Consider the following 57,113-nt stretch of genomic DNA (forward strand, 5'->3'; position numbering starts at 1 on the left):
CCGTGAGGCCGATAGGTTCATCACCCGGCATGGCGCGCTCGATCCCCTGGGAATCGTGCGGATCGATCGCACAGCGATTGAAACTGCCGACCCTGAGATAAAGGTTCGCGTTATCGAGAGGCTTTTGGCCGCGGCCTCGGGAGGCCACTCGTTTTTTCTTTCCCGCATCGAAGCTTTGGCCGGGCGGGTAGCCGCCGGCGAGCATTTCACGGCCACCCTTGCGGGCGCCCGTGTTCTGGCCGATGCAAACACAATCGTGATCCATCGTGAGGCCGGACGGGTGGGGCTGCCGACGGCCAGTCTCTCCCCGGGCGAAACCCTTGTCTGGGACGGCCGTTTCGTCGTCGCAGCGGCAAAGGCCGGAACCATCGGGCCTGCGACGGGTTTGACCCGCAAGGCCTTCAAGGAGCTGACGGGCAAGGCGCTGTCGGGCCCGGTCGCCGGTCTGCGCACGGCGCCGCTTCTTCGCGACCGGCGGGGCGAAATTGCCGCCATCGGCAGCCTTGAGGTCGGCGAGGGGTTTTCAGTGACGCAGATCCCGTTAACCTCATAGGCTGGAAACTGCGGCAATCGGCCACCGGACGGGCCTGTTGCCCTTGTATCGCCCGAATGACAGCCTTACATTCGGCCTCAACAATTATGGCACGTCGTGTGCCGCGCGGCCCCAGAAAAGGGGCGGCTGCAACCTTAAGGGCAAGGCCCGACCAGGACAGGATTGATGAACGGAAACTTTCGGAACTTGGCCATATGGCTGGTTATCCTTTTCATGCTCTTGGGGCTGTTTCAGGTTTTCCAGTCCTCGACCCGAACCGTCTCGACGGTGGAGCGGACCTATAGCCAGTTCGTAAATGACATCGACAATGGCCGGATCGCCGAAGTCACCATCATCAACGATACGGTTCAGGGCAGAACAAACGAAGGCACACGGTTCGAGGTGACCATCCCCGAAGGTGCCAATATCGTTGAGCGGCTCGAGAACCAGAACGTCCAGATCACGGCGCGCGCGCCTGAAGGTTCGCCCTTCTGGTCGATCCTGCTTTCGAGCTGGCTGCCGTTCATCGTTCTGATCGCCGTGTGGTTCTTCTTTATCCGCCAGATGCAGGGCGGGGGCCGCGGCGGCGCCATGGGCTTTGGCAAATCGCGCGCCAAGATGCTCACCGAATCCTCGGGCAAGGTGACGTTCGAGGACGTGGCCGGTGTCGAGGAAGCCAAGCAGGACCTTGAGGAAATCGTCGAATTCCTGCGCGATCCGGGCAAGTTCCAGCGGCTGGGCGGCCGCATTCCGCGCGGCGTGCTGCTTGTCGGCCCTCCAGGTACCGGTAAGACGCTGCTCGCCCGTTCGGTGGCCGGCGAGGCCAATGTGCCGTTCTTTACGATTTCGGGTTCGGATTTCGTGGAAATGTTCGTCGGTGTCGGCGCGTCCCGCGTGCGCGACATGTTCGAGCAGGCCAAAAAGAACGCGCCGTGCATCATCTTCATCGACGAAATCGACGCTGTCGGCCGCCAGCGTGGCGCCGGGCTCGGTGGCGGCAATGACGAGCGCGAACAGACGCTCAACCAGTTGCTGGTCGAGATGGATGGCTTTGAAGCCAATGAAGGCATCATCCTGATCGCGGCGACCAACCGTCCTGACGTTCTCGATCCCGCGCTGCTGCGTCCGGGCCGTTTCGACCGCCAGGTCGTCGTGCCCAATCCCGACGTGGCCGGGCGCGAACGCATCCTCAAGGTTCACGTGCGCAAGGTGCCGCTGGCTCCCGATGTGGATTTGAAGGTTCTGGCTCGCGGCACTCCCGGCTTTTCGGGCGCGGATCTGATGAACATCGTCAACGAAGCCGCGCTGCTGGCCGCGCGCCGCAACAAGCGGTTCGTGACCCACGCCGAATTCGAGGACGCCAAGGACAAGATCATGATGGGCGCCGAGCGTCGCACCATGGCCATGACCGATGATGAAAAAAAGCTCACCGCCTATCACGAGGCCGGCCACGCGCTGATCAACCTGATGCTGGTGGGCAAGCTTGACCCGATCCACAAGGCCACCATCATCCCGCGCGGTCGTGCGCTGGGCATGGTGATGACCCTGCCCGAAAAGGACAGCTATTCGTTCTCCCGCGAAAAGGCGGTGGCGCGTCTGGCCATGCTGTTCGGCGGCCGCGAGGCCGAGATCTACAAGTTCGGTCCCGAAAAGGTCACCTCCGGCGCCTCGGGCGATATCCAGATGGCGACCAATCTGGCCCGCTCGATGGTCATGGAATGGGGCATGAGCGAGAAGCTCGGCCGGGTGCGCTACAAATCGAACGACCAGGAAGTCTTCCTTGGTCATTCGGTGACCCAGTCCCAGCACATGTCGGATGAAACCGCCAAGCTGATCGATGAGGAAGTGCGCAAGCTCGTCGAAGACGGCGAGTTGGCGGCCCGCACCATGATCCGGGAAAATGTCGACAAGTTCGAAACCGTCGCTCAGGCGCTTCTCGAATACGAGACCCTGACCGGTGACGAATTGCGCGGCCTGATGGAGGGCAAGCAGCCCGTCCGCGACATCGACAACGACAATACGCCCAAATCCACCGGCGTGCCCAAAGCCGGAAAGGCGCACAAGAAGCGTGGTGAGGAAGGCGAACCCGATGCCGGGCTCGAACCCCAGCCGGGTACCTGATCTCCATTCCGACATCCATCAAAAACCAAGGGCTGCCTCCGGGCAGCCCTTTTTGCATCGTGGGCACTTTTAACTTGATTATTTTAGTCATAAATATATTGAGGCGGCACCGATCTTGGAGGACGCATCGATGCTGAAAATCGTTTTAACCAGCCTTGCCGCCGCAGCCCTGCTGGCCGGGCCCGCCGCCGCCCAGACCTTTCCCGTAAGCGTCGATCATTATTACGGCTCCACCACCGTCCCGTCCGAACCCCAGCGTGTCGTTTCGGTGGGCCTGCATGAGCAGGATTTCCTTTACGCGCTCGGTGTCGCGCCGGTCGGCGTCAGGGAATGGTTCGGCGGCAAGCCGTTCGCCACCTGGTCCTGGGCCGACGATGAGCGGGAGGCGCTTGGTGCCGAACCCGAGATCATGGATGGTGACGGCATCAATTACGAATGGGTGCTTGCCCAGAATCCGGACCTCATCATCGCCACCTATTGGTGGTTGGAAGAGGAAGACTACGCACGTCTCTCAGAGATCGCGCCGGTCATCGCCTCGCCTGCCGGTTTCCAAGCCTGGTCTGCACCATGGCAGGAGGAGTTGAAGGTCATCGATCTTGCAACCTCGGGCACGACCGACAAGGCAGACGAAATCATATCCGGTTTCGACGAGCGCTATGCCCGGGTTCGGTCCGAGTATCCCGAGCTCGAGGGCATGACCGGCACCAATATCTATTATGAAGAGCCCAATTTTACCGCCTGGGGGCCGAACGATCTGGCCAGCAAGTTCCTGGTCGATCTGGGGTTGGTGTTTCCGCCCCAACTCGCAGACCTCGCCGAGGCGGACAATCGCATCACCATCAGCCCGGAAAACATGGATCTGCTGGAGATGGACGTTGCCGTCTGGCCGATCGGCGACCCCGCCAATTCCGAACAGGGGATCGTTGAAGCGATGCCGGTCTATCAGAGCCTCGACATCGCCAAGCAGGGCCGCTCGGTGTGGCTCGATGACGGCAATGGCCTGGCTTACGCGGCCATGAGCTGGCAGACGCCGCTGTCGCTGGGCTATCTGCTCGACATTCTACCCGCCCAACTTGCCGCGGCAGCGGATGGAGACCCGGCGACACGGGTCGAGTAAGGGGCTCCCCGTTCTCTTGAAAGGTCGCCTCAGGCGGCCTTTTTTGTTGGACAAAAGCGCCACCGCCATCGTCATCCTCGGGTTCGACCCGGGGGGTATAGATAAGTCCAAACAGAATTCACTCATCGAAGCAGGAATGACGTACGCCCTGCGCGCATGAGTGTCCGACGCACCAGAGAATTGATTTTTCATTTGGCCCACGGCTTCGTTCAGTAGAGCCAGGATCGGCGCCATGCGGGGCAACGGTGCGGTCTAATACCAAGGGCTATCAGGTACTATTGTTCAATAGACCGCCATCCGCTAAGTTAACTGCTTGGATCAACCCTTCTCGAAGGGTTTGGGGCTCGCTTTTCGCGCATTATTTAATGTGGTTGCGGCGATGCGGTCTGCGTTTGGCTTAGATCCGATAGACAGTGATCTCCCGGTGAGAACTAGGGCGGCGCAATATGTGCGCATGTCCACCGACCATCAGGAATATTCAACAGACAATCAAAAGGATGCGATCCGGCAGTTTGCCGATTTGGCAGGCTATGCGATTGTCAAAACCTATGAGGATGCTGGGCGCAGCGGGCTCAATATTGAAGGTAGAAGCGGCCTTCAACAATTGCTGCGGGACGTCGAAAGCGGTGGGGCTGGTTTCGACGTTGTGCTCGTCTACGATGTCTCCCGGTGGGGGCGGTTCCAGAATATCGACGAGAGTGCCTCCTACGAATTTCGATGTCATGTCGCTGGTGTACGCGTCGAGTATTGCGCAGAGCAATTCGTCAATGACGGCAGCATCGGATCAGACGTTCTCAAAACACTCAAGCGGTCAATGGCGGCTGAGCATAGCCGCGTTTTGTCGGTAAAGGTTTTTGCAGGCCAAACTCGGCTGATCAGCATGGGCTTCCGGCAAGGCGGCCCCGCAGGCTTTGGTCTACGGCGGTTGCTAGTCGATCGAGAACGTAACCCTAAAACATTGCTCAACCGCAACGATCAAAAAAGCCTTCAGACGGATCGCGTTATTCTGGTGCCGGGGCCGCCCGACGAAATCGAGATCGTTCGGACGATCTATAGGCGCTTCGTCGAGGACGAGCGTAGTGAGGTCGAAATCGCGCTGGACCTCAACAGACAGGGGGTGCTGACTGATCTGGGCCGGGCCTGGACGCGTGGGACCGTTCATCAAGTGCTGATTAATGAGAAATATATCGGGAACAATGTATGGAACCGACGCTCCTGCAAGCTCAAGAAAAAGCACGTAAAGAACGACCCCTCAATCTGGGTACGCGCGGAAGGGGTGTTTGATGCAATAGTCGATCGGGCCACGTTTGAGCGAGCGCAGGCGATCATTCAGGAACGCTCTGCCCGCATCAGCGATGCGCAAATGTTGGCCATCCTTGACAAGCTCTTCAAGCGCCGGGGTTCGCTTTCCGGGCTCATTATTGACGAGGCACCAGGATGCCCATCGAGCAGTGCCTATGCCAGTCGTTTTGGTAGTCTCATCCGCGCCTATTCGCTAGGTCGTGTTGACAAAGTGGATTCCCAAATCAGGTGAAGTCTGATTCAACACTCCTCTTTATGGGGAGCGATGATGGCACGCGGCGATCTGACCGATGAAGAGTGGGCAGTAATCGAAGGGTTCTTGCCCACAGAGCGCGGACGGAAATCCCGCCCTGCTCATGATAATCGGCGTTTTCTCAACGGCATGCTGCATGTGCTGCGGGTTGGCTGCCCCTGGCGCGACATGCATGAGCGCTACGGCAAGTGGAACTCTGTCTATGTCCGGTTCCGGCGCTGGGCCGAACAGGGCGTCTGGGATGCCATCCTTGAAACGCTGGTCCAGATGGGGCTGACCGATGACTGGCAGCATATGATCGACAGCACCACAGTTCGGGGCCATGTATCGGCAGCCGGCGCAAAAGGGGGACTCACAAGGAGGCTTTTGGTCGATCACGCGGCGGCTTTACGTGCAAAATCCACGCCCGCTGTGACAATCAGGGACGCCCTCTTGGCTTTGTCCTGACAGGCGGGCAAGCCTCGGACTATGGCGCGGTCGGCGAACTCATGGCCCTGCCGGTCAACAAGCCAAAGGCACTTCTGGCCGATAAGGGCTACGACGGCGATGCTGTTCGAGAAGCCCTGCTGCTACAGGGCATCTTGCCAGTCATCCCGCCAAAGGCCAATCGCAAGGTTCATATTCCCTGCGACTTCTCCCGTTACAGAGACCGCAACCGCATCGAGCGCATGTTCGGGTATCTCAAGCACATGCGTCGCATCGGCACCCGGTATGAGAAAACGGCTCTGTCATTCGCAAGCTTCCTCAACCTTGCAGCCATCCGCAGGTGGCTAAAAGACTTTGTCAACAGGACCTAGTTGGATATACCCCCGATCGAGACTATCGGTATATTGAAACCAATAGACGCCTGCGGGCGATGCACCCTGAAATCGTCAAGCAAACAATTGAACGGATCGCCGCATTGGAGGCGACCACGGTCATCGCCGATCCATTGTCTGGGTTGTTGCGTGTCAACGATGAATTCACGGTGTCGATCGTGATCGTCCGCTGTTCGACGACTCCAGCAGGTTCGCTCCGTTGGAAGATCCGCTTCGATCGAGGACGAGACCCCGACATCACTGTGGCGGTTCGCATGAACCACGACAATCATTCGATCAGGGACTACCTCATCGTCCCTACCGCCGAGATCACAGATGATGTCGTTCGCACCGCTGAGGCGAACGGCATCGCAATAGACGCCTATCTATTTAATACGCTCGATTCACTGTTCAGTTTGGCGGAGCGGGCGAAGCTAAGCGAGGCCATGTCATGGACGTGACGCCAAACGTAGTAACCATCCTGCCCATTGCAAACATCCGCGTGATTAATCCGCGCACGCGAAACAAGAAGTCATTCCGCGAGCTGGTCGAAAGCATCGAAAAAATCGGGCTCAAGCGGCCAATCACGGTGGCGATCAACCACCATGCTGGCGATGAGCCGGCCTTTAACCTCGTCTGCGGACAGGGGCGTGTCGAAGCCTACAAAACCCTCGGACAGTCGGAGATCCCGGCCATCATAATTGAGGCAAGTGAGGAAGAAGTGTTGATCAAGAGCCTCGTCGAGAACTGCGCGCGCCGACAGCACAACGCCTTGGATCTTTTGCGTGATATCGGGGGTATGAAAGAACGCCACTATACCGATGCGGAGATCGCCAAAAAGACCAATTTGTCGGTCGAGTATGTACGCGGAATTGCTCGGCTCCTGGCCCAGAATGAGCAGCGGCTACTGAGAGCCGTCGAGGCCGAGCAGTTGCCGCTCTCGGTGGCGGTCGACATCGCAACCGTACCCGACGAGGACGTTCAGGATGCGCTCCAGAAAGCCTATGAGAGAAAGGAGCTGCGGGGGCGCAAGCTGCTCATCGCCAAGCGGCTCGTCGAGAACAGACGGCGCCGGGGTAAGGGACTAAGGGTGCATCTTGCCCAAAAGGCCACCTCGGCCGCATCGCTCCTCCGAGCCTATCAGCAGGACACGGATCGCAAGCGCATCCTGATCCGCAAAGCCGAAGCTGCCAAGAACCGACTCCTCTTTGTCACCCACGCCCTGCGGGAGCTCCTCTCGGACGAGCGATTTCACGATATTCTGGAAGCGGAGGGGCTCTCGACCCTGCCTAAGAACCTTTCAAACAGGATTAGGAAAGGGGAGATCGCGTGATGGCAACTGCCTCAGTTGGTTCGGTGATTAGCGCTTTCGAAAACGAGATAAGATCGATCCGTTTGAGCGACCTCATTCCGCTCCATGTTGTGCCTGATGTGAGAAAGAAGAGCCAGAAATACCTTAAGATCCTATCCTCGGTTCGAGAAATTGGCCTTGTCGAATTCCCCGTCGTGTCAATCGATAAGGAGACGCCGAACAAGTATCTACTGCTCGACGGGCATGTGCGGGTAGAAGTCTTGAAAGAGCTTGGGGTGAATAGCCCCGAGTTTCGTGGACACCCTCGGGTTAGTTTTCCTGCTGTCGTTCGAACTCGACGGGTGACAGCATCCCGTTCCGGACGTGCTTTCGTTTTGGGTTGTAGAACATTTCGATGTAGTCGAACACGTCCTGCCTTGCCTCTTGGCGTGTTCGATAGGTTCTGCGCCGTATCCGCTCACGCTTGAGCAGATTGAAGAAGCTTTCTGCCACAGCGTTGTCGTGGCAATTCCCCCGTCGGCTCATTGAATGCTCAAGATTGTGATGCTTGAGAAATGCTGCCCAGTCCATGCTGGTGAACTGGGAACCCTGGTCGGAATGAATCAGGACCTTGTTCTTGGGCTTTCGACGCCACACTGCCATGAGCAAAGCCTGCAACACGACGTCGGTTGTCTGGCGGCTGTGCATTGACCAGCCGATGACACGACGTGAGAACAGGTCGATGACAACGGCCAGATAGGCAAAGCCTTCCTGGGTTCTGATGTAGGTGATGTCGGTCACCCACGCCCTGTCTGGAGCCTCCACATCGAACTGGCGGGCCAAGGTATTGTCGACCACGATCGAGGGCCTGCCGCCATAGGAGCCGGGCCGTCGCTTGTAGCCGATCTGCGCCTTGATCCCGGCAAGCCTCGCAAGACGAGCAATGCGGTTGGCACAACTGGTCTCTCCCTGATCGAGAAGGTCGTCATGGAGCTTGCGGTAGCCATAGACCCTGCCGCTTTCCTTCCAGGCATTGCTGATGAGCTCCGTCTGACGTGCATCTTCCAACGCCCGCTTGCTCAGCGGATTCTTCAGCCACGCGTAGAAACCGCTGGGTCGGATGCGCAGGCAACGGCACATTGCCCGAACCGTGAACTGCTGGCGATGCTCGGCAATGAACGCGTATCTCACTTTGCATCCTTGGCGAAATACGCGGTGGCTTTTTTTAAGATGTCGCGCTCCTCGGTGACGCGCGCCAGTTCCTTCTTCAGTCGCCGGATCTCTGCTGTTTGATCCACATCGTCCGATCCCGAGGGCTTAGAGAACTTCTTTTTCCAAGCATAGAGCGAATGCGGGCTCACGCCGAGACGCTTCGAAACCTCCGCAACGGGGTATCCCCGCTCGGTAATCTGCGCGACCGCATCACGCTTGAACTCATCACTGAAATTGCCAGACCGCATCATGGCCTCCTTGCCTCAAATTTAGGGAAGAAGGCGTCCAGAAATCTAGGGGCTATTCATTTCACCGGACAGTACGAAGCGCTGCGGCAGGCCTACAACAAGACGCTCGAGCAATTGGTCGATATCGTCTCCCGCCTCAAATCGACCTCGGGCGCGGTCAAGACCGCAACCAGTGAACTGCTCACCGGCGCCAACGATCTGGCCGACCGCACCACCAAGCAGGCCGCGACCATCGAGGAGACCTCCGCCGCCATGGAGCAGCTTTCCGGAGCGGTTGTCGCCAGCGCGAGACAGGCGCGAACAGCAGCCGACAAGGCGCGCTCACTTTCGGCCAGCGCCAGCGAAGGCGGCACGGTCATGGGTGAGGCCAACAAGGCCATGGAGCGCATTTCCGCCTCCTCGGCCAAGATCTCCAACATCATCGGCATGATCGATGATATCGCGTTCCAGACCAACCTTCTGGCGCTTAACGCATCGGTGGAAGCGGCACGGGCCGGTGAAGCGGGCAAGGGCTTTGCGGTTGTCGCGATCGAGGTGCGCCGGCTCGCCCAGTCGGCAGCCGATGCATCGGCAGAGGTCAAGGCGCTGATTGAAACCAGCGCCGCCGAAGTGGCCGTGGGCTCCCGGCTCGTCGAACAGGCCGCGGCCCGGCTGCTCGATATTTTGCAGGGGGCAGAAGACAGCTCGGCTGTCATCGAAGAGATCGCCAAGGCGGCATCCGAGCAATCCTCGGCTATCGAGGAGGTGAACGGCGCGGTTCGGCAGATGGACGAAATGACCCAGCACAATGCCGCTCTGGTCGAACAGACCAACGCGGCGGTTGAGCAGACCGAAGGCCAGGCTGTCGAACTCGACCGTATCGCTGCGGTGTTCACCGTGACCGACAACGAACCAGCGCCCGTGGCCCGCCCGACGGTTGCGGCATCGCGGCGCGCTTATCAGGTGGATGGCAATGCGGCGATCAGCTCCGAATGGGAGGATTTCTAGAACGCGGCAAGCCGCCTGTGGCCGGCGCCTCTTGTCACGAAGCGCGCTCTTGGGTACCGAGAAGCATCTTTGATGGAGAAGCAGCGCGTGGCCAAGATCGATACCAAGACCGAAGGACTGGACCTCTATGTCTATGTCGCCAAGACCTTTGCCGACAGTCCTTGGCTCCACTACGGTCTTTGGGAACCTGGCGAGCGCCCCAACATCCCCCAGCTGCGTATGGCGCAGGAGCGCTATGTCGATAAGCTTCTCGCCCTGATCCCACCGGCCCCCGCCCGCCTTCTCGACATAGGCGGCGGCACCGGCGAGATGGCCAAGCTGCTGCTCGACAAGGGCTACACCGTCGAAATGATCACGCCGAGCCATTTGCAGGCCGAAGTGGCGGCAGAAAAGCTCGGTCCCAATGCGCGTGTTCATGAGACGAAGTTCGAGGACTTTTCCGGCGAAGGTCCATTCGATGTCTGCATGTTTTCCGAGAGCTTCCAGTATGTCGATCTCGAAACCAGCCTCGCCAAGCTCAAACATATCCTCGCGCCCAACGGTCGGGTGATAATCGCGGACTGTTTCCGATCCGATGCCTATCAGGGGGACAGGCAGCCCGGCGGCGGGCATCGCTATTCGGAGTTTGTCGATGCTATCGAACGGGCCGGTTTTGTCATCGCTGAAAACGAGGACGTAACCCTGGCCGCCGCGCAAACCATGGCCATAGACCAGAATGTCTATCGCGGGTTCGTTGCCCCGACGGTCGATCAGGTGCGTGGGCTGCTCTCGAACAAGCGGCCGATCCTTTATTGGTTCCTCAAAATGGCCTATGGCCTGTTCGTGCCGAAATCGGAGCGCGAAAACATCGTCGCCCGTCTCAAGGCCGATTACCGCTCACCGGAAGCCTTTGCCACGGTCAATACCTACCGCTTCCTCGCCCTCGAAAAGCGGACCTGACTCGGGGCTCTTTTACCGCGTCAGCGTGTTTGCCTTTTTTTTGCACGATGGGCGGTATACTTTGGCCCGCTGTTGAACAATCGGAACATTTCCCATGGCTCGCAAATATTTCGGCACCGACGGCATCCGTGGTCTGGCCAACGGTCCAAAGCTGACCCCGGAACTGGCGCTCAAGGTCGGCATGGCGACCGGGCTTGCGTTCACGCGCGGCGATTATGCCCACAGGGTGGTGATCGGCAAGGACACCCGCCGATCGGGATATATGATCGAGAATGCGCTGACCGCCGGCTTTACCGCCGTAGGCATGGATGTGCTGCTGCTCGGCCCGATGCCGACGCCGGCCGTGGCCATGCTGACCCGCTCGCTCAGGGCAGATGTCGGTGTGATGATTTCGGCATCCCATAACCCGTTCGATGATAACGGGATCAAGCTCTTCAAGCCCGATGGATACAAGCTTTCCGACGGTTTCGAAGCCGAGATCGAAAGCCTTATCGATTCCGACCTCACACCCCGTTTGGCGCGGGGCACGAGAGTGGGCCGAGCCCGCCGTGTCGAAGAAGCCCGCACCCGTTACGTCGAATACGCCAAACGCACACTGCCGCGCGATATGGATTTTACCGGACTGCGGGTTGTTGTCGATTGCGCAAACGGCGCCGCGTACAAGACAGCACCCGAAGTGCTGTGGGAGCTGGGCGCAGAAGTCATCTCCATCGGCATTTCGCCCGACGGCTACAACATCAATGATGGATGCGGTTCCACGGCGCCAGGGGCGCTGATCGAAAAGGTTCGCGAGCTGCGGGCCGATATCGGCATCGCGCTGGACGGCGATGCGGACCGTGTGCTCATCGTCGATGAAAAAGGCAACATGGTCGATGGCGACCAGGTAATGGCCGTTATCGGGACCTCCTGGCATCAGCGCGGCCAGCTCGCGGGCGGCGGGATCGTCGCCACGGTAATGTCCAATCTGGGGCTTCAGCGCTATCTCGAAGCGCAAGGCCTGCTGCTCGAGCGCACCAAGGTCGGGGACCGCTATGTGCTCGAAGCCATGCGCGGCAAGGGCTTCAATGTGGGTGGCGAACAATCGGGCCACATCATTCTCTCCGATTTCACGACGACGGGCGATGGACTGGTCGCCGCGTTGCAGTTGCTCTCGGTGGTCAAGCAGGAGGGCAAGCCGGTATCTGAGGTCTGCCACCGGTTCGATCCCGTTCCGCAATTGCTGCAGAGCGTGCGCTACAAGCAGGGCAAACCCCTCGATGACAAATCGGTCCGGGCCTTGATTGCCGATGCCGAAATCCGGCTCGGCGAGACCGGGCGTCTGATCATCCGCGAGTCGGGCACCGAGCCGGTCATAAGGGTGATGGGCGAGGGCGACGATGCGGCGCTGGTTTCCCAGGTCGTCAGCGAAATCGTGGCAGCCATCGGTAAGGTCGCCTGATTTCGGACATTACGGTTAAGCCATACGGTTAAGCGCGCTTTAAGGAAGTTCCTCTAAATTCCCCGTAATTCTAGGGAATTTGATGCTTGGGGAACTTACGCCTATGAAAAAGCTGGTCGCTTCGGCTGCCCTTGTGGCAGCAGCGCTTGTGTCGACGGCGGCCATGGCTGCCGATCCGGTGTCTTACGACTATCCTGTCTATAAGGACTATGTCCCACCCTACGTCCCGCCGGTCGATGAGGGCCTCAAGGGCTCGTTCTACCTGCGTGGCAGTGTGGGGGGCAACGCCGCATGGGCTCCCGAGGTCAATCACCCAAGCCAGACGCCGTCGCTGTTTTCCATCGACCGGTTCGGTTGGGGATATAGCGCTGGTATCGGTGCCGGCTTCGAGACCGGCGACGGGCTGCGTTTCGATGTGACAGTGGACCATCTGCACAATGACGGAATGTCCACAGTCATCACCGGCGCGGGACCCGTTGCGCTTGGGCGCCACGACCTGCACCTTCGTTCCACCATCGCGCTTGCCAACGTCTATTATGACTTCGGGCTCGGCGACATGGGACTCTCGGCTGCGGGCGGCGCTTTCGGCTATGTTGGCGGTGGCGCCGGCGTTGCGTTCAACCGTATGGGTAATGTCGAGCCGGGCGCGACAACGGCTACCAACTGGGGTGGAAACACCAGTCTGGCCGCGGCCGGCATGGTCGGTGTCGGTTATGATTTCGGCTCGATCGTTGCCGATCTGGGGTATCGCGGCATCTATATGAACCGGTTGGAAAACACCACGGCGCCCAATCCCTATTCTATCGATCACGCCCTCATCCACGAACTGCGGGCAACGGTCCGCTATCGCTTCTAGGCGTTGCGCAAATAACAGTTTGAAGGGCGGCCCCTAGGCCGCCTTTTTTGTTTTGAGGAGCACGTGCAACGCCCCCCCGGCGATCAATCCCCAAAAAGCAGCACCTATGCCAAGCAGGGACAGACCGGAGGCGGCCGTTATGAAGGTCAAAACAGCCGGCAAGCGCAAATCTTCGTCAGCGACGAGACCGACAAGCGCGTTCGCCATGGCGCCGATCAACGCCAGCCCGGCAACGGCCTCGATCAGGATTGGCGGAGCAGCGGAAATGAAAGCCACCGCAATGCCGGCGCCCAGAGCGAACAGAATATAGGCGAGGCCGGCTGCAATGGCTGCGATGTAACGTTTGGTCCTGTCAGGGTGGGCCTCGGGCCCGGCGCACAAGGCGGCGGTGATGGCGGCCAGATTGATGAGTTGCCCGCCCATAAGCGCACCGATGGCGCTGACGACGCCTGTCGAAATGAAGATCGGCTTGACGTCCGGGTGATATCCATTGGTCCGCAAGACGGCCAGTCCGGGGATGTTCTGTGAAGCCATTGTCACGACGAACAGCGGCAAAGCTATGCCGACAATCGCGTCGAAATTGAAGACCGGCAAAACCAGGACAGGCGCCGGCCAGGGGCTAGCGAAAAGATCGGTCGGAAGCTCGGTCGATATGGCAATCATCACCGCGCTTACCGCCACGGCGGCCGGAACGGCCCAGATGCGCGCAAATCGCAAGCATACCGCCCAAACCAGAACAATGGGCAGGGCCAGTGCGGGAAGTTCGGCTACGGCCCTTACGGGAGCAAGGCAGAGGTTGAACAGGATGCCGGCCAGCATGGCGCTGGCGAGAGGCATGGGGATCGCTGCGACGGCCCGTCCGAACGGGCGCCAAAAGCCTGCGACTACGACCAATACCGAGGCGACAATGAATGCGCCCACGGCGGCAGGGAACCCGCCTTGAACGGCGCCGGTTGTGATCAGAAGTGCGGCGCCGGGCGTCGACCAGGCGATCGAGAGCGGCGTCTTGGTAATATAGCTCATGGTGACCCCCACCAGAGCCATGCCCAAAGATAGCGCGAAAAGGCCCGACGCAGCCTGGGCCGCGGTGGCACCCACGGCATCGAAGCCCTGCAAGATGATGGCGAACGAACTTGCAAACCCGACCAATGCCGCAAGCAGGCCCGAAAAGATCGGCTGGAACAGGTTGCCCAGCTGCCTGTTGGCCGGGTCGGAAGAAGCGGCGATCATGATGGGAAAACCCTGAAGAACGGTGGCGGAGTGTGGCGATGGCGTACCAAGTGGCCCGGCCAAACTGCCTTTTCCATGCCACTATTAGTCGAGTCGCGCATGGGTGCACCAAGGGCTTTTCGAAATAATCGATTGAATCGACTGGCGATTCTTGCTGATCACATTTTTGTCATCGTTGGTTTCCACTGTTGAGAGCGTCAAAACGATGCCGCTTTCAGAATGCCCGGCCGATGGCCGTACCCAATGGGAACCATTCCTGCCACCGGCCATTTTGTTTTGAGAATGAAAAGGAGACCAATAAATGCGTAAGTTTCTTACCCTTCTGGTTCTGCCGCTCATGCTGGCCGTTGCCGCGTGTGACATGCCTCCACCCGAGGATGGCGGCGTGCCTGCCGATCCTGCGGTGACGACCGACCCGGCGGCTCCGACCGAGCCAGCGGTCGAGTAACTGCCGATCGACAATTGGGTTGACAAGGGGCGTCCGGAAGGGCGCCCCTTTCTCGTGGAATACGGAAGCCGATGAACGATCAGGGATACCAGCAGCACACAGCGCGCATCGGCGGGATCGATGCGGCGCGGGCCCTCGCCGTTGTGGGCATGCTGATGGTTCATGTGGGCCCGCGTGATCGAACCAGTTTGGCAGAAATCCTCTACAATCTGCCGCATGGCCGAGCGTCGATCCTTTTCGTTTTCATCGCCGGGATCGGTATATCGCTTCTTGCGATGCGCCCGGAACAATTGACTGTTGCCAGACTTCGGCTCGGCTGGGTGGCACTGGTTTTCCTTCCGCTCGGCCTGATGCTGCAGACGCTTGATCACGGGGTCGCGGTGATCTTGCATAACTATGCGATCTTTTACGTGCTGGGGATCGTCGTGATGACACTTCCGTCTCGGGTTTTGGCCCGCCTTGCCGGGATTATGACCATCTGCGGGCCGGCGCTCTATTTTGCCATCCGTGCGCGATGGCCGGACTTGGTTGGCCGCGAAACCGTGATGGTAGGCGATCGCCTGCTTGACGTGATGGGCGGGCTGTTGCTCACCGGGCCATACCCCCTGCTCACATGGTCTCCGGCACTGCTGTGGGGCATGTGGGTCGGTCGGCTGGAATTGCGGTCTGACCGATGTCACTGGCGATTGCTGCTGGCCGGAGGTGCCGCGGCGGTCAGCGCCGCAGCGATCAGTGCGACCGGTCTGCAGTTTTTCGGCGAGCCCGACGGGCTGGCCGACTGGCGCCATCTGCTCTCGGACGCGCCGCACAGCCAGATGCCGCTTTGGGTCATCGGAGCGGTTGGAGCGGCAAGCGCCGCGACCGGCGCGATGCTCATTGTCGCTGATCGCTGGCCCCGAATCTGTCGGCCATTGGTCGCGCTGGGGCAGTTGGCGCTGAGCTTTTACGTTGCCCATCTTGTCGCGCTTGTCGCTTTCGGCCAGGTGTTGCGGCGCGAAAACGTTGGAGAGGCAATGGTGTCTGTGGTTGCGGTCACTGGCGTCGCAATGGGGTTTGCCGTGATCTGGCGGCGCAATTTTGCGCGCGGTCCGCTGGAGGCGCTGGTTGTCGGGCCGTTCGATCTTATGGCGTCGCCGGCACGGCGATAATTTGGTCGCCTCGGCGTGTTTGCCCGGATATGGAAAGGCATGGACAAAGATCATTTCCCTATTTTTCTGGTTACCACGCCCGGCCTTGAAACCGCGCTTTGCAGTGAAGCCCACGAGCTCGGATTTTCTGACCCCAAGCCGGTGATGGGGGGCGTCGAGATTTCGGGCGGCTGGAGCGAGGTCTGGCGCGCCAATCTCGAGTTGCGCGGGGCGGGCCGGGTTCTGGTGCGGATCGACAGCTTTCGCGCCAGCCACCTGGCGCAACTCGATAAACGGTCCCGCGCCGTGGCCTGGGGACATGTGCTGCGCAATGACGTTCCGGTCCGGGTTGAAGCGAGTTGCCGGAAGTCGAAAATCTATCATTCCGGTGCGGCAGCCGAGCGGGTTGAAAAGGCAATAGCGCAGGAGTTGGGGGCGCCTATCCAAAGCGATGCCGCGGTGCGTGTACTGGTGCGGATCGACAACGATCTGTGCACGATCAGCATCGATACATCCGGTGAGGGATTGCACAGGCGCGGACATAAACTCGAAGTCAACAAGGCGCCGATGCGGGAAACCACAGCGGCACTGTTGCTGCGCGAATGCGGATATAGCGGCAACGAGCCGGTGCTCGACCCCATGTGCGGGTCGGGAACCTTCGTGATCGAGGCGGCAGAGTGGGCGTTGGGGCTTAAGCCCGGCCGGGCACGCGGCTTTGCATTCGAGCATCTGGCGCGCTTTAATCCCGACGCGTGGATGGCCATGAAAGCCCAATCGGGCAGCAGTACATCGCCTTTCCTCTTTTGCGGCAGCGACAGGGATGCCGGTGCGATCCGGATGAGTTTAGCCAATGCAGATCGGGCGGGAGTAAGTTCGGTCACGCGCTTTGCGCAAACCCCCATCAACGAGTTGGAGCCGCCCAAGGGGCCCGTGGGTCTGGTGATCGTCAATCCACCCTACGGCTTGCGCATCGGAGACCGGAAAAAGCTCTACCCGCTTTATGGCGCGCTGGGCACGGTCATGCGCACGCGATTTTCCGGCTGGCGGCTGGGACTGGTGACGGCTGACCCAGCTCTGGCGCGAGCGACGGGGCTGATTTTTGAAAAAACCGGCAGCAGCATCGATAACAATGGCGTACGGATCGCACTCTATAAGACCGGCATATTGCAATAGCGGGAAAATCCCCCATCTCTTTGATGCATTCTTGCATCGGGGGATTTCCAAATGGATAGACGCATCAAGATCGAACAGCACTCCGGCGTCGGCATGCTGTGGTTTGTCGGCTGGCTGTTCACCATCGGCTTTCTGGAACTCAATTTCTGGACTGGCGTCCTGGCGATAATCGTCTGGCCCTATTTCCTTGGCAGCCATTTTGCCGGCATGGGTGCGGTGTAGCGTGCCCTTGCACTGATCGCCGCAAAATGATTTACGGCAGACTGAATTGGCCGCTCTTACGGGGGCGGCCTTGTCTTTGTTGGAAGCACCCTCATGATCCGTCTTGAAAATATCGGCAAGCAGAACGGGAAGCAGATCGTTTTCATCGAAGCCTCGGCTGCGCTCCAGAAAGGCGAAAAGATCGGGCTGGTGGGGCCGAACGGGTCGGGAAAGACCACGCTGTTTCGCATGATAACCGGCGAAGAGGGCCCCGATGAGGGACAGGTGTCCATCGATCGCGGAACGACCATCGGATATTTTTCCCAGGATGTGGGCGAGATGGCGGGGCGCTCGGTGGTGGCTGAAACCATGGACGGAGCCGGACCCGTGGCGGCGCTTTCCGCAGAGATGCGGCAGCTCGAAGCCGATATGGGCGACCCCGACAAGGCCGACGAGATGGATGCGATCATCGCGCGCTATGGCGAGGTGACCGAGCAGTTCGAGGAACTCGACGGTTACGCGCTGGATGGCCGCTCGCGCGAGGTGCTCGACGGGCTTGGATTTTCCCAGGCCATGATGGATGGCGACGTGGGGGCGCTCTCGGGCGGCTGGAAAATGCGGGTTGCGCTGGCCAAGATCCTTCTGGCGCGGCCCGATGTGCTGCTGCTCGACGAGCCGTCGAACCATCTCGATCTTGAAAGCCTGATCTGGCTTGAGGAGTTCCTCAAGAATTTCTCCGGCGCTCTGCTGATGACGTCGCACGACCGGGCGTTCATGAACCGGGTGGTCAACAAGATCATCGAGATCGATGGCGGCACGCTGACCTCCTATACGGGCGACTATGAATTCTATCAGGCCCAGCGCGCCATTGCCGACAAGAACCAGCAGGCCCAGTTCGAGCGCCAGCAGGCGATGCTGGCCAAGGAAATCCAGTTCATCGAGCGGTTCAAGGCGCGGGCGAGCCACGCTGCACAGGTACAAAGCCGGGTGAAAAAGCTCGACAAGATCGACCGGGTCGAGCCACCCAAGAGGGCGCAAAAGGTGGTGTTCGAATTCCGCCCCGCCCCGCGTTCGGGCGAGGACGTGGCGGTATTGAAGGGCGTTGCCAAGACATATGGCGAAAAGACCATTTATGATGGCCTCGATTTTCATGTGCGGCGCAAGGAGCGCTGGGCGATCATGGGGGTCAATGGCGCGGGCAAATCGACACTCCTCAAACTGGTGACCGGGGCCGCTGAGCCGGATACGGGATCGGTGGCTCGGGGACCGTCGGTCAAGATGGCTTATTTCGCCCAGCATGCCATGGATGTGCTGGACGGGGACAAGTCGATCTTTGAGATGCTGCAAAGCGAATTCCCGCAAGCGGGCCAGGCGCCGCTGCGGGCTTTGGCGGGGTGTTTCGGGTTTTCCGGCGACGATGTTGAAAAGAAATGCCGGGTGCTTTCGGGTGGGGAGAAGGCGCGGCTGGTGATGGCCATGATGCTGTTCGATCCCCCCAATTTCCTTGTTCTGGACGAGCCCACCAACCACCTCGACATCGCGACCAAGGAGATGCTGATCGAGGCGCTTTCCAATTACGAGGGCACGATGCTGTTCGTGTCGCACGACCGGCATTTCCTGGCTGAATTGTCCAACCGGGTGCTCGAGGTTTCTCCCGAGGGCGTGCGGACCTTCGGCGGCGGGTATCGCGAATATGTGGAAAGCACCGGGCAGGAGGCGCCGGGGCTGAGGCATTAGTTTTGTTTCACGGCGCGCGGTTGTTTCCCTTGCCTCACGGGCCGTACCGCTTCGCGCTAGACGGTCCCAAAGCCGGACCTATGCGCTGCGCTGGCCCTCCGGCGGGGCGGCGCAATGGTGCGCCGGGGTCCTCGCTGCGCTCGTCCGGGATAATCTTAAGAGTCCGGGTGCGCAGAAGCGGCCGACGGCCATGGGCCTCGGGGACAAGGGTGGGCGATGAACGGCGAAGCAAGCTTCATCCGATTGTGGTAGTAAGCGAAGCCAGCTTCGCCGTTCATGACCGGGGTTTTTGGCTTAGTCGCCCTTCAGAAGGCTAGGGTCAATCCCCTCTCCCTTTCGAGAGTACGACGGCGTTAGCAAAATCGCGCCAGCCTCGAAACCGAGATCAGGCGGCCGGTTCACGCCGTCCGGCGCTTGTGACGTTTGGGCCTTCCCTGCGGCGACCCGCAAGGAACCCGGACCGACCCCGCCCAAACGTTCGTTGCGCTTGCGTCCATATGCGCGGGTTCGTGAGGGCAGTATGGGGGAGGTTGTGGGTGCGGGGATAAGTTTCTTTGCGGCTGAGGCGTGTGGGGGCTCATCATGATGGATTCCGGGAATAAATCCCGGAATGACAATGGGGGAGAGGCATGGATGAGTTTTCTCACGCGCGTATCCGCCCCCCGCGTCATCCTCGGGCTTGACCCGGGGATCCGCTGCATTGGGCAGCCGGTGAAGGGTTGGGGAACGGTGAGAGGCCACACGTATCACTTCTGCGGTGCTCAATGGCAGCGCTGCAGATCCCCGGGTCAAGCCCGAAGATGACGGTGGGGTGAGGTTGGTGGTGGTGACGGAGCCGCAGGAGGGGCGAGAGAGGCAGGCTGGGGGGCAAGAGCGGAGCGAGCGTCGATCTAAGCTCGCAAGCGACGAGCCCCCTTGCCAACCGCCCCCGTCCTCCTCTATACGGGCTGCGGGCCATCCCTCCCCAACGAGGGACGCCCATCTGTAAGGATGGAGCAACATGACAGATATTTCTGCCGCCACCGAAGTGGCGAAGCCGGCTGTGCGTCCGGAAAATCCCAATTTTTCGTCAGGTCCTTGCGCCAAGCGTCCCGGGTGGACGGTTGAGGCGCTTTCGGGTGCGCTGGTGGGGCGGTCCCACAGGGCCAAGCCGGCCAAGGCCCGCATTCAGCGCGCGATCGAATTGACGCGCGAGCTGCTCGAGGTTCCCGAAGACTATCTGATCGGCATCGTGCCGGCATCGGATACGGGCGCCGTGGAAATGGCGCTGTGGGGCATGCTGGGCGCACGCGGCGTCGACATGCTGACCTGGGAATCGTTTGGGGCCGGTTGGGTCACCGACGTTCAAAAGCAACTCAAGCTCGACGATGTGCGTGTGCTCAAGGCCGAATATGGCGAGCTGCCGGACCTCTCCGAAGTCGATTTTACCCGTGACGTGGTGTTCACCTGGAACGGGACGACCTCGGGCGTTCGGGTTCCTGACGGGGACTGGATCCCGGCGGACCGCGAGGGGCTGACCATTTGCGATGCCACTTCGGCAGCGTTTGCGCAGAACCTTGATTTTTCCAAGCTCGATGTGGTGACCTTTTCCTGGCAGAAGGCGCTGGGCGGGGAAGCCGCGCACGGCATTCTGATCCTCTCGCCGCGCGCCGTGGAACGGCTGGAAACCTTCACACCGGCCAACCGTCCGCTGCCGAAAATTTTCCGGCTGACCAAGGGTGGCAAGCTGATGGCCGAAGTCTTTGAAGGCGCGACCATTAATACGGTGTCGATGATCTGTATCGAAGACGCCGTGGACGCCATGGAATGGGGTCTCAAGGTTGGCGGGCTCAAGGCGCTGCAGGCGCGGGCCGATGCCAATGAAAAGGCGATTGCCGATTGGGTGGCAAAGACCGATTGGGTTGATTTTCTCGCCACCGATCCAAAGGTGCGGTCCAACACTTCGGTGTGCCTGAAGATCGTCGATCCAGACGTCACAGCGCTTTCAGATGAGGCGCAGGCAAAGCTCGCCAAGGCCGTTGTCTCCCGGCTCGACAAGGAAGCGGTGGCCTACGATATCGGCGGCTATCGCGATGCGCCGACAGGGTTCCGTATCTGGTGCGGCTCGACAGTGGAAACGGCCGATCTCGAAAAGCTGACACCGTGGCTCGACTGGGCATTTGCCCAGGAAAAAGCAGCCGCTCTGGCCTGATTTCAGCCGTGCGCGCCGGGATGGCGCGCCGCCATTTTCCCCAATTTCAGATTTGATGGAGGGCGCAATGCCCAAGGTTCTCGTTTCAGACAAGATCAGCCCGGCGGCGATCGAGATTTTCAAGGCAAACGGGGTGGAGGTCGATTACCTCCCCGATGTTGGCAAGGACAAGGAAAAGCTGGCCGAAATCATCGGGCAGTATGACGGGCTCGCCATCCGTTCGGCGACCAAGGTGACCGACAAGATCCTGGCCAACGCCACCAATCTCAAGGTGATCGGGCGCGCCGGGATCGGGGTGGACAATGTCGATATTCCGGCAGCCACCGCCAAGGGCGTGATCGTGATGAACACCCCGTTCGGCAATTCGATCACCACGGCCGAACACGCGATTTCGATGATGCTGGCGCTGGCGCGGCAGATCCCGGAGGCCGATGCGTCGACCCGGGCCTCCAAGTGGGAAAAGAACCGCTTCATGGGCGTTGAGGTGACCAACAAGACGCTGGGCCTGATCGGTGCGGGCAATATCGGCTCGATCGTTGCCGACCGCGCGCAGGGCCTGAAAATGAAGGTCATCGCGTATGATCCGTTCCTCACCCCCGAGCGGGCGATCGATCTGGGCGTGGAAAAGGTGGAACTGGACGATCTTCTGGCCCGGGCCGATTTTATCACGCTGCACACGCCGCTGATCGATGCGACGCGCAACATCATTTCGGCCGAAGCGATCGCCAAGATGAAGGACGGCGTGCGGATCATCAACTGCGCGCGTGGCGGCCTGATCGATGAAGCAGCGCTGAAAGATGCGCTCGAGGCGGGCAAGGTCGCCGGCGCGGCGCTGGATGTGTTCCTGGAAGAACCGGCCAAGGACAATCCGCTGTTTGGCCTGGCCAATGTCATCTGCACGCCCCATCTTGGCGCGTCGACCACCGAAGCACAGGAAAATGTCGCGCTGCAGGTGGCCGAGCAGATTTCGGCCTATCTCAACACAGGCGAAGTCATCAATGCGCTGAACTTCCCATCGATTTCCGCCGAAGAAGCGCCCAAGCTGACGCCATTCGTCAAGCTGGCCGAGCTCTTGGGATCGTTTGCCGGGCAGTTGACCGAAACGGCGATCAGCGGCATCCGCATCGAGTTCGAGGGCGACGTCTCCGCGCTCAACACCAAGCCGATGGTGGCCGCGTTGCTCAATGGCGTGCTCAAGCCGCTGCTGGGCGATGTGAACATGGTTTCGGCACCGGCGCTGGCCAAGGATCGCGGCATTGCCGTTGAAACGGTCAATCGCGAGCAGGTGGGCGCTTACGACAACCTCATCCGCCTCACCGTGGTGACCGAGCGGCAGGAGCGCAGCGTCGCCGGTACGGTCTATGGGACCAAGGCGCCGCGGATTGTCGAGATCAAGGGGATCACGCTTGAAGCGGAAGTGACCCCGCACATGCTCTACATCACCAATGAGGACAAGCCGGGCTTTATCGGCCGTCTGGGCACGCTCATGGGGCAGCTTGGCATCAATATCGCCAACTTCAATCTCGGTCGGGTCGAGCAGGGCAAGGACGCGATCGCGCTTCTGTCCATCGACAGCGAGCTGACCGATGGCGAGTTGACGCAGATCGAAGGGCTCGAGGGAGTCAAGCAGGCCAAGCGGCTGGTGTTTACGGTCTGAGGCCCATCACATAGATTTTGGCAAGGGCGGCAGCGATGCCGCCCTTTTTTGTACTTCCGAACAGAAAAAGTGGGGTCCGCCTATGCTGGACGTCCCCTATTGCGGCTTTAAGATGTCGCGAAGATTGCGGCGGGCTGCATATTCGGCAATGCCGATGCCGGCGACGATGAAGGCAGCGGCGATCAAGTGGAAGATTTCGAGGGTTTCGCCGAGGACAAAGACGGCGAGCAGGGCGCCGAAGACGGGAATGAGGTTTATGAACAGGCTCGCCCGATTGGGGCCGATCAGTTCTACCCCGCGTGCGTAGGTCATCTGTGCGACGATGGAAGGCAGGAGGGCAACATAGAGAACGACGGCCCAGCCGCGCCAGCTCATGGTGGCTACGTCCGCGACAAGGCCGGTCGTGCCGGTGCCCAAAACCAACTGATAGAAGGCGGCGGCGAGCATGGCGAAAAAGCTGGTGCAGGCGATAAAGCTCAGCCAGCCGATTTTTGGCTTGTAGCGCAGCATGAGTGAGTGGAGCGCGTAAAAAAGAGCGGCGAGCAGCATCAGGGCATCGCCGATATTGACGTCGAGCCCGACCAGCCGAAGGGGACTGCCATGGGTTGCGACGTGGATGACGCCATAGATGGTGAGCACCACGCCCACGATGTGGAGCCCGGAGGCGCGAACGCGGAAGATTGCGAAATTGCCCACCATGACGAGCACGGGAATGGCGGCCTGGATCATGGCGACATTAACGGCGGCGGTGTAGGTGGTTGCGGCGTAAAGCAGGACGTTGAAGCTGGTGAAGCCGAGAACGCCGTAAAAGGCCAGCCAGCCCCAGCCGCGGCGGATTTCGCTCCAATCGGCGCGCAGGCTCGTCCAGGCGAAGGGCACGATGATGACAAAAGCCACCATCCAGCGCATGACCGAGAGCGCATAGGGATCAAGCTCGCCGATGGCCATCTTGCCGGCAATGATATTGGCGCCCCAGAACAGCGTGGACAGGGTCAAAAGCAGGTAGGGCTGGCCCATGAGCCGCGTTAAAGGATTGGATGGTTGCGCGGCGGAGGCGGGGGACTTTGTCATAACGGGCCTTGTACTTTATAGAACCCGGACTTATCAGCGTTTTGGCTCGCGGTGAAACATAGATTTTTCATCGGCGGCTCCCCGGTCCGGATGGCGGGGCGTGGCGGACACGAAAGGGAAATTGGCGTAAATGGCGAATGTTGTGGTGGTCGGCTCGCAATGGGGCGACGAGGGCAAGGGCAAGATTGTTGACTGGCTTTCCGAGCGCGCCGATGTGGTGGTGCGCTATCAGGGTGGGCACAATGCCGGCCATACGCTCGTCATCGACGGGGTGAGCTACAAGCTTTCACTCCTGCCCTCGGGGCTGGTGCGCGGCAAGTTTTCAGTGATCGGCAATGGCGTTGTGGTCGATCCGCACCACTTCGTTTCCGAAGTCGACAAGATTGCCGGGCAGGGCATTTCGGTGACGCCCGAGGTTTTGCGCATCGCCGAGAATGCGCCGCTGATCCTCTCGCTGCACCGTGAACTGGACGCGCTGCGCGAGGACTCCAATTCCGGACTCAAGATCGGCACGACCAGACGCGGGATCGGGCCGGCCTATGAGGACAAGGTTGGCCGTCGGGCGATCCGGGTTTGCGATCTGGCCGAGCCTGAAACGCTGATGGACAAGATCGAGCGGCTTTTGACCCACCACAATGCGCTGCGGCGCGGCATGGGGGCGGCCGAGGTTTCGGCGCAGGCAATCCATGATGAACTGATGGCAGTGGCCGACAAGATCCTGCCGTTCATGGACAGGGTTTGGGAACTGCTCGACGAGCGGCGCAAACGCGGCGAACGCATTCTGTTCGAGGGCGCCCAGGGGGCCCTGCTCGACAATGATCACGGCACCTATCCGTTCGTGACCTCGTCCAATACCGTGGCCGGGCAGGCGGCGCCCGGCTCGGGACTTGGGCCGGCGGCTATCGACTATGTTCTCGGTATTACAAAGGCCTATACAACCCGGGTGGGTGAGGGGCCGTTTCCGACCGAGCAGGACAACGAGGTCGGTCAGTTCCTCGGCGAGAAGGGGCACGAGTTTGGTGTCGTGACCGGACGCAAGCGGCGCTGCGGGTGGTTTGACGCGGTGATCGTGCGTCAGACTGTGCGGACTTCGGGCATTCACGGTATCGCCTTGACCAAACTCGATGTGCTCGACGGGATGGACGAAATCCAGGTTTGCGTCGGCTATGAACTTGACGGGCAGAGAATAGATTATCTGCCTGCCTCAATGGGGGCACAAAGTCGAGTCAAGCCAATTTACGAAACGCTGGATGGCTGGAAAGAAACGACCGCAGGCGCCCGGAGCTGGGCTGAATTGCCCGCTCAGGCGATCAAATATGTGCGGCGGATCGAAGAACTGATCGGCGCGAGTGTGGCCATGCTCTCCACAAGTCCGGAACGCGAAGACACGATTTTGGTACAGGACCCGTTTCAAGATTGAATTTTCTTGTTTAGAAACAACTTTGTCTAATGCCGGCAACAAGTGATGTTGAGTAGATATGGCCGACTATCGTGAACTCTTGCGCAAGGCGATCGATGCCCTGCCGGACAATACCGGGGCTAATCGCCGGGCGGTTTACGAAAAGGCGCGCAGTGCTCTGGTTGCCCAGTTGCGCGCCATCGAGCCACCCTTGCCGGCGCGTGAGATCACGACCCATCGGCTAAATCTTGAAGACTGTATTCGCGAGGTCGAACACGAGGCGACCGAACGGCTCCTGGGGCGTTTCCGCGCCGTGGAGGAGCCGGAACCGGAAGCCGAGCCCGAAATCGCACCAGATGTCGAGGATGTGACCGATGAGCCGGCCGCACCGTTCGATGACCGTGACGAAGTTCTGGTGGAGGCCGAAGCCGAGCCCGAAGAGGTTGAGCCCGAGCCAGAAATTGAATCGGACGATAGCGAGAGGGATGATTTCGTCTCGGCTCCGGCCAATGATTTTGTCCCCGAGCCCGAGCCCGAGCCCGAGCCCGAGCCCGAGCCCGAGCCCGAGACTGAGGCCGAGACCAGTGAGCCACATGCCGACGAGCCCGAAGTGGTCGAGCGTGAGCCCCGGTGGGGGGAAGACGGCGAGGAGGGGAGCGCTGCAGGCGAGGACCGGTTTTCGTCCGAACCAGCCTCCATGTTTGCGCCAGACGAAGAAAATTTGCCTTCCGGAGATGACGAGGCCGTCGAGGCGGTTCCGGAGCCCGAAGCTGAATCGCCCCGTCCCAGCTCGATCGAGGATATCATTGCCTCCGCGGAGCGGGCTTCGCATGAACCTGACGATATCGAGCCTTCCACGACCGAGCCGGACGAGGACGAGCGGGTGGTCCCGTTCGTGCCTTCTGTCGAACGGGAGGAACATGAGGCTCCCGAAGCTCATGGAGTCGAGGAAAAGCACTTCATAATTTCGGAAGCCGATGCGCAACCGCGTAGCGGCGTGCCGCTGATCGACCTTCATGGGCGTCCACTGAGCGGCGCGCACGAGGTGGCTTCCGAGCCGGAGCCGGCAATGTCGAGCGTCCGCGAGGTGGAGCTTGAGCCGGGCATTCTGGCGCGCCCGGAAGTTTCCGACGCTCAAGTGGCGATCGACCGCGCGATTGCTGCGCTCGATCGGGAAGCGCGCGGGGAAACGACCGCCGCCGACGAAACTGGCGCATCACCCGCCGATGAAGATGAAAACGAGAGCCCCAGTGACGACGATGGCGGGTCGCGGCGCGGTTTTGGCGCCTTTACCATATTCCTTCTGATTTCGGTGCTGCTTTTGGGCGGCGGCGGTCTGGCGGGGTACTGGGCCTGGCGTGAGGGGTTCGTCGATCTCAATGCGGTCTTTGCACAGAACCAGACACCGGAAACCACCGAAGTCGCCGACGCCGACCCGGTGACCGATCCGACACCGGCTGAAACCCAGCCGGAGACGCCTGAAGCGGTCAATACAACGCCCGAGGTGCCGAGTTCCAACGGCGAAGTGAGCGGGTCGACCATGCCCGGAGAGGAATTGCCGTTCACTGAAACGGAAACTCCGTCAACCACGCCGAGTGAGCCCGAGGCTACGTTCGAGGACCGGCTTCCCGCCGAGGCCGGTACTCCGGCGAGCCCGGACGGCGATGGCGAGGACGAGGCCGGCGTCGCGATCACCACGGACGGTCCGCAATCGCTGCTGCTCGAGGAGCAGGCCGGCGGGGCAGCAGGTGCAGTGCCTTATACGGGTAGCGTGGAATGGTCGCGCGGGACCGACGAACTGGGGCATCCGACGATCATCGCCGAGGCATCGATTCCGGCGCGCAACCTGGACGTCGAGGTCTTGTTGCGGCGCAATGCGGATGACAATTTGCCGGCAAGTCACCTCATGGAGGTGAACTTCTCGGTGGCTGAAAGTTTTGTCGGCGGTTCGATTGCCAACCTGCCGGGGGTCCTGCTCAAGAACGAGGAACTGGTGCAGGGCCAGCCGCTGACCGGGGCGTCGGCTCGGATCGTGGGCAATTCGTTCCTGTTCGCGCTTTCGAGCGCGAGCGATCTTGATGTCGAGAACAATCTCAACCTGCTCGAAAGCCGCCAATGGATGGATTTGGCCATGGTTTACGGCACCGGCCGGCGCGCAATTCTGACGCTCGAAAAGGGCGAAGATGGCGAGGCAATCTTTGCCGATGTTCTGGCGGCGTGGGCAGAGCTCGATGGCGCGGCGGGGGCCGACGCCGAGCCGGAGGCGGAGGAGGATGCCGCCGAGGCAGCGGGCGGTTAGCGCGCTTCCAGGACTGTGCGTCCATCTTCGATGCGGTAAGTGCGGTCGGCCAACGCCTTGATGTCGTCGGCCTGATGGGAAACCACTATGTTTCGCCAGTTGTTGGCGCGCACCATTTGAGCGACGAGGTCGCGGATTGGGGCCGCGGTTTTGTTGTCGAGGCCGGTGAACGGCTCGTCTAGCAGCAGTATGGGCCGATTGCGCAACAGCGTGCGGGCCAGGGCGACACGTTGCTTCTGGCCGCCCGACAGGCGCGCGGCGCGGCGGTTGATCATGTCTGACAACCCCATCTGATCGAGCGCCGCAACTACTCTTTCATCGTTGGCTTTGGTGCCGCCGCCCAGCCCCAGCGCCACATTGGCGCCGGTGGAGAGATGATCGAAGAGATTGTCCGATTGGAACAGGATCGAAACGGGGCGCTGTTCGGGGGGGAGTTCCAATATGGTGCGGCCCGCAAGCCGGATATCGCCCGAAGCCGGTTCGAGAAAGCCAGCGATCAGATCGAACAGGGTCGACTTGCCGGCGCCGGAGGGCCCGATCAGGCCGACGATTTCGCCGGGCTTTATGCTCATATCGAAGGCAAAGCCGGTTTTGCCGCCATCATAGCTGAAGGTGAGACGGTCAATTTCGAGCATTGGTCAGCTTTTCAAAAAGTTTGGGGATGAGGATGAAGGCCGCGACGCTCACGATCAGCAGGACCGCAGCAATGGCCTCGGCGTCATTGGTGCGATAGGCGCCCAGCGCGCGGTACATCAGCCAGGGCAGCGTGGAAAATTCCGATGTTCCAAACAGCGATATGACACCCAGATCGCCCAATGAAAAAACGAAGGCGACGGCCAGGGCATAGCCAATGGGCTGGCCAAGCAGCGGCCATTCGATCCGGCGCCATTGGCTGAACGAAGACATGCCCAGCGAGCGGATGACGCGGTGATGGCGCAGGGTGAGCGCTTCGAGTGGCGGGGCGATGGTGGCAAAGACGAAGGGCAGCGCCAAAAGCGCATTGGCGAGGATCAAGACGATCGGGGCCACCATGACTGGTGCCAGGCCAGTCAGGCGGGCGAGAAGGAAAAAGCCGAGCGACAAAACGACGGCGGGGACCGCGAGATAGGCAAAGACCGGCAGGCCGAGGACAGCGCGCCAAAGCGAGCCCCTGGCCTGGAGCGCGCGGGCCATGCCGAGCGCGAGGCCCAGCGCAACGGCAAGCAGAGCGCTCAGGGTGCCGATTACCAGACTGGTAAGTGTGGCACGCCAGAAGGCGCTTTGGACGAGAATGTTCGAAATGGCGCCGAAGCCTTCGCCCAGGACGGCAATCAGGGGGGCGAGGAAGCCAGCGAGCAGGATGGTGAGGACGATCTGCTGGAGGCCGGTTAGCCAGGGGCGTTCGGGCCAGTGGATATGGCTGGGAGAACCGAACAGGTTGGCGGCGGGCGAAAGGGTTGATGCGGGGATGATGATGGCAGCGCAGACGACCAGTTGCACGATGGCGAGGTTGACGGCGGCTCCAAGGTCGAAATCGAGGCGCACCGCCTGATAGATGGCGACTTCGAGGGTCTGGTTGGCCGGGCCGCCGCCCAGGGTTAGGACGATGGGAAAGCTGGTAAAACACAAAAGAAAGATGGTGGCGGCCACGCCGGGGATCGAGGCGGCGAGCGCGGGAAGATCGATGATGGTAAAGCGCTGAAGCGGGCCAAGGCCCAGGCTGCGGCCGAGCTTGAGCTTTTCGATCGGGATGGCCGCCAACCGGTCGATAAAGATGCGGGCCGAAAAGGCGCCGTTCAGAACGACGTGGGCGGCGATGATGCCGCCGAGGCCGAAGATCGAGGAGCCGGTTTCCAGCCCGAAGGGGGCGAGCAGGAAATTGACCCAGCCATTGCGGCCCCAGATGGCCAGGAGGCCCGAGACGACAACGAGCGAGGGCATGACGAGCGCTGTGGATAGCAGGCCGATGACGGCGCCCCGGCCGGGAAAGCGCAGTCGATCGAGCGTCCAGGCAATGGTCATGCCGGCGAGGATCGACAGAACAGTCGACAGGGCAGCCTGGGTCGCGGAGGTGACCAGCAGGTATCCGATGCCGGTGACGCTGGAACCGGTGGTTGCAAAGCGTTGCCCGGCGACCCAGAGAGACACCAGAAGGGCAGCGATCAGAACAGCGACGATGGCGGCGACCGATGCACCGACGTAACGGCGGCCGGGACGCCAGGTGGAGGGTATCCCGGCCAATTTTTGCTACCTCAGCGTCGAGAACGCTTCCTCGATCCAGGCCCGAGTGTTGGCGGTCACTTCTTCGGCGTCAAGCAGAAGGGCGGGCTGGGGGTCGATCATTTCGGCAAAGCCGGGATTGAGCCCGCCTGTCGGTTCGAGTACCGGGTACATCCAGTTGGTTTCGGGCAGGGCGGCCTGCCCCTCGGGAGTGACGAGATAGGCAAGAAACTCGCGCGCCAACTCCTGGTTGGGGCTGGAAGCAAGAATGCCGGCGACTTCGATCTGGGTGTAGTGGCCCGCATCGAACTTTGCCGCCCGGTAGCGGTCTTCGCCTTCGGCAATCAGGTGATAGGCGGGGGAAGTGGTGTAGGAGAGCACCATATCGGCCTCGCCCGAGAGGAACAGGTCGTAGGATTCCGACCAGCCGCTGGTGACGGTCAGAATGTGCGGTGCGAGGCCTTCCCAGATTTCGACGGCATCATCTCCATAGAGTGACTTGATCCACAGGATCAGGCCAAGGCCCGGGGTGGACGAGCGCGGATCCTGAATGACGATCTTGAAGTCTTCGGGGAGGGCGATCAGTTCCTCGAAGCTGGCAGGGGGCGTCGCGATCGACTGGGTGTCATAGACGAAGGCGAAATAGCCGTAGTCAAAGGGGACGAAAACCTCGTCGGTCCATTCGAGCGGGATGTCGAAATCGGGCAGGTCGAGCTGGTGCTCGGTGAACAGGCCGGTCGCCTTGCCTTCGCCTATGGTCGCGGTATCGAGCCCGAGAATGATATCGGCATCGGTCGCGTCGCCTTCGAGCTGGGCACGGCGCAGGGCCGAGATCGAATCGTCAGCGGAAACGAAATTGAGCGTGCACTCGCACTGGGCCTCAAAGCCCTCCTTGAGCAAGGGGCCGGGGCCCCAATCTGCGGCAAAGGCATCGTAGGTGTAAACGGTGAGCGTTGAATTGTCCTGGGCGACGGCCGGGAGCGCAAGAGCTCCGAGCACAACCGCGCACAGGCTCGTCCTTACGGAAGCGATCATGAGTTTCCTCATTGTTTGGCGTGCAAAACCAACGGTTTTGCTGGCGCCGAGCCAAGTTTGCGGCCATGAATGAGGGGAAAGGTTTCAAATGGCAGGGGGATTTGTGACCCTTGCCATCTCGAACTTCCTCCGCCAGCATGACCTGGTTCAGGTTCTATGGGTTTTTCTCAGCCCATCCTTTCGGACAGACACCCCAGCGAGACGAGGCGACACTATAGGCGTGCAAGGACCAGTGCAAGACGGCGCGGGGGAAAACGGGGAGCGTCTCGTCTTCGAGGGGCCGCTGCTGATCGTGGGTGGGGGCGAGGTCGATCCTGGTATGCTGGCCGCACTCGCCGAACGGGCTGCGGGGCTGGTGGGCGCCGATCGGGGCGGGGACATCCTGATGGCGGCGGGGCTTGTGCCCGATGCGGTGATCGGGGATATGGATTCGGTGGCTGACCGGACACGATTTCCGGCCGGAACGATGATCGTTGCGCTGCCCGAACAAGATACAACCGATTTCGAAAAGTGCCTTTATTCGACACGCGCACCGCTGACGCTGGCGCTGGGGATGACGGGCGGGCGGTTCGACCACACGCTGGCGGCGCTGCATGCGGTGGCGCGCCATGCGACGGAGCGAAAGATTATCTTGATCGACGGCCACGATCTGGCGATGGGGGTTGCCGGTTCGATCAGTCTCAGGGTCGGCGCAGGAGAGCGGATATCGATCTATCCGCTGGGGCGGACGCAGTTCGCAGGCTCAAAGGGTTTGCTCTACCGGCTCGAGGGGTTGGAGATGGTGCAGGGGCAAACGATCGGCACGTCGAACAGGGCTACCGAGGATGTCATTGAAATCACGGTGGCACCGGGGGTGCAGGACCCCTGGCTGTTGATCGTGGACAAACGATTGCTGGACGCTATCTTGTAGCTGGCGGTTCCATCGGGGTTGCCAGGATCTTATCGACCCGGTGGCCATCCATATCGACCACTTCAAGCCGCCAGCTTCCCGCCTCGAGCACTTCACCGGTCCTGGGAAGATGCTGGAGCCTCTCGATCATGAAGCCTGCAAGCGTCTGATAGTTGCGGTGTTCGGGCAGGACCAGTCCGAGCCTATCGGACAGGTCGTCGACCATCAGGCTTCCAGCCAGAAGCCATGAACCGTCATCTCGCTGGACCGCCTGGTCGGTTTCTCCCTCTTCGAGATCGGACCGGAACACACCGGCGATGGCTTCAAGAAGGTCGGTGGGGGTGACGATGCCATCAAAGTGCCCGTATTCATCAAGGACCAGGGCCAGGGGAAAATCCGCCCGGCGAAGCAGGTTGAGCACATCGAGCGCACCCAGCGTGTCGGGAATGACCTGGGGCTGGCGCAACAATTTTTTCAGCGCCGCGTGATCGGCGGGCTGGGCCGTGAGATAATCGCGCACCACCAAAACGCCAACGATGTTGTCGAACTCCCCACTGGAAACGGGCAGACGCGAATGACGGACCCGCGCCAATTCCGCTCGGATGGTCTCGAAATCATCATCGAAATCGAGCATTTCGACGTCGGTGCGCGGCGTCATTATCGAGCGGGCGCGACGGTCCGACAGGCGCAGTACGCCTGCGATCATGCGCTTTTCATCACGCTCGATGACGCCGGTTTCCGCTGCTTCGGCAACGATCGATTTGATCTCTTCTTCCGTGATGCGGTCTTCACCGGTATCGCTGCGGCCAAGCAGTCGCAGGATCAGGCGTGTCGACGCATCAAGGAGCCAGACGAGGGGCGCTGCGATTCGCGAGAGAATCTGCATGGGTCGGGCGATGACACATGCCACCCGTTCGGCGTTGCGCAGAGCAAGCTGTTTGGGCACGAGTTCGCCCACCACGACCGATAGGTAGGTGATGATGGCCACCACGCCGCCATAGCCGAGCGCAGAGGCAGCGGGACCGGGCAAGCCGGCATCGAGCAAGGCCCGGACGAGCACGCCGCCAATCGTGGCGCCCGAAAATGCGCCAGCGACGATGCCGATCAGGGTAATGCCGATCTGCACGGTGGATAGAAAGCGGCCGGGGTCATCAGCCAGTTGCACGGCAGCCGAGGCGCCGGGCTGGCCCCGCTCGGCCATCGACCGCAGCAGGGGTTTGCTGGCGGACACGATGGCGAGTTCGGACATGGCGAAGACGCCATTGAGCAGGATCAGGCCTGCAACGATAGCTATCTCAATCATGTGAGACGGATCGGCCTTTCGGCTGATCCGATTTCATCTTTCAGTTGCCTTCGGAGGTCCGCACAATGAGGACAGCTGGACCGCGCGTCAATGGGCCGCCTGCGTTCTGGCGGCCTCCTTGACGGCGTCCTGTACTTTTTCAAAAGCGCGAACCTCGATCTGGCGGATACGCTCGCGAGAGACGTCGTATTCCTGAGCCAGCTCCTCGAGGGTCGACGGGCTTTCCTGCAGGCGGCGGGCCTTGAAGATGGCCTTTTCACGGTCGTTGAGGACTTCCATGGCGCCTTCGAGGAGGCCCATGCGCTCGTCATATTCCTGGCTCTGGCCGAGAACTTCTTCCTGATCGGGCACATCGTCGATCAGCCAGTCCTGCCATTGGCTGGTGCCTTCGTCCGCGCGCATGGGCGCGTTGAGCGAGGCATCGCCGGTCAGGCGCTGGTTCATCGAGACCACGTCATCCTCGGTCACGTTGAGGGTCGTGGCGATTTGCTTGATCTGGTCGGGATGAAGGTTGCCGTCCTCGAGCGCTGCGATCTGGCCTTTCAGCCGGCGCAGGTTGAAGAACAGACGCTTCTGGGCGGCTGTCGTGCCGATCTTGACCAGCGACCAGGAGCGAAGGACGTATTCCTGGATCGAGGCGCGAATCCACCACATGGCATAGGTGGCAAGACGGAAGCCCTTATCGGGCTCGAAGCGTTTGACCGCCTGCATGAGGCCGACATTGCCTTCCGAGATCACCTCGGAAATGGGCAGGCCATAGCCGCGATAGCCCATGGCAATCTTGGCCACGAGGCGCAAATGGGACGTGATGAGTTTCTGGGCCGCCTGGGGATCGGAATGCTCCTTGTACCGCTTGGCGAGCATAAATTCCTCGTCAGGGTCGAGCATTGGAAACTTGCGGATTTCCTGCAAATAGCGATTGAGCCCGCTTTCCGAGCTAAGCACAGGAAGATTGGATTGGGCCATTTCTAGCACCCCCTCTCGTAAACCCCCGGGTGTCCCCGGCGGGTTGTGGTCCGCATCGACGCCCTTTGCGGCACGTTTGCGGACATAATCGGAGTGAATATAGGTCTGATTTTGGCGATTACACCCCTGTTCCGCGAAAATATGGTATTCGCGGAATGCATGGTCTGGTGGCCGATGTTTCAGCCCTATAACGCAAAAGGCGCCAGCTTCGTTGCGAGGTCTGCGAGTTCAGGGGGGAGTGGGCTTTCGAACCTGAGCGTTTCGCCCGTCACCGGATGGGCAAAGCCAAGGATTGCGGCGTGAAGCGCTTGCCGGTTCAAGGACCTGATGGCCTGCCGGACCTGTTCGGGCACCGTATTAATCTTTGTTGCAAAGGCTGAACCATAGACGCCGTCTCCGATCAGCGGATGGCCGATATGGGCCATATGCACGCGGATCTGATGGGTGCGGCCGGTCTCGAGCTGGCATTTGACCTGTGCGATTGACCATTTTTCGTTACTGAAGCGGCTTTCGACGCGAAAGTGGGTGATAGCTTCCCGTCCCTCTCGGGGGAGAACCGATTGCTTGAGCCGGTTGTGGGGATCGCGACCGATCATGGTTTCGACGGTGCCGACCAAGGGATTGGGGACGCCCCAGACGAAAGCGAAGTAGGCACGTTCCAGTGGGCCGGTGCGGCCATGATCGGCAAACTGGGCGGCGAGCCCGTTATGAGCCAATTCGGTCTTGGCGGCGACCATGACGCCCGAGGTGTCCTTGTCGAGCCTATGGACGATGCCGGGGCGTTTGACCCCGCCAATGCCGCGCAGGCTATCGCCGCAATGGTGGATGAGGGCGTTGACGAGGGTTCCGTCCTCATTGCCCGGTGCGGGATGAACCACCATGCCTGCGGGCTTGTCGATGACGATGAGATATTCGTCCTCGAAGAGGATGTTGAGCGCGATGTCCTGGGGCTGGGGTTCGGCCTCGACCGGTTCGGGGGCGGCGAGAGTGATGGACTCGCCGGTCCTGACACGATATTTGGGCACATCGTTGGTCGTCCCATCCACGCTGACCGCACCGGTAAGGATCAAGTCCTTGATGCGGTTGCGCGAAAAGAGGGGGAAGCGGGCAGCCAGAAATGCATCGAGCCGCGTCCCGGCCTCGGTTTCGAGGACGGTGGCGTCGTGCCTATCCTGTTGGAGCTGACTGCCCGCCATGACCGACCCTCAAACCAATTTCGACAAGGACGAGCCCCAGAGCCCGGAGGCCGAAGCGGTGATGGCCAAAGCCCGCCGGCGGGCAGGCCTATCCATGCTCGTCATGATGGTGGGGTTTATGGCTGTTGTGCTGGCCGTTGTCTATCGTCTGGCCACCATGGGCGGCGAGGTGACCGATCAGTACGCATTGCAGTCGATCGCCCTGCCCGAAGGCGCGCAGGTCATTTCGGCGCAGGTCCAGGACGGGCTGGTGACTGTCACCTATGGCGCAGAGGGCGGGCAGGCGATCCGGATTTTCGACGGGGAAACCGGAGAGATGGTGCGCGAGATTGCTGTGGTGGCTCAATAGTCCTAGCAATCCGGCACGGCGACGCTTAGCCCGCCGAGTGAGGTTTCCTTATAGCGTTCGTCCATGTCCTTGCCGGTTTGGCGCATGGTCTCGATGCAGGCATCGAGTGGAACGATGTGGCTGCCGTCGCCCTGCATGGCGAGGGACGCCGCTGCGACGGCCTTGACTGCACCGAGCCCGTTGCGCTCGATGCAAGGGACCTGGACGAGGCCCTTTATGGGATCGCAGGTCATGCCCAGATGATGTTCGAGAGCGATTTCGGCGGCGTTTTCGATCTGGGCATTGGTGCCGCCGAGCGCTGAGCACAGAGCGGCGGCGGCCATGGCCGAAGCAGATCCGACTTCGCCCTGACAGCCGACTTCAGCGCCCGAAATGGATGCGTTGTATTTGATGAGCCCGCCAATCGCTGCGCCAACCAAAAGCATTTCGGGGATTTTTTCGCGCGTGGCGCCTGGCACGTGGGAGAGATAGTAACGCAGGACGGCGGGAAAAACGCCTGCGGCACCATTGGTGGGCGCGGTCACGACCTGTCCACCGGCTGCGTTTTCCTCGTTGACGGCCATGGCATAGGCCGCAAGCCAATCGATGGCCGAATGAAGCGGCATATCGTTGGCGCCGGACTTGCCGGAAAGATTTTCGTAAATGGCGCGGGCGCGGCGCTTGACCTTGAGGCCGCCGGGGAGTTCGCCGGTGGCGGCAAGGCCGCGGGTGATGCAGGCGTCCATGACCTCCCAGATGCTGATCAGGCGTTCCGAGAATGCCTCGCCATCAAGTCGGGCGCATTCGTTGCGGCGCTTCATTTCGGCGATGGAGAGATTGGCGGCTTTGCCCATCTCAAGCATCTGGTCGGCATTGGCGAAGGGGAAGGGGACATCGTCAGCCGGGGTGGCGGGCATGTCCCCCGCTTCGATTTCCGCGAGGGTTTTGACGAAGCCGCCACCGATGGAGAAATAGGTTTCCTGTGCGATTATCGTTTCATCGGCATCGAGCAATGCGAAGCGCATTCCGTTGGGATGGGTGTCGAGCCGTGTCTTGCGGTCGACGATCAGGTCGGTTTCGGGATCGAGCGCGATGGTTCGTTGGGGGGCGAGTTCAATGGTCTTGCGGGTGGCGAGTTCTGCAAGGGCCGTTTCGACTTTGGTCCGATCATAGATCTCGGGCTCAAAGCCCAGGCAACCGGCAAGCACGGCCGCGTTGGTGCCGTGGCCAACGCCGGTAAAGGCGAGCGAGCCATAAAGGGTGATCTGCAGGCGTGCGCCTTCAGGTGGTTCGATGGCGCGGATGGTCTCGAGAAAGCGCGCGGCTGCGAGCATCGGGCCCATGGTGTGGGACGATGACGGGCCGACGCTGACCTTGAACACGTCAAAAACCGAGACGAACATGCCAGGCCATCTCCTGCGCGGTCGAGTGGTTCGTTATCGGCTGAGGGAATAGAAAATTATTGCGCCCGTCAAGCTGACATTGGCGAATTCATTGCGCCTTTGTCAGCGATCATAGGTCGAAATCTGTGCTTTGGTCGCCTTTTCGCGCCAAATCGTTTCAAAGAGCGCGCGGAAATGTTCGGGCGTGAGACGATCCATGCGGATCAAGACATAGCGGTAGTCGCGATAGTGGTCGGTAATGAAGAACAGGTCGGGATCGGCTTCGATCAGCATGTCGCGTTCGCCGATCGAAGGGCGCTGGAGGGCCAGAATGCCCGGCTCGCGCTCACGCAGCAGAAATTTGGTGCCCAGTTTTATGGAAGGTGTGCCGTGGGTGGTGGATCGGACGGCACCGGGAAAGGATGAGGCAATTGCAAAGACGTCATTGAAATCCATGACGTCTTCTCGTTTCAGAGCATTTCTGCGTTTCCTGGAATCGCTTCAATTGCTCTAAGCCTTTGTTTTGTCGCGCTTCCGAACCGGATAAGTGGTGCCCACTCTGGAAGCACCCTAGCGGCGGTAGCGCAGGCGTCCGATTTCGTCGAATTCGGCCTGTTCGCGCTTTTGCTGCTCGTCTTTTTCGCGCTGGTGTTCGCGGGCGTCGAGCAGTTCGACTTTCTTGAGGTCCTCGATGGCTTCGGCCAGTTCGTCCTGGGCGGCTTCGAGTTTGCTCTTCATGTCCCCGGCCGAGGTCAAGAGATTGTCGCGGCGGGTGATGGCGGCCTTGGCGAAGGTGGAATAGGCAAAATGGGCGATGTCGGAAATGCCGGTCTTTTTGTGCTCGATGTCGATCTGCTGGTCGAGTTCGGCGGCCATGCGCTCGAAATCGGCAACCATGGTCTCGATCTGGAGGACCTGACGGCGCTTCTCGTCCACCTGAAACTTCTTCAACCGGATCAGGCTCGCGCTCTTGGACTTCATGACTTGTACTCCTTACTCATCAAGCCGTATCCCCCGCGCCTGCCGTTCCCAGAATCGTCGCCAGCAGATTGTAGCCGTCGGCGATATTGGTCCGCTCATCCGAGTGCTGGCTCAAAAACGCCTCCAGCGCCGGGTTGAGCGCGATGGCGCGGTCAACCTTGGGATCCGATCCTTTCCGGTAAGCCCCTAGCCGGATCAGTTCCTCCATGTCGGCGTAAACCGACATCAACTCACGCGCCTTGCTCAAAGTGGGCCGGAAATCCTCCGGCACGCATCCGGGCATGGTGCGCGAAACAGAGCGAAGAACATTGACGGCAGGATAGCGTCCCCGTTCGGCAATGGATCGCTCCATCACAATATGACCATCGAGAATGCCGCGAACGGCGTCCGCAATGGGCTCATTGTGATCATCACCTTCCACCAAAACGGTAAATAGACCGGTAACAGAGCCCGAATTAACCAAACCGGGACCGGCGCGTTCCAACAAGCGTGGCAGTTCGGTGAAGACTGTGGGCGGATAGCCCTTGGCGGTGGGCGGCTCGCCGGTGGCCAGACCGATTTCGCGCTGAGCCATGGCGAAGCGGGTGAGACTGTCCATCATGCACAATACGCGCTTGCCCTGATCGCGGAAATGTTCGGCCAGGGTGACGGTGAGGTAAGCGGCCTGGCGGCGCATCAGCGCGGATTCATCGGAGGTTGCGACAACGACGATGGCTTTTTTCATGCCTTCTTCGCCGAGCTGTTCGGTGATGAACTCCTGGACCTCGCGACCGCGTTCGCCGATCAGGCCGATGATTGAAATGTCCACATCGGTGTTGCGCGCCAGCATGCTCATGAGGACCGATTTGCCAACGCCCGAGCCGGCGAAGATGCCCATGCGCTGGCCATCGCAACAGGTGGTGAAGGTGTTAAGGCACCGAACCCCGAGATCGATGGGGCCGCCAACGCGACCGCGCTCATGGGCGGGCAGGGGGAGATTGCGCAACGGGTAGGGGTCAGCGCCGCGCATCAGCGGTGCGCCGCCGTCGATTGGTTTTGCTTCGGCGTTGAGGACGCGTCCGAGCCAGGATTTGTCGGGATAAACGGCGCCATCATGGCCCGCAAACACTGCCTTGCAGCCCAGCCTTACACCCTCGACGGGGCCGAAGGGCAGGCAGAGAGCGAGACCGTCGCGGAAGCCGATGATCTCACAGGCAAGGGGTGAGCCGGTCTGGGTTTCGATGGTCACGCGTCCGCCAACGCGCAATTCGCGCACCGGACCGACCACTTCGATCAAGAGGCCCTGCACAGTCTTGACGCGTCCAAAGACCTCGATCTCGTCAATCGCTTCAATGTCGGAGATCAGGGACTGCACCGTGGCGTCTCCAGTGGTCATGATTCGCACCCAGAATTGGCCACATTGGTAACTCATCCTTAAGGTTATGGCGATATTGCCGAAGTTGAGCAAATTTTTTCGCTGCGCGTCGGCGCGCGTCCGCTTACCCCTTCCAGCCCCGGTTCAATGAGTCTCAAGAGTCGCTTGAAGGGCTTTCTTAACGTTGTGCATTAAGAAAAAAAATTTCCATTTATTCTTATATTTCAACGAGTTAACACCTTGTTCAGTTAATGCAACTCGCATATTGCCCGACTGAATTAAACTTTGTTAACTAATTACCGGTAGCTTCGAATCGTACCCAGTAGGGTTTGGTTAAGGGCGTCGGGATCGAGCTGAGCGCCCGGTCCCAGGCAGGGACTTGTTGGATTTAAGGGGATTGGCATGCGTGTGCTCTTGATAGAGGACGACAGCGCGACAGCGCAGAGCATCGAACTGATGCTCAAATCCGAGAGTTTCAATGCGTACACCACCGACCTCGGAGAGGAAGGTGTCGATCTGGGCAAGCTCTATGATTACGACATCATTTTGCTTGATCTCAATCTGCCGGATATGAGCGGGTATGAAGTGCTGCGCACGCTGCGCGTTGCGAAGGTTCAGACTCCCATCCTTATCCTATCGGGTCTGGCAGGGATCGAAGATAAGGTACGCGGCCTGGGCTTTGGAGCCGACGACTATATGACCAAGCCGTTCCACAAGGACGAACTGGTTGCCCGCATCCACGCCATCGTGCGCCGGTCCAAGGGCCATGCGCAGTCGGTCATCAATACCGGCGACCTCAGCGTCAATCTCGATACCAAGACCGTCGAAGTGGGTGGCCAGCGCGTTCACCTGACGGGCAAGGAATATCAGATGCTCGAGCTCCTCTCGCTCCGCAAGGGTACGACGCTCACCAAGGAAATGTTCCTCAACCATCTCTATGGCGGGATGGACGAGCCGGAACTGAAAATCATCGACGTGTTCATCTGCAAGCTGCGCAAAAAGCTTTCTGTGGCTACAGCCGGCAAGAATTACATCGAGACTGTCTGGGGCCGCGGCTATGTGCTGCGTGAGCCCGATGAGAACGAATTGGCCGAAAGCGCCTGATCGGTTCTTACAAGTCCCCAATTGGAAAGCCCGTGCGATCCCCTCGCGCGGGCTTTGTCGTTTCAGATGATTTCGGCGTTTGCTGGCCGGTCCTTCGCTTCGCAGAAATCCTCTAAGTCTATGCTGAGTCACGCGTCCGAACCGGCAAAGTAGTGCCTTTTATCCGGGCGCGCTCCGGGGCTCAGACCACGAGCTTGCGATAGAGGTGCCAGGTCGCGTGCCCGAGCATCGGTAGGGCGATAGCGAGACCGACAAACAGCGGTAGCGAAGCGGCAAACAGAACGATCGCGACCACGAGACCGAATATGGTCAGCTGCAAGGGGTTTGTGGCGAAGGCGCGCACCGAAACCACGACGGCGTCGCCCGCGCTTCCGCCGCGGTCGACAAGCAAAGGGAAGGCGATCGCGGTTGTCGCCAGCACGAAAAACGCAAAGCCCAGCCCGACGAGGTTGCCCCAGAACAGCAGGCTCCAGCCGCGCGCGGTCGTGAAGGTCTCGCTGAGCAGGGCCATGAGCCCGGCAGGCGGGCTCGATGCAAAATGAGCGTCGTAGATGGCGCCGGCTGCGGTCAGCCAGAGCACAAAAACCAGGGCCAACATAGCTCCCACGGCAACAATGGCGCCTATGGAGCGATGTTTGAGTACGGCAAAGGCGTGACGGGGGCTGTCGTCCTCGCCCTGTTCACGCCGCCGACTGAGTTCGTAAAGGCCGACTGCGGCGAGCGGACCAATCAGAGCGAAGCCGGTCGCCAATGGGTAGAGCAACGGAAATGTCGCGCCGCCTGCGCTCCAAACGGCCAGCACAATGCCGACTGCCGGATAGATGAGGGCCAGAAACAGGTAATGGGAGGGGTGGCGCCAGAAATCGGATACGCCCCTACCAAGCGCGTCGAACACGTCGGCTGTCGAAATTGTGCGGATGGCGTGTTCCGGCGCATCCGATTGGGCAAGGGCGGGATTGGGATACACAGGCATGCTTATCTCCTCGGTTCACATGGAGCGCGATGCCTCGCATTTCCCCCGAGGGCGGGCATGCCGCGCTGCACGGAGCGTTGCCATTGTCCGCAACGCAACGGTTCGAGCATACAACAATTGGCGGGATGTGGGATTCCCCGTCACATATATGTGTGCGGGTTCAGACGAAGGGCTGGAATTTGGATTCCAGCATCTGCTGGTCAAAGGGCTTGAGCATGTGATCGTTGGCGCCGGCCTTGCGTGCCATGGCGATATGGCCAATGTCGCGCTCGGCCAGGCAATAAACGATCCTGGGCTTGTCGCCGCCGGTATAGCCGCGTAGGGCCTTGAGAAATTCAAGGCCGCTCATGATGGGCATCTGCCAATCGAGCAGGATGACGTCGGGCATCTCCTGGGCGCACTTTTCGTACGCTTCCTGTCCGTCCTCGGCCTCGTCGACAATGAAGTCCATGTCTTCGAGAATACGCCGCGCGACTTTGCGGATCACGCTGGAATCATCAATGATCAGGCACGATTTCATAGGGTCCATCCCTCAGCTTCCCGGGCGAGTTGTACCCGGAACTGGAGGGAGTTTACGGCCACAATGGTTAGCGAATGGGAAAGGCGTGCCATTTCGGCTCGCCAAACCCTGATGCCCACCCTGGGCTAGTCGATAGTGTGTGAAAGCGGATCGGCGGTGAAGCGCAGGATTTCGCCGTCCAGCGCGAGATTGAGCCCCATATGCGTGAGGCGCGCGAGGACACCGGTATAAAAGGGCTGGATGCCCCGGGCGTCAACACTGCCATCCTCGGGTGTGCCGGCAAGAAGGCCCTGCACGGCATTGGGAATGAGGGTCTTGGGGCCGGTTGCGGTGATCGTGAAGCTCTCGGCTCCGGCTTCACCTTCCACTTCGACGGTGACCGTGCCGCCACGCGGAACGCCGGCGACAACGATCAGCAGCATGTTGAGCAGCAGCTTGGCCTTGTTCTTGGGAAGGAGCATGGGGGCGACCTTCCAGTCGAGGTCCGCCTTTTCCCCGGCCATCAGCAGCGTTGCAACGCGATCGGCCTCGCGGGTGTCGATATCGGTGCCTGCGGTCGAGGACGCGCCGAAGGCGAGGCGGGCAAATTCGAGCTTGGCGCGAGCCTGCCGGGTCGAATTTTCGATCAGTTCCTTGGCAAAGGTCTGCATATCGACCTGGGTGGGGTCGGCGAGCACTTCAAGCCCATTGCCGATGGCACCCACGGGATTGATGAGGTCGTGGCAGACACGCGAGCACAGCATCGCGGCAAGGTCCGGCGCGCTCAGTTCGACAATGCTCGTCATGGCCAAGTTCTCGCTTTTCGTTGTTCGAATCAATTTTAAAGGCACTTTACTGTGCAGGTGGGGCAGGGCAACGCCAAGTTTATCGTGTCCAGCGGCTCTATTGACTTTGGGCGGCCCGACGATCGGGCAATGCGTTCCAGTTTACGGCCGCCGTGGCCAAAGCAGGGCCGGGAGCCATATCGAAGGCGGCACGGTTGCCGATGGAATAAAACAGCATCAGGCGTCCGCCGACTATGCGGAAAATTTGCGGATTTCCGTCGGAAAGGTGTCCACGGGCCATGGCCATGGCGCAATGGCCGCCAAAAACGGGTGCATAGATTTCCGGGTTGGCGGCAAATATGTCCCTATTGGCAGCCGAGACGAAATACCAGGTGACCCCGTTCCACTCCAATTCGTTGACCGGGGTTCCCTGCAATGCGGCGTTCTCGGTAAAATAGGCAACCGGGTCAAAGCCCGAAAGCGCGACGCCGGTCAGGGCATTGGTGATAATGGACTTTTCCTGCGCGGGCGCCGCCGTCGCAAAGCCCAGCGCGAGAAAAAGCAGGCAGAAAGTCGCGTAAGACTTTGTAAGGGTTAAGATTTGTTTACCTATTTGCCGCATTATCGCTCAATGAACCGCTATGCTGTTGGGGGCGGGCCGGTCAATCCTAGCGCAGGGCCGTTTGGCCTTGGTTAACCGGTACGCATATCGCGAAATTTTTACGCGCGAAGTGGGAGCACATATTTTGATGATGAATCGCTTCTTGGCGGCACTGGTTCTTTCCCTGGGCCTTGCTTTCGGCGCCGCTCCGGCAAACGGCCAGCAGGGGTCGCTGTCGGACACCTATTCGAGTGACGAGATTCTTTCGGCAGGGCATCAGTTCTTCGGGTCTGTCGCCCAGGGGCTGGCCTCTGTGATCGAGCAGGCATTCGAGCAGTACGGCCAGCCAAATGCCTATATTCTGGGTCAGGAAGGCGGCGGTGCGCTGTTTATCGGCGCCAAGTATGGCGACGGAACCATGTACACCCGCAACGCAGGCACCCATCAGGTGTTCTGGCAGGGCCCGAGCCTGGGGCTCAATATCGGCGCCGACGGCAGTCGTGTGATGATGCTCGTTTACAATCTGCCTTCGGTTGAATCGATCTATGACCGCTATCCGGGCGTCGAAGGTTCAATCTTTGCGGTTGGTGGCATCGGCATGACGGCACTCAAGCTCAACGACGTCTATGTGGTCCCGATCAGTTCGGGCGTGGGGCTACGGGCCGGCGTGGCCGTGGGTTATCTCAATTTCACGCGTGAGCCTACTTGGAACCCATTCTGATCCCGAGCAGTTCCGAGGTGGCAGGACGCCCACGGTTATGTCGCAGCTGTGAGATGACGCCTCCGGTTTGATCGAGTAAGGTTACCTGCAAGTGTTGATGGCGCCGGATGGGGTTCGGCGGCATATTATCGGCAGGGCTTCCCGACAGGGGAGAGGCGTATGGTCATTGAGAATGCGATGTATTTCACGCTCGGGTTCCTGGCGGCGGCCTTATTGGCCATCGCCATCGGACCGGCGTTCTGGCGTCGCGCTGTCCGGCTGACCAAACGCAGGATCGAAGCGGCAACACCGGTCACGCTTGCCGAGTTCCGCGCCGACAAGGACAAGCTGCGGGCCGAATTTGCCATCACACTGCGCAAGCATCAGCTCAAGATCGACGCGCTGCGCAACCAGATTTCCGGAAATGTCGTGGCACTCGATGCGGCGATGAGCGAACTGGGAGCGTTGCGCACCGAACGCGACGAGCAATTCGCGGTTATCGGTTCGCTTCAGACCAGGGAGCAGGAGCTGGTGGCCCGCATCCGCGATATTGAGCGTGACGCGGCCACTCTTGCTGCCCGGTTGCGTCAGGCGGACGTGGATTATTCCGATATCGACCCCGACCTTCTGCCCGAAGCGGGCGAGGCAATCACGGCCGAGCAACTGACCGGCGATTATCGTTCCGATGTCGAGGATTTGCTGACGGCGCTCAATATCGAGCGCCAGCGCAATGGCTATCTCGAAGACCAGACCCGCATGCTTTTGGCGCGGCTGGAAAAGAAGAAAAAGAGCGGGCTCAAGGACGAAGCCATCGCCATGTTGCGCGACACGCTCTCCCAGAGCGATTCCGAAAGCGAAGCCCGACTGGGGCTTCGGCGGGCAGAGGCCCGGATTTCGGGTGCCGAGAGCCGTCTCAGTGCACTTCTCACCGAGTCGGCCGTCGAGGAGCAGAAGGATCACGCCGTGGGCGCGCGGCGGCTGCTGGCGGAAGATTTTTCAGAGGCCGAGCAGAGCGAATTGCTCAGGACTGCGGTTGCCGAGGTCGAGGAGGCCATCATGAAGGATTGGGATAGTGCACGGTTTGACGCCGCGGCGCTGCGTTCGCGCCTCGAAACCATCGCGGCGGATGTCTCGAGACTGGTCTATGCCGGCGATGCCGAAGACAGTCCGGCACTGACAGAGAGCCTGTTCGACAAAGTCCGCAAGTTCGCCGCGGACAGTATGGACGTTGAAGACCTCGAGCCGAGCGATCAGACAGCGTCTGGTGGTTCGGTTTCCGATCGCATGCTGGCGATGCGTGATCGGGCCGCGCAGTAAGGTTCATTCCACCGCTCGACGAAATGCCAGCAGGATATTTCCTGTCGGGCCCAAGTGACGGCATTTCCAAACCTTGGCGCTCGCATTCAGTGGGCGTAGCCTCTGCCTTATATCTATGCATCGTGTCTGTTTCGCGATCGCCGACTATGAGGCAAATCATGTCATCCACTACTTCCCAAGTCCGGGCGCGCAAGCCAAAGGGCCCGCTCTATACCAATTTCGGATTCCAGGTGCTGCTGGCGCTGGTCGTTGGCCTGCTGCTGGGGTTGATCGCCCGGCAGATGGGCCCCACCGACGCCGGCGCCAACTGGCTGGTGCAGACGCTTTCGACCGCGGGGTCGAGTTTCGTGCAGCTGTTGCGGGCTATCGTCCCCGTCCTGATATTTACCGCCATTGTGGCTTCTATCGCCAATCTGCGCGAACTCAACAACGCGGCGCGGTTGGTCTGGCAAACCCTGCTGTGGTTTGCGATCACCGCGCTGATTGCCGTTCTGATCGGCATCGCGCTGGGGCTTATCATTCAGCCCGGGCTCAATACCGCAGTCACCGAAGCGGCGGCTCGGGCGCCTTCGCGAACCGGTTCATGGCTCGATTTTCTGACTGGGCTTATCCCTTCCAACGTCCTGGGATTGCAGGCGTCGACCCGGATTACCGATGGCGGAGCGTCCACGAGCCTGAGCTTTAACGTGCTGCAGATCCTCGTGGTTTCCATCGCGGTGGGCATAGCCGCACTCAAGGTGGGCGATGCGGCCAAGCCGTTTCTGGATTTCAATCGGGCGTTTCTCAAAGTCATCCACAAGCTGTTGTGGTGGATCATCCGGCTGACCCCGATCGCCACCGTGGGCCTGTTGGGCAATGCCGTTGCGGTCTATGGCTGGGATACTCTGGCGCAGTTGGGATGGTATGCGGCGGCGATCTATATCGGGCTGGCGATCGTGCTGCTCATTGTCTATCCGACGCTGCTGACGGTCCATGGGCTCAACCCGATCCGGTATTTCCAGGGTGCATGGCCGGCCATCCAGTTTGCTTTTGTTTCGCGTTCATCGGTCGGCACAATGCCGATCACCGAGCGCGTGACGGAGAAAAATCTGGGCGTCCCGCGTGAATATGCAAGCTTTGCCGTGCCACTTGGCGCGACCACCAAGATGGATGGCTGTGCTTCGATCTATCCGGCAATCTCGGCGATCTTCGTGGCGCAGTTCTTTGGCATTCAGCTCGGCATGCAGGAGTATCTGCTGATCGTCTTTGTCTCGGTCATCGGCTCGGCGGCGACGGCGGGCCTTACTGGGGCCACCGTCATGCTGACGCTGACGCTGTCTACTCTGGGCCTGCCACTTGAGGGCGTGGGGCTGTTGCTTGCCATCGATCCCATCCTCGATATGGGCCGTACGGCAGTCAATGTTGCGGGGCAGGCGCTGGTGCCTACCATCGTTGCCAAGCGGCAGGGCATCCTCGACCAGAGCGTCTATGACACCGTTGAGCAGATAGAGGCGCTCGACACGTCTCCGTCGGCGGTGGCCGCACCGGCGCAATAGGCAAGAGGGAGGCCTTCGGCCTCCCTTTTTTACGTGTGCTGATCGTGGACCAGTCTGGCGATAAATCCGATCTTTCCCACTATGGGGTCTGACAGGACGAAGGGATAGGCGTCAGGCAGGCCCATGGAGCGGTTGAGCTCGTTGAGCATGACGCTGACCCCGACCCAGGCTTCGGTCAGGCTTTGGGTATCGGTGGTGCGATAGGGATCGAAATCAACATCGGCGGAGAGTTCGCCAGAGTGGTCGCGCTTCGGTTCGGTGGATACCCCAAGGCTGCGCGCCGTCTCCAGTGTATCGGTGATGTGGAGGTAGTGGGCCCAGGTTTCGGCGAAATCCTCCCAGGGGTGGGAACTGGCGTATGAAGATACGAAGCGTTGCGGCCAATCGGACGGCGCGCCGTTGGCGTAATGGATCTTGAGCGCTTCATTGTAATCGAGGGCATCGTTGCCGAACACCGCTCGACAACGCTCGAGCCAATCTGTTTTGCTCACCAGTAGGTCCCAGTAATAATGGGCGGTCTCGTGACGGAAGTGGCCGAGCAATGTGCGGTAGGGCTCACCCATTTCAGTGCGGCGTCTTTCGCGCTCGGCGTCGTCGGCTTCGGCCAGGGCGATAGTGATGACGCCATTGTTGTGACCGGTCATCACCTTCTCGGCGCCGGTATCGGCAAGGAAATTGAAGGCGAGTCCGCGCTCTTGATCCCCGTCCTTGGTGATCAGCGGGAGATTGAGGCGTATGAGGCTGTAAAACAGGCGCTTTTTTGCCCGCTCGAGTGTCTGCCAATCTGAAAGGTTGCGGGCATCGGAGATGTCGGGGACGGTCTCGTTGTGGCTGCAGGCGATGCAAAGGCCGCCCGTTGGCGCTATCCAGTTGCAGGCGCCGTGTTCGGCATTGGTGCAATAGGGTGCAACGTTCGAAATGGCGACCATGCGGTTGGTGGCCGGATCATAGCCGATCGAAGTGCCGCATTGACCACATGCGCTGTTGTCGAAATAGACGGTCTGGCGGCAGTTCGGGCAGGTGAAAAGGTGCATGGCTGCCTCCGATGGCGTTCGCTGCGGCAACGCCCCTGACGGCGCCCGGTTCCTTTCAGGTCGGCTAGATGCTGCCCACCGTACGCAGCCTGATCCGGGGATGAACCTCGTTCTGGCTCATTACGACAGTCTGGGGACGGAAGCGTTCGATGATGGCCCGCACGTGCGGGCGGATTTGGGGCGAGGTGATCAGGACGGGGATTTCGCCCATCTGGGCGGCGTTTTCGAACCCGTTCTGAATGCCGGCGATAAATTGCTGGAGCTTGGACGGTGCCATGGCAAGGTGGCGTTCCTCGCCTTCGCCCATCATGGCTTCGGCGAAATCGCGCTCCCAATTGGGGGACAGGGTCAAAAGCGGCAGATTGCCGTCCATGCCCAGATTGGCGGCACAGATCTGGCGGGCAAGCCGGGCCCGGACGTGCTCGATGATCTGGCCCGTGCTGCGCGCCGAGCCGGCCACCTCGGCCACACCTTCCAGGATAGTGGGAAGGTCGCGGATGGAGACGCGTTCGGCCAGAAGCCCCTGCAGTACGCGCTGGATGCCCGAGACCGAAATGAGGGACGGCACGATATCTTCGACCAGTTTCTGCTGGTCCTTGTCGAGCCCGGACAAAAGGGACTGGACGTTGGCGTAACTCAAAAGGTCGGCGGTATTGGCCTTGAGCACTTCGGTCAAATGGGTCGAGATCACCGTCGAGGGATCGACGATGGTCAGGCCCTGCACTTCTGCCTCGTCGCGCAGGGCGGCGTCAATCCAGGCAGCGGGCAGGCCAAAGGTCGGTTCGACAGTGTGCTGGCCGGGCAGGGTGATCTTGTTGCCATAGGGATCCATGACCATGAGCTGGTTCGCATGGACCTCCCCATGGCCCGCTTCGACTTCCTTGATCTTGATCTTGTAGATGTTGGGCTCGAGCTGCATGTTGTCGAGAATGCGCACGGCAGGCATCACGAAACCCAGCTCGGTGGCAAGCTGCCGACGCAGTGCCTTTATCTGTTCGGTGAGCCGGTCGGTGCCCGAATCGTCTTCCTTGACGAGGCTGAGAAGGCCATAGCCGAGTTCGAGCTTGAGCTCGTCGATCTTGAGGCTGTCGGTGATCGGGGTTTCGGTGGGGGCCGCGGCAATCTGGCGGGCCTGTTCGACAACCTGTTCCTGTTCGACGACTGCTCTTTGGGCCTTGAGTTTTTTCGCCGATGTCCATGCGAGATAGCCCACGGCACTACCGAGGGTGACGAAGGGGATGAGTGGCATGCCGGGGACCAGCGCCATGGCGAACATGACGCCCGAGCTCATGCCCAGCGCCACCGGATAGGATGTGAACTGGGTGCTGAGCGCCTGATTGGCCGAACCGGAGATACCGGCCTTTGAGACCAGAATACCGGCGGCGGTGGACACGATGAGGGCCGGGATCTGGCTGACCAGACCGTCGCCAATGGTCAAAAGCGAATAGTTGGAACTGGCTTCCTGTATGGTCAGCCCCATCTGCATCGTGCCGATGATGATACCGGCGATGACGTTGATGAAGGTGATGAGCAGGCCGGCGATGGCGTCGCCGCGCACGAATTTGGACGCGCCGTCCATGGCGCCGAAAAACGAGCTTTCGTCTTCGAGCGTCTTGCGGCGGTTCTTTGCTTCGACTTCGTCGATGAGCCCCGCAGACAAGTCGGCGTCGATCGCCATCTGCTTGCCGGGCATGGCGTCGAGGTTGAAGCGGGCGGCGACCTCCGCAATGCGGCCCGAGCCCTTGGTGATGACGATGAAATTGACGATCAGAAGGATGGCAAAGACGATCACACCGATGATGAAGTTGCCGCGGGTGACGAAATTTCCGAAGGCCTCGATGACGTTGCCGGCCGCGGCGGTGCCCTCATGCCCATCGGCGAGAATAAGACGCGTCGAGGCGAGATTGAGAGCCAGCCGGAACATGGCCGAGACCAGAAGTACGGTCGGGAAGGCCGAGAATTCGAGCGGCGTCTGGATGAACAGCGCGGTCATCAGGATCATGACCGAAAAGACCATCGAAAAGGCCAGAAGAATGTCCAGCAGCACCGCCGGCATCGGCAGGATGAGGACAGCGAGGATGATCACAACGCCAACCGCCAGCCCGGCATTGGACTGGCGGATGATCTCGACGATCTCGTTGATGCGGCCCAGAGGGCCCGATGCGGTGGCGGCGGTGGGTTCGGTCATCGTCTGGCGGATGGTTCCCGATGGATTGGGAGGATGGGAGGCAGCGGCAGCCCCCACGCCGCGGCCCAGCCCAGGATGGGGCGGAGCAGCCGGCGGGAGGGGCGCCGCGATTGTCATGCGGCGCTATAGCGGGCTTCACCGGGAGCGGGGATGTCCACCCCCTCATCGGCATATTGATTGAGCTTGTTGCGCAGCGTTCGGATCGAAATCCCCAGGATATTGGCAGCGTGGGTGCGATTGCCCAGGCAATGGCCGAGCGTATCGATGATCAGATCGCGTTCGACATCGGCCACCGTGCGTCCCACCATCGAGCGGGACACGGCATCGGCAGCGGCCGCAGCCTGGCTGGCGAGGGAATGGCTGGCCACAGCGTCCGAAAGGCCCGTGCCATCGGGCATGCGAATGGCTTCGGGCTCGATCACGTCGCCCGATGAGAGGAGTACGGCGCGGTGGAGAGTGTTTTCGAGCTCGCGGACGTTGCCCTGCCAGGGGGCGCGCAGCAATTCGTCGCGCGCTGCCTGGGAGAGGATGCGCTGGGTCAGCCCGTTGGCTGCCGAATACCGGGCGACGAAGTGCTCGGACAACGCGACGATGTCACCGGGCCGATCGCGCAACGCAGGGAGCTTGAGATTGACGACGTTGAGGCGGAACAGCAGATCCTCGCGGAAGCGGCCCTCCTTGACCTCGGTCAGAAGCTCACGGTTTGACGTGGCGAGGATGCGGATATTGACGGGGACCGGCTTGGTGCCGCCGACGCGGTCGATGACTCGCTCCTGAATGGCACGAAGCAGTTTGGCCTGCAGACGGAAATCCATTTCCGAGATTTCGTCGAGCAGCAGGGTGCCGCCATTGGCTTCCTCGAACTTGCCGATGCGGCGGGCGACGGCGCCGGTAAAGGCACCTTTTTCATGGCCGAACAGTTCAGATTCGAGCAGATGCTCGGGGATGGCAGCGCAGTTGATGGAGATGAAGGGCCGGTTGGCGCGCTTGGAGCGGGCGTGCAGATATTTGGCCATGATCTCCTTGCCAGTTCCGCTTTCCCCGGTGATCAGGACCGATGCGTCCGACCCGGCGATCTGATCGGCCAGTTTGACGACCTTTGCCATAGCCGGGTCGCGATAGAGAAAGTCCGAGCTTTCCCGCGCGACGGCCGCGATAACGGCGGCGATCAGTTCAGCGTCGGGGGGAAGAGGAATGTACTCCTTGGCCCCGGCGCGGATGGCGTTGACAGCGGCGGCGGCATTGGTTTCGGTGCCGCAGGCAACGACCGGTATGGCTATGCGTTCAGCGTCGAGGGCAGCGATCAGCGCAGGAATATCGACCATGACGTCGACCAGCAGCAGGTCCGCGCCCTTGCCCGACCTCAGGGACGCCAAAGCGATCTCTATGGTTCCAGCATGAGCGACCTTGGCCCCGCCATCCATGGCCATCTTGGAGGCCTGGCTGAGCTGTCCTTCGAGGGCGCCGATAATCAGTAAGCGCATGGGTGTGGTCTCCTTGCCGGCGGACTAAGGGTTTAGCCGGCCTTGATAATTTCAGTCATGGTGACGCCGAGGCGTCCTTCAACGAGCACGATTTCGCCGCGGGCGACGAGGCGGTCGTTCACATAAATATCGATGGCTTCGCCAACCTGACGGTCGAGTTCGACCACAGTGCCGATGTCCATTTTCAGCAGCTTTGCCACCGGCATCCTGGTTCTTCCTAGAACCACGGAAAGGCGCACCGGCACGTCAAAGACGGCCTCAAGATCGGCAGCTGATTTTTCGCCGCTGCCCTCTTCGTCGTTATCGATATCGGCCAGCATTTCCTCAAAGGAGATGCCGTCGGGTGCGGTCTGGATGTCGTCGTCGCCATCAGCCATGGATCAGTCTCCCTGCTCGACGCCGCGGGCCGCCAGATAGGCGGAGATGCGGGTGTTGATTTCGTTTGATATCGCGTTGATGTCGCGCACCAGCCCCCCATCGGCCCATTCGAGCCTGCCGTCGCCCATGCGAATCTCGGGGTCGCCGAGAACGATCAGGCGACCGGAAAATCCCGAAACCTTCATCCGCTCTTCAGCAATGGCCTTCATTGCGTCGCACAGTTCGGGATGGCAGCGGATGACCAGATGCGGAGCCGCTTCGAGCGAACCCATGCATTCCGATAGCAGGGCTGCCAGCTCGGTCTGCGGCTCGCGTGCGATCAGGTGTGCTGCAAGCTTGCGCCCGACCGAGGCGGCCAGTCCGACAGACTGCCCCAGATGAAGTTTTTCGTAGCCCTCGATGGTCTGCACCATCTCGACGACCTGATTGGCGAGCTTTTCGGCAGATTTGGCCAGGGCCGTGGCCGACTGGGCCTGTATGCTCGATTGTCCGGCTGCAAGACCCTGCCGGTAGCCTTCCTCACGCGCCGCGGCGACCATCTGCTCGAACTCGTGTTCGGGCATGGTCTTGTTGGCAGGCGGCTTGTGGGCCAGATCGAGATCAAAGGTGAATTTGTGGGCGACGCTCACAGGATCATCTCCTCGTCGGCCTTGCCCTTGTTGATGACGATTTCGCCGCGGGCGGCCAGGTCCTTGGCGGTATTGACCAGGCGGGATTGGGCTTCATCGACGTCCTTGAGACGCACGGCGCCCATCGCTTCCATGTCGTCGCGCATCATGCCGGCGGCGCGGGTGGACATGTTGGCAAAGAAGAACTCGCGGGCCGCGTCGGAGGCGCCCTTGAGGGCTAGCGCCATTTCCTTTTTGTCGAAGTTCTGCAGCAGCGTCTGGATGGCTGCGGATTCGAGACGGGTCAAATCGTCGAAGGTGAACATTAACGATTTGATGCGCTCGGCGCTGTCGCGGCTCAGATCTTCCAGCGCCGTCATGAAGCGCGCTTCGGTCTGGCGGTCGAAGGCATTGAAGATATCGGCCATCTGCTCATGGCTGTCGCGGCGCTGGGTGTGGGACAGGGTGGACATGAATTCGGTGCGCAGGGTGGATTCGATCTTTTCGAGGATTTCCTTTTGCACCGGGTCGATGGAAAGCATGCGCTGGACGACGTCAAGCGCCAGTTCCTCGGGGAGCACCGAGAGCACGCGCGAGGCATGGTCGGGCGAGAGCTTGGTGAGGACCACGGCGATGGTCTGGGGATATTCGTTCTTGAGATAGCTTGCGAGAATGTCTTCCTGGACGTTTGAAAGCTTTTCCCAGATGTTGCGTCCCGCCGGCCCGCGGATTTCTTCCATGATCTGTTCGACGCGGTCCTGGGGCAAAAAGGACAGCAGCAAGCGCTCGGTGGTATCGGAATTGCCCGACATCGGCCCGGTCGAAGACACACCCATAATGAACTCGGCGAGCAGTTCATCGAGCATCTGCTGGGTGATTGCGCCAAGCCGAACCATGGCACGCGAGAGAATGCGAATTTCGATTTCGTCGAGTTCCTCGAGGATAGGGCGGCCGAAGTCGGGGCCAAGCGCCAGGAGCAGCGCTGCGGCCTTTTCGTCGCCGCGCATCTGGCGCTGGGTCGCGTCTTCTCCAACCTGAAGCCCTTGCTTGATCGGGTCGGCGTTTTGCGGTGCGTTGGGTTCAGTCAAAGCCATGAGAGTTTTATGCCGCCTCGCTCAGCCAGTCGCGGATGATCAGCGAGGCCTGTTTGGGGTTTCCTTCGACGAGCTCGCCGACCATCTTGAGTGCCTTGACCTGAGATTCGCCGAGCGTTTTTGCTGTTTCCATCCATGCCTCGGTCGCCGCCTCGCGGGCGCGCGCCGCGGCTGCCGGGTCGTCCTGCGGCTCCTGATATTCGGCAGGAACGCTGGCCGCTTCGGGCAGGGCGAGCGGCTTGGGTTCGGGTGCCAGGACCTTTTTGACCAGCGGGCGCATGACGAACAGGACGAGGGCCAGCGCGATGAGCAGGGTCACCGCCATTTCGGCGAACCTCATCAGATCATCGCGATTGAACTCGAATAGTCCCGGTTCGGCGGTTCCCGCTTCGATGCCGGGGCGTTCGGCGAACTGCATGTTGACGACTTCGATCTGGTCGCCGCGATCGGCGTCAAAGCCCATGGCGGTGCGCACGAGCGCTGTAATCTGGTCGAGTTCGGCCTGCGGGCGCGGCTCGTAAATCGCGTTGCCTGCCGCATCGTAAGTATAGACGCCATCGACCACTACGGCGACCGACAAGCGTTTGATCGAGCCTGCCTCTGTGACCTGCGTTTCGGTGGTCGAGGAGATTTCGTAGTTGAGCGTTTCTTCGAGCGAAGACGACGAACTCTGGGTGCCGCCTTCTCCTCCCTGTTCGGTTGCCCCGGGCAGTTCGTTGGCAACAGTCACCTGGCCGGTGCCGCCGGGGCCGGTGGATTGATCGCCGGTCTCAACGGTCTGGGCAGAGCGCACCACCTGTCCGTCGGGATCGAAGGTTTCGGAAGTGCGTGTGGACCGGTTGAGATCGAGTTCGGCGGAGACCTGGACCCGGGCGCGGCCGAGGCCGACGACGGAGGCCAGCAATTCTTCGAGTCGCGAGCGCATACGGGTTTCCACACCCAGCGTGCGTTCTTCGACCGCCTGTGCAGTAATCGATACCTCTCCATCTCCGGACCCCGACGCGAGAAGCGAGCCCGAGCTGTCCACGATCGAGACGGCATTGGGCGAAAGACCCTCGATGGCAGAGGCAACCAAGTGCTGGACGGCGCGGATCTCGCCCGCGGAAAGCTGGCCCCGAACCGTCAGGACAATCGAGGCCGAAGGCTCTTGAATGTCGCGGCGGAACAATTCGCGCTCGGGCAGGACCAGGTGAACCCGTGCGCTCTGGACGCGGGCGAGGCCGCCGATGGTGCGGGCGAGTTCGCCCTCAAGGGCGCGAATGTGATTGATGTTCTGGACGAAGCTGGTGGCGCCGAGCGTCGACTGGTTGTCGAAAATTTCGTAGCCGACCTGGCCACGGGCAGGCAGGCCGTCCTGAGCCAGCGTCATGCGGATCGTCGTGATCTGGTCGCGGGGCACGAGAAGCGTCGCGCCCTCGTTGCGAATCTCATGAGGGATGCCCATGCCGCTCAGTTCGGCGATGATGGCAGCGGAATCGTCGAGTTCCAGATTGGTGTAGAGGGGAGCGAGCTGGGGCGTTGTCGAGCGGACCATGATAAAGGCGAAAAAGCCCAGTATCATAACAGCAACCACGCCCATGGCGGCGATGCGTGCCACGCCGAGCTTGCCCAGCAGTTCCCCCAATTGATTCACGCAGCACCCTCAGCCTAGTCGTTTACTTTTCTTGACGCTCCAGCGGGAGCGCCCAGGAAGAAGGCGCAATCAAATCACCGAGCCCACTGGGCAAAATATGCCTAGCGTATGGTAAACAAGGTGTTAACCAATTCTTGCACAATGCAAAAACGGCAATTTTTGCCGGTCTGAGGTGTGGGAAAAGCAGGGGAAATGCACAAAACCCGCCACGATGACCGTGGCGGGTTTTGATTTAAAAGGCACAAAGACGTGCTGAACGCCTGGTGTTCAGCCTTCCCGATAGTGCTGGATCCAGGTGGTCCGCAATCCGGCAAGCCCATGCTTGTCGATGGCGGCCTGCCAGTTGAGGAACTCGTCGACGCTCAGGGTGTAGCGCTCACAAGCCTCCTCGAGACTCAAAAGCCCACCACGAACGGCAGCGACGACCTCAGCCTTGCGGCGGATGACCCAACGCTTCGTATTCGGAGGCGGCAGGTCGGCAATGGTCAGCGGGCTGCCATCGGGACCTATCACGTACTTCACGCGCGGACGCATTTGGACGGTCATTTTACTCTCTACTCAACCTGACCATAACCAGCGCCCACACTAGCGCAGGTGGCTTAAAATTTGGCTAAGCGGAAACTTACAATCGGTTAAGAGTGCATGCAGAATGCGACGGCAAAACGCATGCGGAGTTAGTGCGCCGCGAGTAAATTCAACGGGATAGGAATGTGTGCCGTCAGGCAGCTTCCTGCTCGGTCTCGGGGGTTTCCGGATCGGCGGCAGTGGAATGAACGGCCGAGATCGATGACAGCGGAATGCGCAAATCGCCGATCAGGATATAGGGCTCGGAGCCGCTGACGTCTACGCCTTCGACAACGCCCTGCATCTCGGTGGTGACCGGAACATAGGTTCCATTGGCATCGCGGGCGTCGATGGTGATCGTGAACTGGCCGGAGGTCAATTTGGTCCCGGACGAGGTCGTGCCGTCCCAGACAATCTGGTCGGTGCCGGCGGCAAGGGACAGGTTTTCGGTATAGACGACGTTGCCGCTGGAATCCTTGATGGTGATGTTGGTGTTTTCGGCTGCCGCATCCACGCGGTAAATCCAGTTTGCCACGCCATCGATAAGATCGGTTGTCGCACCAGAGGCCGTGACCGTTTTGCCAACATAGCTCACGGCCTGGGCGTTGGTCGAATTCTGCGAGGACTGCATCATCGCTTCAAGGAACTCATTTGTCTTGAGCTGCTGTTCTACCGATGTGAACTGCACCAGTTGCTGGGTGAACTGGTTGGTATCAAGCGGCTCGAGCGGGTTCTGGTTCTTGAGCTGGGTGATCAGAAGCTGCAGGAACGTGTCGAAATTGTCGGCGATGGTCTTGCGGCTGGTGCCAAGATCAGAGCTCGACGTCGTTGATGTGCCCGAGACGGAATCGACCATAGCTTAAGGTCCTTATACCCAGAGATTGACGGCATCGAGCCGCGCATAGCCATTTGGGGAAGTCGCCCGTTCGGGCAGGGCCGCAGCGGCCGAAGATGTGGCAGATGCAGCGTCAATGAAGCTCATGCGCCAGGGAGAGCGTTCGGTCTCGCTTCCGCTATTGCCTCCACTTTGCTGGCCAAGTGAAAATTCCAGTTCGGTCTTGCTGGCATCCAGGCCGGCATCGGTCAATGCGCGCTGGAGCGCACGCTGGTCGCGCTGGAGCAGATCGAGGGTTTCGCTGCGCTCGACCGCGAGACGGGCGACAACGTTGCCTGAAGTGTCCATTTCCATACGCACATCGATACGGCCCAACTCGGGCGGATTGAGCCGGATTTCGAACCGGTTGACCCCGTTCTGGACGTGGCGGGAAATCTCGGCTGCGATGTGGGGCAGATTGATCTGCGCTTCAGGACGCTGATAGAGCGCCGCCTCTGGGCGGGTCAGTGCTGCTGGACCCGA

52 protein-coding genes, 1 pseudogene and 1 riboswitch (2 of these 54 cut by a window edge) are annotated in these 57,113 nt (G+C 60.6%); of the genes and pseudogenes, 26 read left to right on the top strand and 27 right to left on the bottom strand.

Annotation, left to right across the window (positions count from 1 at the left end; translation table 11 throughout):
- From tilS to OF122_RS04565, 7 genes and pseudogenes are all read left to right on the top strand, one after another.
- Positions 1-553, top strand: partial view of a tRNA lysidine(34) synthetase TilS gene (gene tilS, locus OF122_RS04535; protein WP_264226631.1) — the 3' portion only. Its footprint begins 701 nt before the window's first position; the window shows 553 of its 1,254 coding nt (coding positions 702-1,254); its start codon lies beyond the left edge, outside the window; it ends in the stop codon at positions 551-553.
- A 165-nt stretch (positions 554-718) separates the two neighbouring features.
- On the top strand, positions 719-2,653 hold the full coding sequence (gene ftsH / locus OF122_RS04540; RefSeq protein ID WP_264226632.1) for an ATP-dependent zinc metalloprotease FtsH: 1,935 nt from the start codon (positions 719-721) through the stop codon (positions 2,651-2,653).
- Between the two features lie 130 nt (positions 2,654-2,783).
- Positions 2,784-3,770 carry an ABC transporter substrate-binding protein gene (locus OF122_RS04545; protein ID WP_264226633.1) on the top strand — a complete coding sequence of 329 codons (987 nt, stop codon included), beginning with the start codon at positions 2,784-2,786 and terminating at the stop codon, positions 3,768-3,770.
- Between the two features lie 313 nt (positions 3,771-4,083).
- On the top strand, positions 4,084-5,304 hold the full coding sequence (locus tag OF122_RS04550) for a recombinase family protein (protein ID WP_319019398.1): 1,221 nt from the start codon (positions 4,084-4,086) through the stop codon (positions 5,302-5,304).
- A gap of 36 nt (positions 5,305-5,340) precedes the next feature.
- A pseudogene (locus OF122_RS04555) lies at positions 5,341-6,122 on the top strand (IS5 family transposase).
- 59 nt (positions 6,123-6,181) lie between these two features.
- The gene (locus tag OF122_RS04560; RefSeq protein ID WP_264226634.1) at positions 6,182-6,583 is read left to right on the top strand and encodes a hypothetical protein; all 402 of its coding nucleotides are present in this window, start codon (positions 6,182-6,184) and stop codon (positions 6,581-6,583) included.
- Positions 6,574-7,455, top strand: a complete 882-nt coding sequence (locus tag OF122_RS04565) for a plasmid partitioning protein RepB C-terminal domain-containing protein (protein ID WP_264226635.1) — start codon at positions 6,574-6,576, stop codon at positions 7,453-7,455. Before OF122_RS04560 ends, OF122_RS04565 begins: the two co-directional genes overlap by 10 nt.
- Positions 7,456-7,743: 288 nt before the next feature.
- Here OF122_RS04565 and OF122_RS04570 read toward each other — a convergent pair.
- Positions 7,744-8,873, bottom strand: a protein-coding gene (locus tag OF122_RS04570; protein WP_264224916.1) for an IS3 family transposase whose coding sequence is annotated in 2 segments (ribosomal slippage) — positions 7,744-8,630 and positions 8,630-8,873 — 1,131 coding nt in all. Because the reading frame shifts where the segments join, the coding sequence is not laid out codon by codon here.
- Positions 8,874-8,987: 114 nt separating this feature from the next.
- Here OF122_RS04570 and OF122_RS04575 point away from each other — a divergent pair.
- The 4 genes from OF122_RS04575 (at position 8,988) to OF122_RS04590 (ending at position 13,093) form a co-directional block, all read left to right on the top strand.
- Entirely contained in the window at positions 8,988-9,860 is an 873-nt protein-coding gene (locus tag OF122_RS04575) for a methyl-accepting chemotaxis protein (RefSeq protein ID WP_264226636.1), read from the top strand.
- A 72-nt stretch (positions 9,861-9,932) separates the two neighbouring features.
- Complete coding sequence (locus OF122_RS04580) at positions 9,933-10,799, top strand: class I SAM-dependent methyltransferase (protein WP_264226637.1); 867 nt, start codon at positions 9,933-9,935, stop codon at positions 10,797-10,799.
- Between the two features lie 94 nt (positions 10,800-10,893).
- Positions 10,894-12,237 (top strand): phosphoglucosamine mutase, encoded by a 1,344-nt coding sequence (glmM, locus tag OF122_RS04585; RefSeq protein WP_264226638.1) that lies wholly within the window; start codon positions 10,894-10,896, stop codon positions 12,235-12,237.
- 103 nt (positions 12,238-12,340) lie between these two features.
- Entirely contained in the window at positions 12,341-13,093 is a 753-nt protein-coding gene (locus OF122_RS04590) for a hypothetical protein (RefSeq protein WP_264226639.1), read from the top strand.
- A gap of 33 nt (positions 13,094-13,126) precedes the next feature.
- On the opposite strand, the gene OF122_RS04595 is transcribed toward OF122_RS04590, so the two are convergent.
- The gene (locus OF122_RS04595) at positions 13,127-14,323 is read right to left on the bottom strand and encodes a benzoate/H(+) symporter BenE family transporter (RefSeq protein WP_264226640.1); all 1,197 of its coding nucleotides are present in this window, start codon (positions 14,321-14,323) and stop codon (positions 13,127-13,129) included.
- Positions 14,324-14,624: 301 nt separating this feature from the next.
- Here OF122_RS04595 and OF122_RS04600 point away from each other — a divergent pair, with 301 nt between their 5' ends.
- The 7 genes from OF122_RS04600 to serA all read left to right on the top strand — a co-directional run bounded on the left by OF122_RS04600 (position 14,625) and on the right by serA (position 22,857).
- Entirely contained in the window at positions 14,625-14,771 is a 147-nt protein-coding gene (locus tag OF122_RS04600) for a hypothetical protein (protein WP_264226641.1), read from the top strand.
- 71 nt (positions 14,772-14,842) lie between these two features.
- Positions 14,843-15,919, top strand: a complete 1,077-nt coding sequence (locus OF122_RS04605) for a DUF418 domain-containing protein (protein WP_264226642.1) — start codon at positions 14,843-14,845, stop codon at positions 15,917-15,919.
- A gap of 39 nt (positions 15,920-15,958) precedes the next feature.
- Entirely contained in the window at positions 15,959-17,071 is a 1,113-nt protein-coding gene (locus OF122_RS04610) for a THUMP domain-containing class I SAM-dependent RNA methyltransferase (protein WP_264226643.1), read from the top strand.
- 51 nt (positions 17,072-17,122) lie between these two features.
- Positions 17,123-17,293: a hypothetical protein gene (locus tag OF122_RS04615; RefSeq protein WP_264226644.1), complete on the top strand. Its 171-nt coding sequence runs from the start codon at positions 17,123-17,125 to the stop codon at positions 17,291-17,293.
- A gap of 93 nt (positions 17,294-17,386) precedes the next feature.
- Positions 17,387-19,009 (top strand): ribosomal protection-like ABC-F family protein, encoded by a 1,623-nt coding sequence (abc-f, locus tag OF122_RS04620; RefSeq protein ID WP_264226645.1) that lies wholly within the window; start codon positions 17,387-17,389, stop codon positions 19,007-19,009.
- 1,000 nt (positions 19,010-20,009) lie between these two features.
- Positions 20,010-21,200, top strand: coding sequence for a phosphoserine transaminase (locus OF122_RS04625; protein ID WP_264226646.1), 1,191 nt, complete (start codon positions 20,010-20,012; stop codon positions 21,198-21,200).
- A gap of 67 nt (positions 21,201-21,267) precedes the next feature.
- Positions 21,268-22,857, top strand: coding sequence for a phosphoglycerate dehydrogenase (gene serA, locus OF122_RS04630; RefSeq protein WP_264226647.1), 1,590 nt, complete (start codon positions 21,268-21,270; stop codon positions 22,855-22,857).
- A 96-nt stretch (positions 22,858-22,953) separates the two neighbouring features.
- On the opposite strand, the gene OF122_RS04635 is transcribed toward serA, so the two are convergent.
- Positions 22,954-23,928 carry a DMT family transporter gene (locus OF122_RS04635; protein ID WP_264226648.1) on the bottom strand — a complete coding sequence of 325 codons (975 nt, stop codon included), beginning with the start codon at positions 23,926-23,928 and terminating at the stop codon, positions 22,954-22,956.
- A gap of 130 nt (positions 23,929-24,058) precedes the next feature.
- Here OF122_RS04635 and OF122_RS04640 point away from each other — a divergent pair, with 130 nt between their 5' ends.
- Both OF122_RS04640 and OF122_RS04645 read left to right on the top strand, forming a co-directional pair.
- Entirely contained in the window at positions 24,059-25,348 is a 1,290-nt protein-coding gene (locus OF122_RS04640) for an adenylosuccinate synthase (RefSeq protein ID WP_264226649.1), read from the top strand.
- 58 nt (positions 25,349-25,406) lie between these two features.
- On the top strand, positions 25,407-27,626 hold the full coding sequence (locus OF122_RS04645; protein ID WP_264226650.1) for a hypothetical protein: 2,220 nt from the start codon (positions 25,407-25,409) through the stop codon (positions 27,624-27,626).
- Here the strand turns inward: OF122_RS04645 and OF122_RS04650 are convergent.
- From OF122_RS04650 to thiB, 3 genes are read right to left on the bottom strand one after another with little or no spacing between them, the layout of a single operon-like run.
- Entirely contained in the window at positions 27,623-28,261 is a 639-nt protein-coding gene (locus tag OF122_RS04650; protein ID WP_264226651.1) for a thiamine ABC transporter ATP-binding protein, read from the bottom strand. The two genes, OF122_RS04645 and OF122_RS04650, sit on opposite strands and share 4 nt — an antisense overlap.
- Positions 28,248-29,846 (bottom strand): ABC transporter permease family protein, encoded by a 1,599-nt coding sequence (locus OF122_RS04655; RefSeq protein ID WP_264226652.1) that lies wholly within the window; start codon positions 29,844-29,846, stop codon positions 28,248-28,250. Before OF122_RS04655 ends, OF122_RS04650 begins: the two co-directional genes overlap by 14 nt.
- A 6-nt stretch (positions 29,847-29,852) precedes the next feature.
- Positions 29,853-30,872: a thiamine ABC transporter substrate binding subunit gene (gene thiB, locus OF122_RS04660; protein WP_264226653.1), complete on the bottom strand. Its 1,020-nt coding sequence runs from the start codon at positions 30,870-30,872 to the stop codon at positions 29,853-29,855.
- A gap of 93 nt (positions 30,873-30,965) precedes the next feature.
- A riboswitch (TPP riboswitch) is annotated at positions 30,966-31,066 on the bottom strand.
- A gap of 26 nt (positions 31,067-31,092) precedes the next feature.
- Between thiB and OF122_RS04665 the strand changes: the two genes are divergently transcribed.
- A complete protein-coding gene (locus OF122_RS04665; RefSeq protein WP_264226654.1) occupies positions 31,093-31,770 on the top strand; it encodes a thiamine diphosphokinase in 678 nt (225 codons plus the stop codon).
- Here OF122_RS04665 and OF122_RS04670 read toward each other — a convergent pair.
- From OF122_RS04670 to OF122_RS04680, 3 genes are all read right to left on the bottom strand, one after another.
- Positions 31,760-33,052, bottom strand: a complete 1,293-nt coding sequence (locus OF122_RS04670) for a hemolysin family protein (protein WP_264226655.1) — start codon at positions 33,050-33,052, stop codon at positions 31,760-31,762. The genes OF122_RS04665 and OF122_RS04670 overlap by 11 nt on opposite strands.
- A gap of 87 nt (positions 33,053-33,139) precedes the next feature.
- Entirely contained in the window at positions 33,140-34,018 is an 879-nt protein-coding gene (gene rpoH, locus OF122_RS04675; protein ID WP_264226656.1) for an RNA polymerase sigma factor RpoH, read from the bottom strand.
- 185 nt (positions 34,019-34,203) lie between these two features.
- Positions 34,204-35,214, bottom strand: a complete 1,011-nt coding sequence (locus OF122_RS04680; protein WP_264226657.1) for an RluA family pseudouridine synthase — start codon at positions 35,212-35,214, stop codon at positions 34,204-34,206.
- Between OF122_RS04680 and OF122_RS04685 the strand changes: the two genes are divergently transcribed.
- Entirely contained in the window at positions 35,213-35,563 is a 351-nt protein-coding gene (locus tag OF122_RS04685) for a DUF6476 family protein (protein WP_264226658.1), read from the top strand. The genes OF122_RS04680 and OF122_RS04685 overlap by 2 nt on opposite strands.
- A 2-nt stretch (positions 35,564-35,565) precedes the next feature.
- Here the strand turns inward: OF122_RS04685 and OF122_RS04690 are convergent, their stop codons facing one another.
- From OF122_RS04690 to fliI, 4 genes are all read right to left on the bottom strand, one after another.
- Positions 35,566-36,945, bottom strand: coding sequence for an L-serine ammonia-lyase (locus OF122_RS04690; protein WP_264226659.1), 1,380 nt, complete (start codon positions 36,943-36,945; stop codon positions 35,566-35,568).
- 102 nt (positions 36,946-37,047) lie between these two features.
- Positions 37,048-37,380, bottom strand: a complete 333-nt coding sequence (locus tag OF122_RS04695) for an MmcQ/YjbR family DNA-binding protein (protein ID WP_264226660.1) — start codon at positions 37,378-37,380, stop codon at positions 37,048-37,050.
- A gap of 114 nt (positions 37,381-37,494) precedes the next feature.
- Positions 37,495-37,905, bottom strand: coding sequence for a flagellar export protein FliJ (gene fliJ / locus OF122_RS04700; RefSeq protein WP_264226661.1), 411 nt, complete (start codon positions 37,903-37,905; stop codon positions 37,495-37,497).
- Between the two features lie 19 nt (positions 37,906-37,924).
- Positions 37,925-39,259: a flagellar protein export ATPase FliI gene (gene fliI / locus OF122_RS04705; RefSeq protein ID WP_264227607.1), complete on the bottom strand. Its 1,335-nt coding sequence runs from the start codon at positions 39,257-39,259 to the stop codon at positions 37,925-37,927.
- A 402-nt stretch (positions 39,260-39,661) separates the two neighbouring features.
- On the opposite strand from fliI, the gene ctrA reads away from it, so the two are divergent.
- A complete protein-coding gene (ctrA, locus tag OF122_RS04710; protein WP_014131573.1) occupies positions 39,662-40,363 on the top strand; it encodes a response regulator transcription factor CtrA in 702 nt (233 codons plus the stop codon).
- Between the two features lie 181 nt (positions 40,364-40,544).
- Here the strand turns inward: ctrA and OF122_RS04715 are convergent, their stop codons facing one another.
- The 4 genes from OF122_RS04715 to OF122_RS04730 all read right to left on the bottom strand — a co-directional run bounded on the left by OF122_RS04715 (position 40,545) and on the right by OF122_RS04730 (position 43,242).
- Entirely contained in the window at positions 40,545-41,336 is a 792-nt protein-coding gene (locus tag OF122_RS04715; RefSeq protein WP_264226662.1) for a DUF2189 domain-containing protein, read from the bottom strand.
- Between the two features lie 160 nt (positions 41,337-41,496).
- Positions 41,497-41,856, bottom strand: a complete 360-nt coding sequence (locus OF122_RS04720) for a response regulator (protein WP_264227608.1) — start codon at positions 41,854-41,856, stop codon at positions 41,497-41,499.
- Between the two features lie 125 nt (positions 41,857-41,981).
- On the bottom strand, positions 41,982-42,641 hold the full coding sequence (gene chpT / locus OF122_RS04725) for a histidine phosphotransferase ChpT (protein ID WP_264226663.1): 660 nt from the start codon (positions 42,639-42,641) through the stop codon (positions 41,982-41,984).
- A gap of 97 nt (positions 42,642-42,738) precedes the next feature.
- Positions 42,739-43,242: a YHS domain-containing (seleno)protein gene (locus OF122_RS04730; protein ID WP_264226664.1), complete on the bottom strand. Its 504-nt coding sequence runs from the start codon at positions 43,240-43,242 to the stop codon at positions 42,739-42,741.
- Between the two features lie 127 nt (positions 43,243-43,369).
- Here OF122_RS04730 and OF122_RS04735 point away from each other — a divergent pair, with 127 nt between their 5' ends.
- The 3 genes from OF122_RS04735 to OF122_RS04745 all read left to right on the top strand — a co-directional run bounded on the left by OF122_RS04735 (position 43,370) and on the right by OF122_RS04745 (position 46,773).
- Entirely contained in the window at positions 43,370-43,942 is a 573-nt protein-coding gene (locus OF122_RS04735) for a DUF1134 domain-containing protein (RefSeq protein WP_408636305.1), read from the top strand.
- A gap of 159 nt (positions 43,943-44,101) precedes the next feature.
- Positions 44,102-45,238, top strand: coding sequence for a coiled-coil domain-containing protein (locus tag OF122_RS04740; protein WP_264226665.1), 1,137 nt, complete (start codon positions 44,102-44,104; stop codon positions 45,236-45,238).
- A gap of 158 nt (positions 45,239-45,396) precedes the next feature.
- The gene (locus OF122_RS04745; RefSeq protein WP_264226666.1) at positions 45,397-46,773 is read left to right on the top strand and encodes a dicarboxylate/amino acid:cation symporter; all 1,377 of its coding nucleotides are present in this window, start codon (positions 45,397-45,399) and stop codon (positions 46,771-46,773) included.
- A gap of 29 nt (positions 46,774-46,802) precedes the next feature.
- Here OF122_RS04745 and OF122_RS04750 read toward each other — a convergent pair whose 3' ends face one another.
- The 10 genes from OF122_RS04750 to OF122_RS04795 all read right to left on the bottom strand — a co-directional run.
- Positions 46,803-47,807 carry a zinc-binding metallopeptidase family protein gene (locus tag OF122_RS04750; RefSeq protein ID WP_264226667.1) on the bottom strand — a complete coding sequence of 335 codons (1,005 nt, stop codon included), beginning with the start codon at positions 47,805-47,807 and terminating at the stop codon, positions 46,803-46,805.
- A 64-nt stretch (positions 47,808-47,871) separates the two neighbouring features.
- On the bottom strand, positions 47,872-49,995 hold the full coding sequence (gene flhA / locus OF122_RS04755; RefSeq protein ID WP_264226668.1) for a flagellar biosynthesis protein FlhA: 2,124 nt from the start codon (positions 49,993-49,995) through the stop codon (positions 47,872-47,874).
- A 113-nt stretch (positions 49,996-50,108) separates the two neighbouring features.
- On the bottom strand, positions 50,109-51,479 hold the full coding sequence (gene flbD / locus OF122_RS04760) for a sigma-54-dependent transcriptional regulator FlbD (RefSeq protein WP_264226669.1): 1,371 nt from the start codon (positions 51,477-51,479) through the stop codon (positions 50,109-50,111).
- Between the two features lie 32 nt (positions 51,480-51,511).
- Positions 51,512-51,799 (bottom strand): flagellar motor switch protein FliN, encoded by a 288-nt coding sequence (gene fliN / locus OF122_RS04765; RefSeq protein ID WP_264227610.1) that lies wholly within the window; start codon positions 51,797-51,799, stop codon positions 51,512-51,514.
- 60 nt (positions 51,800-51,859) lie between these two features.
- Positions 51,860-52,486: a FliH/SctL family protein gene (locus OF122_RS04770; protein ID WP_264226670.1), complete on the bottom strand. Its 627-nt coding sequence runs from the start codon at positions 52,484-52,486 to the stop codon at positions 51,860-51,862.
- Positions 52,483-53,559, bottom strand: coding sequence for a flagellar motor switch protein FliG (gene fliG, locus OF122_RS04775; RefSeq protein WP_264226671.1), 1,077 nt, complete (start codon positions 53,557-53,559; stop codon positions 52,483-52,485). The genes OF122_RS04770 and fliG overlap by 4 nt, the downstream gene beginning before the upstream one ends.
- Positions 53,560-53,566: 7 nt before the next feature.
- Positions 53,567-55,192 carry a flagellar basal-body MS-ring/collar protein FliF gene (fliF, locus tag OF122_RS04780; protein ID WP_264226672.1) on the bottom strand — a complete coding sequence of 542 codons (1,626 nt, stop codon included), beginning with the start codon at positions 55,190-55,192 and terminating at the stop codon, positions 53,567-53,569.
- 267 nt (positions 55,193-55,459) lie between these two features.
- The gene (sciP, locus tag OF122_RS04785) at positions 55,460-55,738 is read right to left on the bottom strand and encodes a CtrA inhibitor SciP (protein ID WP_014131558.1); all 279 of its coding nucleotides are present in this window, start codon (positions 55,736-55,738) and stop codon (positions 55,460-55,462) included.
- 172 nt (positions 55,739-55,910) lie between these two features.
- Complete coding sequence (locus tag OF122_RS04790) at positions 55,911-56,612, bottom strand: flagellar hook assembly protein FlgD (RefSeq protein WP_264226673.1); 702 nt, start codon at positions 56,610-56,612, stop codon at positions 55,911-55,913.
- A gap of 12 nt (positions 56,613-56,624) precedes the next feature.
- Positions 56,625-57,113: the end of a flagellar hook-length control protein FliK gene (locus tag OF122_RS04795; protein WP_264226674.1), read on the bottom strand. 933 nt of this gene lie beyond the right edge of the window; the window shows 489 of its 1,422 coding nt (coding positions 934-1,422); its start codon lies beyond the right edge, outside the window; the stop codon is at positions 56,625-56,627.

The organism is Pelagibacterium flavum, assembly GCF_025854335.1.
In the GTDB taxonomy this organism is placed as follows: domain Bacteria; phylum Pseudomonadota; class Alphaproteobacteria; order Rhizobiales; family Devosiaceae; genus Pelagibacterium; species Pelagibacterium flavum.

Coding starts and splice junctions, on each gene's coding strand:
- ftsH (WP_264226632.1), top strand. CDS start 719: ATGAACGGAAACTTTCGGAACTTGGCCATATGGCTGGTTATCCTTTTC.
- OF122_RS04545 (WP_264226633.1), top strand. CDS start 2,784: ATGCTGAAAATCGTTTTAACCAGCCTTGCCGCCGCAGCCCTGCTGGCC.
- OF122_RS04560 (WP_264226634.1), top strand. CDS start 6,182: ATGCACCCTGAAATCGTCAAGCAAACAATTGAACGGATCGCCGCATTG.
- OF122_RS04565 (WP_264226635.1), top strand. CDS start 6,574: ATGGACGTGACGCCAAACGTAGTAACCATCCTGCCCATTGCAAACATC.
- OF122_RS04580 (WP_264226637.1), top strand. CDS start 9,933: ATGGAGAAGCAGCGCGTGGCCAAGATCGATACCAAGACCGAAGGACTG.
- glmM (WP_264226638.1), top strand. CDS start 10,894: ATGGCTCGCAAATATTTCGGCACCGACGGCATCCGTGGTCTGGCCAAC.
- OF122_RS04590 (WP_264226639.1), top strand. CDS start 12,341: ATGAAAAAGCTGGTCGCTTCGGCTGCCCTTGTGGCAGCAGCGCTTGTG.
- OF122_RS04595 (WP_264226640.1), bottom strand. CDS start 14,323: ATGATCGCCGCTTCTTCCGACCCGGCCAACAGGCAGCTGGGCAACCTG.
- OF122_RS04600 (WP_264226641.1), top strand. CDS start 14,625: ATGCGTAAGTTTCTTACCCTTCTGGTTCTGCCGCTCATGCTGGCCGTT.
- OF122_RS04605 (WP_264226642.1), top strand. CDS start 14,843: ATGAACGATCAGGGATACCAGCAGCACACAGCGCGCATCGGCGGGATC.
- OF122_RS04610 (WP_264226643.1), top strand. CDS start 15,959: ATGGACAAAGATCATTTCCCTATTTTTCTGGTTACCACGCCCGGCCTT.
- OF122_RS04615 (WP_264226644.1), top strand. CDS start 17,123: ATGGATAGACGCATCAAGATCGAACAGCACTCCGGCGTCGGCATGCTG.
- abc-f (WP_264226645.1), top strand. CDS start 17,387: ATGATCCGTCTTGAAAATATCGGCAAGCAGAACGGGAAGCAGATCGTT.
- OF122_RS04625 (WP_264226646.1), top strand. CDS start 20,010: ATGACAGATATTTCTGCCGCCACCGAAGTGGCGAAGCCGGCTGTGCGT.
- serA (WP_264226647.1), top strand. CDS start 21,268: ATGCCCAAGGTTCTCGTTTCAGACAAGATCAGCCCGGCGGCGATCGAG.
- OF122_RS04635 (WP_264226648.1), bottom strand. CDS start 23,928: ATGACAAAGTCCCCCGCCTCCGCCGCGCAACCATCCAATCCTTTAACG.
- OF122_RS04640 (WP_264226649.1), top strand. CDS start 24,059: ATGGCGAATGTTGTGGTGGTCGGCTCGCAATGGGGCGACGAGGGCAAG.
- OF122_RS04645 (WP_264226650.1), top strand. CDS start 25,407: ATGGCCGACTATCGTGAACTCTTGCGCAAGGCGATCGATGCCCTGCCG.
- OF122_RS04650 (WP_264226651.1), bottom strand. CDS start 28,261: ATGCTCGAAATTGACCGTCTCACCTTCAGCTATGATGGCGGCAAAACC.
- thiB (WP_264226653.1), bottom strand. CDS start 30,872: ATGAGGAAACTCATGATCGCTTCCGTAAGGACGAGCCTGTGCGCGGTT.
- OF122_RS04670 (WP_264226655.1), bottom strand. CDS start 33,052: ATGATTGAGATAGCTATCGTTGCAGGCCTGATCCTGCTCAATGGCGTC.
- rpoH (WP_264226656.1), bottom strand. CDS start 34,018: ATGGCCCAATCCAATCTTCCTGTGCTTAGCTCGGAAAGCGGGCTCAAT.
- OF122_RS04685 (WP_264226658.1), top strand. CDS start 35,213: ATGACCGACCCTCAAACCAATTTCGACAAGGACGAGCCCCAGAGCCCG.
- OF122_RS04680 (WP_264226657.1), bottom strand. CDS start 35,214: ATGGCGGGCAGTCAGCTCCAACAGGATAGGCACGACGCCACCGTCCTC.
- OF122_RS04690 (WP_264226659.1), bottom strand. CDS start 36,945: ATGTTCGTCTCGGTTTTTGACGTGTTCAAGGTCAGCGTCGGCCCGTCA.
- OF122_RS04695 (WP_264226660.1), bottom strand. CDS start 37,380: ATGGATTTCAATGACGTCTTTGCAATTGCCTCATCCTTTCCCGGTGCC.
- fliJ (WP_264226661.1), bottom strand. CDS start 37,905: ATGAAGTCCAAGAGCGCGAGCCTGATCCGGTTGAAGAAGTTTCAGGTG.
- ctrA (WP_014131573.1), top strand. CDS start 39,662: ATGCGTGTGCTCTTGATAGAGGACGACAGCGCGACAGCGCAGAGCATC.
- OF122_RS04715 (WP_264226662.1), bottom strand. CDS start 41,336: ATGCCTGTGTATCCCAATCCCGCCCTTGCCCAATCGGATGCGCCGGAA.
- OF122_RS04720 (WP_264227608.1), bottom strand. CDS start 41,856: ATGAAATCGTGCCTGATCATTGATGATTCCAGCGTGATCCGCAAAGTC.
- chpT (WP_264226663.1), bottom strand. CDS start 42,641: ATGACGAGCATTGTCGAACTGAGCGCGCCGGACCTTGCCGCGATGCTG.
- OF122_RS04730 (WP_264226664.1), bottom strand. CDS start 43,242: ATGCGGCAAATAGGTAAACAAATCTTAACCCTTACAAAGTCTTACGCG.
- OF122_RS04735 (WP_408636305.1), top strand. CDS start 43,370: ATGATGAATCGCTTCTTGGCGGCACTGGTTCTTTCCCTGGGCCTTGCT.
- OF122_RS04740 (WP_264226665.1), top strand. CDS start 44,102: ATGGTCATTGAGAATGCGATGTATTTCACGCTCGGGTTCCTGGCGGCG.
- OF122_RS04745 (WP_264226666.1), top strand. CDS start 45,397: ATGTCATCCACTACTTCCCAAGTCCGGGCGCGCAAGCCAAAGGGCCCG.
- OF122_RS04750 (WP_264226667.1), bottom strand. CDS start 47,807: ATGCACCTTTTCACCTGCCCGAACTGCCGCCAGACCGTCTATTTCGAC.
- flhA (WP_264226668.1), bottom strand. CDS start 49,995: ATGACCGAACCCACCGCCGCCACCGCATCGGGCCCTCTGGGCCGCATC.
- flbD (WP_264226669.1), bottom strand. CDS start 51,479: ATGCGCTTACTGATTATCGGCGCCCTCGAAGGACAGCTCAGCCAGGCC.
- fliN (WP_264227610.1), bottom strand. CDS start 51,799: ATGCTGGCCGATATCGATAACGACGAAGAGGGCAGCGGCGAAAAATCA.
- fliG (WP_264226671.1), bottom strand. CDS start 53,559: ATGGCTTTGACTGAACCCAACGCACCGCAAAACGCCGACCCGATCAAG.
- sciP (WP_014131558.1), bottom strand. CDS start 55,738: ATGACCGTCCAAATGCGTCCGCGCGTGAAGTACGTGATAGGTCCCGAT.
- OF122_RS04790 (WP_264226673.1), bottom strand. CDS start 56,612: ATGGTCGATTCCGTCTCGGGCACATCAACGACGTCGAGCTCTGATCTT.